Source organism: Tessaracoccus sp. (assembly GCF_016714275.1).
Taxonomy (GTDB): Bacteria; Actinomycetota; Actinomycetes; order Propionibacteriales; family Propionibacteriaceae; genus Arachnia.
Genome location: NZ_JADJNP010000007.1, coordinates 1 through 50,948, shown reverse-complemented (window position 1 = coordinate 50,948; position 50,948 = coordinate 1). Strand labels below are relative to the sequence as shown.

The following is a 50,948-nucleotide window of genomic DNA, read 5'->3' as shown; positions in this document are numbered from 1 at the left end:
CGCTTTGGTGGCCGCCGCTTCCGGAGCCCCCTGCCCCGCCGCCCGAACCCGAAGCCGGGAACCAGTGCGGAGCCTTTTCCTTCATGCCTTCGAGCCACTCTTCGGGCGTGAACGGCGACTTCCCGTCCTTGCCGAGCACCGGCTTGCCGTCCTCTCCGAGCTGCACTGCGTTGCCATCGTCGTCGAGTACGAACATGGAGCGGCCACGGAACAGCGCATCTTCGACGGCGTGTTCGTGGATGCCTACCTTCGTGGCGGATTTCAGGATGGCTGCGTCCAGAACCCGGGCCTCAAAGGTCTTCGAGCGCTTGGCGTTGGCCTCGGCTCGCGACTCCGCTTCGGCCAGCTTCTTGTTGAAGTCGGCCTGCATGCGCTCAGTGCGTTTCTCGAGGACCTTATCGACCTCGCCCTTGGCGATCAACGCGGCCTCTTCGTCGTCCGAGAAGCGCTTGAGGATGTTGCGCACGGCGTCCGGGTCGATGCCATCGAACCGCTTCAGGCTGTCCGCCTGCTCCCTGACCTTGCCGAGGAGCTCGCCGTTCTTGGCCTTCAGTCCGGTGACCGCAGCGGCAACCGCGGCGTCGATCTTGGCCTGGACGTCGTCACCGCCGCCCCCGCCTCCACCGCCTCCGCCACCTGCGTCGTCTTCGGGTTTGTGGAGCCTGCGCAGCAGCGCTTGTTTCCAGATGGGCATGATGGATTGACCCCCTTGGGATCGAGTTGAGAAGCTGGCCTTTGGCCGCGGCGCCGCCTGGCGGGCCGCCAAATGCAACAGGCCCGCGCGGTGGTGGGCCTGCAGGTGTTCGGTTGCAGCGGGCGGAATCGAACCGCCTTCCTCCGGGTAATGGGCCCGGCGACTTACCGGTTGTCCTCGCTGCGCAAGACGTCAGGCAGCGGGCACCAGAACCCACAGGTCATCGACGAGCCTGCGGCGATCGGTGAACCAGCCGTACGGCATCGCGAAGTAGCCGTCCTTGCCCCACGCGCTGCCCCACGAGTTGCGCACCCACACGAAGGGCTCGGTGGCTCCCGTTTCGGCGCGCTCGTCGTAGCCGACGGCGAGCACCGCGTGCCCGCCCAGCATGACGTCGTCATCCTTCGGCAGCCGCACCCAGCCCGTGCGCGCGACCTCGTTGCTCTCGAAGAAGTCCGGCACGCTGAACCCGAAGATCACCGGCAAGCCCTGAGCCAGCGCCGTGCGCAGGCCGTCCAGCCCGGTGACGCGCTGGTAGCCCCCGAGCAGCGTGCGAGTCGCGTCGCCGTCGATGTACGCCTTCGCGGGCGGCCTGAGCCGAAAGCGGGCGATGTTGTACGGCCAGAGCGCCTCGGCGCCAACGCCCCAGCGGCGCACGCCCTTGACCACGTCGCGGATCATGCAGCCGGCGTCCTGGCGCGTCGTGCCCTCGAGCGCACGGCCGTTGTAGTAGGCCATCAACCGCGAGCGCGCCGATACGCTGGTCACGATCTCCATGGCCGAGGTCGTGGCGTTGCCGGTGCAGCTGCCCAGCGCGCCCTGGTCCTCGATCGGGTTGCCCAGGCCGATGCGATCGACGTAGCTGGGCAGATGCACCGCCCTGGGAAGGACGAACTCATGGTCGCGGTGGTCCGGAACGTCCGGCTTCCACCCGTAGGTGCGTTTCATGGTGGCCCTCGTGGCTCCGCGCGGCGCGGACAATCGCGCTCGCGCAGCAAGCCCGAGCGTCAGACGAGCACGACGCGCTCGCCCTTCAGAAAGCAGGACGCGCACAGGATCTGCGCCGTGCCGCCCTTCAGCTTGCCGTTGTGGAACAGCACGCCGATCTTGGTCTGGATGACCTCTCGGCCACCACATCGATGGCACTGCAACATGCTCGGCGGCTTGGGCATCGCACGAATGCGCTTGCGCACGCGCTCGGCCGGCGTGTCCGGGGGCGGCGTTCCAGGGATGACGTGGAGTTTCGTCACCCGGCGATCATACGCCGGCCCGCCGGAACGCTCCTGGCGAGCGCTCGCGCAGCTGCTCGAGCGTCAGGAACCGCCCCTTGTCGTTGAAGAATTGCTCCACCTTCAGGCCGCCGCTGCGCAGCAACGCGCCACGCGTCGGGCCCAGCACGCCGTCCTGCCGCCCGGCGTTCTGACGCTCGAGCCACTGCGGATAGGTCGTTTCCGCCGCCACCTGGCCATCCATGCTCGCACGGGTCGATTCTGGGAAGTCATCGATGTTCAGCCCGATCTCGCGCCAGGACTTCAACACGACGGTACTGGTCGACCGGCAATTCCAATGCGCCGCACCAGGCCCGCCCAGCCACGGGATCTTGTGCCCGATCGGCCTGTGCTCGGAGTCGTTGGTGTACTCCTTGCGATCGCGGATGATGCAGATGGGCGTCGTCCGGTTGTCCAGCGTCGAGAGCCACTGCACCGCCTTGATCAGGTCGGCGTTTGCTTCCTGGAACCTGTCGCGCGTGAACCCGGCCGTATGCGAGACCGCCGTGCGAACCACGGCCTCCGCGTGGCGCCGGTCGATCTCGAGCAGCCCGTCCGCGTAGTTGTTCGCGCGCGTGCCGCGGATGCGCTTGACCATCTCGCCGATGGACTGGTTCTCCAGGTAGCCCGTGCGGATCGCGTCGCGGATGCGCACCATCCGGTCGGCCTCGATTCCGCTTGCCCACTCGCGCAGCAGCCGGCCCTGGAAGGGTCGCGCCAGCGCGGCCGCGTAGACCTGTTCTGCGCTCACCGTCGCGACGGTGACGTTGGCGAGCACCCTGGGCGGCATGGGCTCGGTGAACAGCTCGTACTGGAACTGCGCCTCGACATCGGCGAACGCACGCAGCTCCGTGGTCAGCTCTCGCTCGATCTTCAGGTACGCCTGGCGGTTCAGCACTCGCACCGAGGTTAGCAGCTCCTCCAGGCGGTCTGCCGTGAACGATGCGGCATCCATCTGCTCGAGCGCCGAGGTCAACTGCGCGAACAGATCCTTGTCCGTCCGGTTCAGGATCGCGATCATTCGCTCCACGACGCCGTTTGCGTAGTGCGTCAGGTCGACCTGGTGGCCGATGACATGGTCGCGGATGACGTCGTTGACCGAGGCCATCACGCTGCCCCGGCGGCGCCCTGCCCTCCGAGGCTACCGAGCGCCGGGCCCTGGGCGTCGATGCGCTCGCGCTCGCTGTCGAACATGACGCCCTGCTGCGCGATCTCGCCGCGCTGCAGGTTGTCGTACAGCGTCTCGTGGCTGATCGCCCGCGACTGCCACGCGGCCACGAGTGCGGTCAGTTCCTGCGCGGACAGGCCGGTGGGCAGGTAGTCGGTGTTCAGCGGCACGCGCGCGGGTTCCTGCGAGCCCGTCCACTGCACGCACCAGGTCAGCGCCGCGGTGAGCGCGCCCCCGGCGGCATTGGCCAGCGACGCGAGCACGCTGTTTTCGGCCGAACGGTGAATCGCCGCCGTCTCCGCCGCCTCGACGCCGCGCTGCTGGGACGCGAGCATGCGCGCGCCCAGCGAGACCATCATCTGCTCCTTCTCCTCGAGCCGCTTGGACAGGTTCGTGAGGCCCTCGCCGGCGAACTCCAGGAAGAACACTTTGGCGTCCGGGTTCGCGAACGCCTTGACGATGGACGACCCCAGGGCGAACGTCTCGCCCTGCTCGAAGCTGTGCCCGGTCACGATGGGTGTCGGCAGCCCCGTGAAGTGCAGCCCGTGCTCGTAGTCGGCGGTCGTGCGGTAGTGCGACAGGTTGACGTTGACCATGTCCAGGATCGGCGGCTTGACCACGCCCGGCGCCGAGCCCATCGGCCCGCAGATCACGAACGGGATGAAGTCCATCGGCTTGCCGTTCATGCGCGGCTGCTGCGGCTCGTTGACCGGAACCCACTCGTGCGTGCTTTCGTTCTCCTGCCACAGCGACACTTCGTACTTGCCGCTGGCCAGAGACAGCACACGCATGCGCTCGACTCGCTCGGCCGTGAACTCGTCTTTCCTGATCTCGGCGCACTCGGCAAGCACGACCAGCGTGAGCTGCCAGCGGTTGCGCACCTCGTCCACGCGCCAGTTGATGATGTCCTCGGCGCGGTACATCCGCACGCGCGGCCGCGCGCCGGCGCTGCGCGCATCGGCAGCCGTCGCGCCCGGCGGGATCGTGGGGTAGTCGGCGAGCAGCCCGACGCGGCCCGTCACGAGCAGATCATCGACGGTCTTCTCGCACAGCGTGAGCAGCGGCGTGCCGCCCGAGTCGACGTCGGCGAGCAGGAACTCGGCGGATGCCGGGAGCTCGACCGCCGGCGGGCGGCGAAACACGAGCCCGCTCATGCCGTCGACGGTGCGCCCCGTGGCGTTGTAGAAGAGCGCGCGGTCCCTGTACGCCTCGTACTCCGACGTGCTGTAGCCAGACGGCTGGGGAAGGTAGGTCTTGCCGCCCGCGTGGACGGCCTCCTGGCCGGCGACGACATCGCGGCACTTCGCCCAGAGGCGAGCGGCGCCCTCGTAGGCTGGGTGCTTGGTGTCGACAGGCATTTCAGTGTCCGGTTGTTCTCGCGCTCGTTACGTGTCGTGCGATGGGCCAGCGCTTGACGATGAAGTACCCGACGGCGTCATTCGCATGGTCGTGTCCACTGGTCTTGTCGGGCTCTCCGCCGGCGTCATACGCCTGCTGCTCGAGCGACTCGGTGAGCTTCGGGCATCGGTCGGTATTGATCGACCAGCGCCGCTCACCCTTGTCGTTGAGCAGCATTGCGTTTACCGCGAGAACGCGATCGCGCACCGCTGGGTTGCGTGATTCTGCGCGCACCGTGAATCCGGCCTGACGCAGAATCGACAGGTCGGACTCGGACGCGTTCTTGCTGCTCGTGGCCTGCCCGCTCGCGTCGGGGTAGATCGTGACCGCATGGACACGATCTCCGGTGCGATAGCGCTCGTTCAGCATCCGCGCCATCGTCGGTGTGTCCCGCACTCCGGCGAGCTCGGCCACCGTGATCGGAAGGTCGCTGCGGATGACGTTGACCTCGGCCGTCATGTTCATGACGTTGAAGTCCATCCCGACGTGCAGCGGCTCCCCGGGCAACTCGACGGCAGACGTGTGGTTCCTTTGCCGATCGAAGTTCGGGTAGACAGACCCGCTCGTCAGGTTGACGAACTGGCCATTCAGGTACGCGTCGATCAGCTGCGGCGGATAGCTCGCGCGCAGGCTGTCGATGTACCCATCCGGAAGGTTCGCCTCGTTGTCGTACGTGCTGGCCTGTACCAGAGCGTAGAGCTTCGACAGGGACGCACGCTCGCGCAGAGCCTTCACGAACTGGGCGTACACGAACTTGAAGCCCTCGGGCGTGGTCGTCACGTCGACGCCGTTGCCCAGGCCGTCGATGTTGTAGCGCATGCGCGCGATGATCTTGCGCCAGGCGGTCGCCGCCTTTTCCGCGCGCATCACGTCAAGTTCATCGATCAGCGCATGGCCAATCTTGAAACCGACGATGTCGCCGGGCTTCTCCATCGAGCGGCACAGGATCGTGTTCCTGTACTTGCGACCGGAGAAAACGTGCACTTCCTTGTTCGACTCGTGGATGTCGACGCGCAGGCCCCACTCGTGCGCGACCTCGTCGATCGTCGGATAGAAGATGTCCCGGATCTGCGGATAGGTCGGCGCGAAGTAGCCGGCGTTCACGCGCGGCCACTCCCACGAATGCCTGCAAAGCCCCGACGAACCGACCCACGTCTTGCCGCTACCGAACCCGGCGACGAACGCTCGGAACTTGTGCGGTAGCGCGAGGAATTCAGCCTGAGGGCGATTCAGCGTCGGGGCGATCGTCATCGCGGACCCTCGCGTCCTTCACGCTGATCTCGATCTTCACCGGCGCCGGAGCGTCTTCATCTCCATCCGGCGTCGGCTTGTCGCGCCAGCGCGCGGCTTGCCTATTGCGCAACCACAGGCTCGCCGCGTTCGTGTCAGGAGGGTAGTGCTCCGTGTACTCGACCGTGATCGGCACGCCCTCGAACTGCATGATCTTCACCGCCGGGTGGCTGTACCCGAGCGCCCGGTGATACAGGCTGTGCGCTACCGCCGCGTCTGCATCCGCGCGCGCGCGCACGATGGCGTCACGAAAATCGAGATGGCGGTTCTTCCACTCGGCCAGCACCTTGAGGCTGACGCCGAGAATCTCGGCCATCTCTTTCTCGGTCGCACCGAGCAGCCCGAGCTTGTAGACGCGCTCGACGTACAGCGGGTCGTACTTGGTTGGGCGCCCCGGGAGCGCCTTGCGTTCCTGCGGCGCCGCGCGCTTGCGTGTCGCCATGGTTGACCTCAGAAACGTCAAAGCCCGCGGGAAGCGGGCTTTTCGAGGGCGAGCGAAACCACCGAAGGTGGGCGGTCGTTGGAGTTGTGGCCCGGAACTCCCGGGCCTCTGTGTGCCGCAGCGCTGATTGTAGATGCCCTTGTCGCCATGTGCAATGCCAGCCGCGCGGCGATGCGCCGGTCGAGATGCTGGTCGGACTGCCACAGGAGATCGGCGATGTCCTTGGCCCGGCCGATGTGCTGGACGGGCACGGCACGCTCGATCGCGGTCACGCCGTCGCCGCGGCAGGCCGGACACAGGTCGTCGGAGAGCGCCATCGGCTGGCCGTCCAGCGTCGGGTGCCCGCGACCGGTGCACACCGGGCAGACGCTGAAGACGGCCCACTGGAAGACCCGAAACGCCAGAAGCTTGATGACCTTGGGCTGTTCCTGCCAGCGCCGGCGCCTGGCGACGTTCATGACCTTGGCGAGCAGCAGCTGCCGCCCGTGGCGGAAAGCGCTGCGGTCGTTGGCGTAGCGCACGCGCCACAGGGCGAGACCCAGGTGCTCGACGGTGGCCGCCATCCCGGCGGCGGCGACGATGTCGCCCGCCGTGCGCCGCTCCGCCGAGAAGGTCAGACGGCCGCTCGCGGCGGTCGAGCCGTAGCGCTCGCCGCGCGTAGGACGCGCGCTCATTGCGCACTCCGCCGGAAGCTCACGCAGTCCACGCCTAGCCCTGCGTGGTCGGAGCGCTTGGCGGCGATCTGGACCGCGCGCCTGGCGCTTGCGCCAGCTTCGAGCGCTCCCCAGACGAACTCCTGACCGGCACCGCCGGCGAACAGGTGCTCTCGGAACGGGAGGTAGTGCAGCAGCGCAGTCAGAAGCCACACGCGCCGGCGCTCGTCTATCACGATGGCGCAGTAGGTCCCGGCCTCGAGGTCGAACTCCTTGGGATCAGGCCGGTCGGCCTCGCCCCGCATCCAAAGCTTGACCGCATGGCAGAAGGCACCGTCTCCGGAGAACGCGGCGAGGAAGACCCGTCCGTCCGCAGCCACGATGCGCTCGACCTTGCGCACGCGGCGGCGCGTTCCGCCGGACCACGACGCCCGATCTGCAGCCAGCGTGGTGCCATCCCAGGCGATCGTCGTCACCGCCGCCGCTCCAGCCAATCGCACACGCGATCGAGCGCGGCACGCTCGTCGTGCGCAAGGCGCTCGAGGTGGACCGAGCAGCATCCGCTGGCATGCTCGTCGAAGGCGAGTGCGATCGCGTCGGCGTGGGCACACGTGATGACGCCGGCATCGACGGCTTCCTGAAGTCGATCGGACACTGAGATCTCGGTGATGGTGTTCATGCTGGCCTCACGCGAACCATGAGCGCTCCGTCCGTGACGGCCGACCCGACGCATGCGTGCAGCTCGACGATCTGCTTGTCGTTGTCGAAGAGGATGCCCTGCATGGCATCGAGCGCGACCTTCAGGCAGTTGTCGAGGTCCAGGCGCACGGAGCTCGGCGCACCGTCGCTCTTCTTCCTCGGCAGCAGGACGATTTCGGCCGCCACAGGCCCGGAGGCGACCCGTTGGTGGTTGGCACCCTGCGACAGCGCCAGCGACCTTGCGGCTTGTTTCCAGGCCTTTCCGGCTTCGGTAGGCAAGATCGACCTGGCGCGCTGGTTGATCGTCCAGTAGCGATTCACCGAGATCGGGTACTGCAGGGTGATGAACGGGGTTTCGATCATGCGCAGATGACTGCGAATTTCGACGTCCGCGTGAGAGCGACGTACAGCAGCCGCGCGCGAGCGCCGACGTCCGGGCAGCGCTGGAAGCTCGCCCAATCGAGGATGACGGCGCCGAAGGTCGACCCCTGTGCCTTGTGCACTGTCATCGCGTAGGCGTGGCGAATGTCGGCGTACCGGTTGCGCAACGCCCATCCGGCGGCGGACGCCTTGCGTACAGTGTCCTGAAGTGCGTAGGCCTGCGCGCCGCTTGCCGTCATCGCTTGGACCTTGGCGGCCTTGTGTTCGGTGAAGAGCGTCGTGACGTCGCGCTGCCACTGCAGCGTGTCGACAGGCACGAAGACGGTCCCGCGCTGGCGGTCTGGCAGCTCGAGTTCGAGGCGCCATGCCGGACGATGAGCATCTTCCTCGTGGACGTCTTCTTCGGTGCGCACGACGGTCAGGAGGTCGCTGTTGCGCACGCGCACACGCTCGCCGACCTTGGAGCCGCGCATGGCGAATTCGGACTGCGCGATGACGGGCACACCTGGGATCCAGGTCGGCGCTCCCGGGTGCAACAGGCCATGGATGCTGGCGTTCAGCTGCAGGACGGTCCGGTTGTCGTGAGCGAGCGCGCGCACGTCCAGGCCTGCGCCGATTGCGTCGGCGGCGATCTCGGCCACGCGCCAGGTGCCGCCGTCCATGATCGACAGGAACTGCTCGTCTCCGGGAGCAAGCGCCGCGGCGATATCGGAAAGCCCGATGTCCTGTCCGCAGGCAATCCGCTCGCGAGCCATGGTGGCGATGCGAATCACCGGGTTTTCTCGCGCCTGGCGTACGACCTCGGTAAGCGCCTGACGGGCGCGGATGGCGGACCCGAATGTCGGGGAAAGCTCGCCGCGACGAGCCTCGACGGGGGCGAGCTGGGCGGGGTCTCCGACGAAGACGACACGGCAGCGGCCGCGGCGCGAGAGGATGGATGCGAAGAGACTCTCGCTCACCATCGAGCACTCGTCGACCACGGCGAGCTGGTAGGTGTGCAGCAGCGGATCACCCTCGGGAACGCACGTCTGTCCGCCGTCGGGCGTCTCGCGAAGCCGCAAGCCGAGCAGGCTGTGGACAGTCGCGAACTCCGCACCGCACTCGCCGACCTTCTCGCGCAGAACGGCCACGGCCTTGTTCGTGGGCGCGGCGACCACAACGTGCATGTCCGGGAGCGCGCGCACGAGCTCGCCGACGACCGTCGTCTTGCCCACGCCGGCGTAGCCGGAGAATGTCGCCACCGCATCCGGACCTCGTCCGCGAGCGAATTCAACCAGTTGCTCAAGCACAGCACTCTGGTCGCGGGTCAGGTCCACGACCGGAAACTCGGTCGCGGCGACCTGGTTGCTGATCAGCTTCACGCGATGATCTCCTTAGAATTGCTGCACTGCGGCGAATGGGTGACTGTGGGTGACCGCATTTTTTGACCCCTTCTCCCGCTCGATTGGCTCCTGGTGCGGGTTTCGGCTGTGGGTGACTGGGTGACTGGGTGACCAATAGGGAATTTTTTTCTCTTAAGGAAAAAGGGGTCCTTCAAGGAAACGATCTTTCTCGGTCTCCCGGTCACCCATTCGACGAAAACCAGCGCCAGGAGCCAATCGAGCGGGAGACGAACACCGGTCACCCATTGGTCACCCAGGCACCCGTTCACGCTGCCACCTCTTGGACGAATCGCCCGGCAACGTAGTTGACGCCGCGTCCGGAGACGGTCGGGATCGTGTAGAGCACCTGGTCGGAGACCATGGCGTCGAGCAACTTCCCACGCTCGTCGTGTCCGAGCTTGCGGTACGGCTTGCAGACCTTGTGGAGGTCACGCCGGGGGATCCCGCACGGACCGACCCGCGTGATCGCGTCGAGGAGCGCCTGGTAGGCGTCGGGCTTGTCGTCGTCGTCCGTGCCCAGGAGCTCGAACTCTTCGAGCGTGACCTGCAGGCACTCTCCGACGAAGGCGTTGCACCAGGCTAGGACCTCGGGCGTGACGGCCGGCTCGCGAGGGTTTGCCCATGCCGCCATCGCGGTGCACAGCCGGCGCAATGTGCGGCGCGCGCCGAGCGCGAGCGCGCGCGCCGACAGCGGCAGCCGCGCTGCGCGCTCGATCCACGTGCGCTCCACGGACTGGATGTCTGCCACGAACCGCACGACGATCGGTGTCGGCTCCTGGAGCGCCAGCGAATTCATCAGCTGGTCCATCGCCGGCTCGGTCTGCCCGGGCTCGAACCCGCGTAGCGCACGCATGGCCTCCAGCGCCACCGCCGGCAGTTCGGCAATTCGGGCGGCGGGCCGATCAACCCAGTCGCCATCGATCGTCGGGACGAGCAACATGGAGTCGAGCGCGCCGCGCGCGAACTCGCTGCGCTTGAACAGGCTCGCCATCTGCGCCTGAGCGACCGCGGCCAGGAGCGACATGGAGGGGCGAAACAGAGTCGGCAGGACAGGCTGACCGCGGTCTGGCTTCAAACCGAGCTCGGCCCAGTTGTCGAGCGCGATGGTCTGGCCGGCGTGCACGCGCCCGGACAGGATCGAGAGCGCCTGCTCGAGCAAGCCACTCGGCTGGCGCCGGGCGAATCGCAGCTGGTCACCCCAGTCGTCGGCCAGGTAGAGCGTCGACGGGTTTCGAAGGATCGCGGCGTACAGCTGGGCCGGGGACGTGAAGCGCTGGCCGCGCACCATCGAGCGCAGGCCCGCCGACATGATGTGCTGCTCGGCGACGTGCAGCGCGTAGCGCACTTGGCTCACCGTCGGCGCGAGCACCCCGATGAACACGTGCGCAGGGTCCCCGTGCTCGCTCACGTACCGGCGCGACGCGCACGCCGACATGATCGCAAGCGCCGCGGCCTGGCTCGCCAGCACGTGGGTCTGAGCGGACGACTGACTCGCCCAAGCGACGATCTCGTTCAGGCTCGTGACCGGCATCGGCCGCGCTCCGACGCGCGAACCGTCGACGATCCTTATCTGCGGGTCCGTCGTCAGCGCTTCGACCTCGTCGGACGTCAACGCGCCGGCGCCGGCCGGCTCATGGCGCTGATGCTTGAACCCGTGGTCGTAGGCCAGCGCCCAGATGGTGGGCAGCTGCACCGCCTCCCCCATCGGGCGCCGACGAAACGACCGCCACACCCGCATCTGGTCGACGCAGTCGTACTTCGCGGACGACTGCGACCATGAATCCCACAGCGCGAACCCATCCTGGCCGCCGACGTCGTTGTGCACGGCCATGCCAACGCGCAGCCAGGTCTCCCGATCATCCGACGGGATCACGGCCAGTGCCGCGCGCAGCCGGTCTATCTCCCCGTCCGGCAACGGCGCGCGCGCCGCGGCGGCCCCGACTTCAGAAGCCGGCGCCGCCCGCGCCAGGTCGCGGATCCAATCTGGCAGTGGCGACGCCACAGCGCCCTCCAGAGGATCGCTGGAGGCCTCGAACGCGTAGCGCCGACCGGAGACGTGCGTGGAGGGTTCGACGACGATGTATCCGTTGTGCTTGACGTCGACGCCGGGCCCGAGCTTGCCTGGCAGCTGCAGTGCCTGACCAGCTGGCACCGAGAAGACCCGATGCTCGCCGCCGCCGCCGGTGAACGCGAGCACGTCCGACTCGAGCGGGCCGTGGCGCGCCTCGATCTCGGCGATCGTGTCCAGTCCGCCATTGCGCGGATCGATGTCGATCGCCACCAGGTTCGAGGACGCGAGCAGGACCGCGATGTTGGCCTGCGGGTACTGACGCCACCACCGCTCGATCTGCTCGAGCTCCGTCGTGGCCGAGTTCTGCCCCTGCGGCGCGGCCGCGCTGATCGGATGCTTGGCGGCGGTCTTGCAGCCAGGCTGTCCGCATGCGCACCGCCATTGGCCATCGACTTCCTGCGCCCACCACAGCGGGAACACCCGCCACCCGATGCGGGCGTAGCGGCGCGCGAAGGACAGCGGAGACCGGGCGTCTCCGATCGACGAGACCGACATCACTCCCCGTATGCCTCGAGCGTGTTCTGCAGTTCACGCATGCGCGCGATCCCAGGCCTGGAAAGGCCCGCAATTCGCCGCGCCTTGAATGCCGCCTTCTTCCAAGCGACGGCCGCCTGGTGCGAGCCCCCCCCCCAGGAGCGATGCGGGAACCCGGTCCGTCAGCTCGAGCAACCGCGCGCGCAAGGAGTCGAGCTCGCAGGCCTGCGCGACGCCCGTCATGCGGATCTCCCGTTCAGCGCGTCGACGAGCACGCGCTTTTCCATGCGCAGGCGCTCGACCTCTTCGCGCGCGATGCGAAGTTGGCGCTCCGTCTCGGACTCGATCTGCACGAGCGTGCAGCCGGTCTGGTAGGCCAGCCACTCCGCATAGATCCGGTTGTTCACGACGTAGCAGAACTCGGCGAGCTTGTCGGCGTCCAGAGAGGCCTTGCCCTGCTTCATGCGGGACAGGTAGGCCGCATCGACATCAATGCCGTCGGCGATCTCCTTGTCCTCGAGGAGCGACGAATTGCACGCGAGCGAGAACGCATGCCCCTTGGACTTGCAGCGGCGCACCTTCTCGATGGGCTCGTCGTTCGGGGCGGCCCGACGCACGAGCTTCAGAGATGCCTGCGCCGGCCGTATGTCCATCGACGTCAAGACAGATGACGTGCATGGACGTTCGATTTCAGGCGAGCGTTCGCGAATCGCCGACTCCATGGCGATCCTTTCAGGAGCCCGAAGTGAATGAGAAACCGGACCCGACACACCCGCTGCGCACGTGGCAGCGAGATCCGATTCCGGTGCGCACCGAACCGCTGGCAGTGCAGCTCGAGCGCCTGGCCGCGGCGGCAGACGACCTGGCGGAGCGACTGCGCAAGCTCGCGGTCCGCGCGCATTCGTGAAAACCGGTGTTCACGCCACGCGCTCCACGCCGGCAGCGTCGGCCACGCGCATCAGCTCGAGCGAAGGGACGGCGCGCAGGTCGGAACCGTCGCTGCCCGAGATGACCTCGAGGAGATTGCCGTCCTTGATCATCGCGAGGATGTGCGTCGCGTGGTCGACGCCTGCGGGCGATTGCAGGATGCGGCGCACGAGCTGCAACGCCGGGCGCATGTCGATGCGGATGGGGCCGGGGTCGCTGGCCACGTCAGGCGACCCTTGCGGAATCGCGGAGCACGGACCAGTCGACATCCGGGCGGAGATCCTCGCAGCGAACGGCGCCGGCAGTGGCACGCTCAATCGCCGGGCAGTATTCCGCCGGAATCGACTTTCGCTGCCGCCAGTTCGAGACGGCGCCCTGAACGACACCGCATTGCGTCGCGAGAGCGGATTGACTTCCTACGATGCTGATTGCGCGGTCAAGGTGTTCCATGGCCATATCTGAACACGAATGTGTTGTTTCGGTCAACACCTGTGTGTTTCCCCAATGCGGTGGAATCTCCGTCATGGAGACAGTTTCGGACGCAGACGTCGAGGCGAAGATGCCCATCACGCGCACTACCCGCGCTGGCCGGAAGCCCTAGCGAAAAAATTTTGCCCGCGACAACACAAACGTGTTGACACAGGAAAACACGTATGTGATTATCCCGTCACGCCGTGCAGTTCGCGGCCCGTGCCGGCGCGGACCACCGGCGGAATACGAGGGGAAAGCGATGGCGGTCAAGAAGAAGCCGGCGAACGTCGCAGCAGACGACGGTCTCGTCTGCATCAAGGGCTTCGACAGCGAGCTGCGCTGCCGTGGCATGCAGTACGAGGTCGGCAAGACCGTCGAGCACGACGGCCCGGTCAAGATCTGCTCGAGCGGCCTGCACGCGGTCGAGTACCCGCTGGACGTCTTCGGCTACTACCCGCCGTCCGGCAGCCGCTTCGCCGTCGTGCGAGCGCATGGCGAGATCGACCGCAAGGGCGACGGCGAGGACACGAAGATCGCTGCGGCACGCCTGACGATCGAGGCCGAGATCGGAATTCCCGAGCTCGTGACGCGCGCGATCGACTGGATCGTTTCGCGCTGCACGACAGAAGAAGGCGCGAGCGCCACGGGCTACCAGGGTGCGGCGAGCGCCACGGGCGACCAGGGTGCGGCGAGCGCCACGGGCGACCGGGGTGCGGCGAGCGCCACGGGCGACCAGGGTGCGGCGAGCGCCACGGGCTACCAGGGTGCGGCGAGCGCCACGGGCGACCAGGGTGCGGCGAGCGCCACGGGCGACCGGGGTGCGGCGAGCGCCACGGGCTACCAGGGTGCGGCGAGCGCCACGGGCGACCAGGGCGCGGCGAGCGCCACGGGCGACCGGGGTGCGGCGAGCGCCACGGGCGACCTGGGTGCGGCGAGCGCCACGGGCTACCGGGGTGCGGCGAGCGCCACGGGCGACCTGGGTGCGGCGAGCGCCACGGGCGACCGGGGTGCGGCGAGCGCCACGGGCGACCAGGGTGCGGCGAGCGCCACGGGCGACCAGGGTGCGGCGAGCGCCACGGGCGACCGGGGTGCGGCGAGCGCCACGGGCGACCAGGGTGCGGCGAGCGCCACGGGCTACCGGGGTGCGGCGAGCGCCACGGGCGACCAGGGTGCGGCGAGCGCCACGGGCGACCAGGGTGCGGCGAGCGCCACGGGCGACCAGGGTGCGGCGAGCGCCACGGGCTACCGGGGTGCGGCGAGCGCCACGGGCGACCAGGGTGCGGCGAGCGCCACGGGCTACCGGGGTGCGGCGAGCGCCACGGGCGACCTGGGTGCGGCGAGCGCCACGGGCTACCAGGGTGCGGCGAGCGCCACGGGCTACCGGGGTGCGGCGAGCGCCACGGGCGACCAGGGTGCGGCGAGCGCCACGGGCGACCAGGGTGCGGCGAGCGCCACGGGCGAACACTCGGTCGCCGTCTCCGTCGGAGTTGAAGGCCGCGCGATGGCGCGTGCCGGCAGCGCGATCGTGCTGTGCCATCGTGCGGACGACGGTTCGATCGTTCACATCCGCGCGGCGGTCGCCGGGCGCGACGGCGTCAAGGCCGACACCTGGTACGTGCTGGACGCCGACGGCGCGTTCGTCGAAGTCGATGCGCCGGAGGTGGTCGCATGAGCGCCATCGCCATCTCCATCGACGCCGCGCGCGACGCGGCGCACCGCCGGCACACGGACGAGCGCGAGGCGTACACCGCGCGCTACGAATCGACCAGCGCCGCGGTCTATGACGAGCTTCGCGCCGCCGGCCAAGAGTTGCTCTCCGAGACGCTCTGGAGCGCGCTCGACGGCGACGGGATGAGGACGGCCTCGCAGCTCCACCTTCTCGACGCGGTGCTCGCCGCCGCGCGCGACCTCACCGCCGTCGAGTACAAGACCGACGTCGAGCGAAGCATTGCTGTGGCGCGCGTCATCAATGCCTATCGGATCGCCGAGGCCTCTGCGGTCGTGCGGATCGCGGACGGTCGGATGCTCAGGGGCGCGCGATGAACAGCACCCGCGACCTTCTCAAGCGCCCGCGCCAACCTGAAGGGGCCGGTGTCGGCGCGCTGGCCGGCGTGGTGATCTTCGCGCTGCTGTGCATCTTGCTCGGCGTCGCCGCCGCGGACTGGTTCACCGGGCGCACGCCGTTCTCGGTGATGGTGCCGCCGGAGCTGTGCAAGTGAAGCGCCCTTCCTTCACCGACCGACACCGCTACCCGGTTCCCTACCGGCCCGCGGATCACACCGACATCCGCAAGACCTTCGCTCGCCTGCGCAAGCAGGCCGAATCTAACGCCGCCGCGCGCCCGGCCCCTGGCGCGCCTGACACGAGGAGCGCCGCATGAGCGCCGTACTGCACCCAGTCCAGTCCGTGGACGAGCTCGTCGTCGACTGGATCGACGCCAAGCGCGACGAGGATGCCGCCAACAAGCGGCGCGTCGCGATCGAGGAACGCATCATCGCCCTCATGGGCGAGCCCGAGGAGGGCAGCGCCACGCACGAGCTCATCGACGGCTCGAAGCTGACGATCACGTCGAAGATCACGCGCACGATCGACGAGGCCGCCTGGCGCGCGGTGATGGATCGCGTGCCCGAGCGTCTGCGTACGATCACGTTCGTCGAGACCGCGAAGCTGGACCTCAAGGGAATCAGGTACTTGCTGGACCACGAGCCTGATGTCTATGGGATTGTGGCTCAGGCGATCACGTCCAAGAAAGCCAAGTCATCGATCTCGGTGCGAGCCTGACGTGCCGCAGCGAGCCAAGAATGTATCCGGCATGCGATTCGGGACGCTGGCTGTCGTTGAGCGTGCGGCTTCTGATTATCGCCGAGTCGCACTCTGGAAATGCCGGTGTGACTGCGGAAGGGAACTGATCGCACCCGGTCCTGATCTCGCACGCGGGAAACACACGTCGTGCGGGTGCGCCCGGTTCACGCACGCGATGACGAACACGCCGACGTACCGATCGTGGAAGTCAATGCGACAGCGCTGCTTGAATCCGGGCGACGTGTCATTCGAAAAATACGGCGGGCGCGGAATCACGATCTGCGATCGGTGGTCGTCGTTCTCTGTCTTCCTCCACGACATGGGGGTGAGGCCAGACGGAACGTCCCTCGACCGAATCAACGTGAACGGCAACTACGAGCCGGAAAACTGTCGTTGGGCGTCTCCTGTCGAGCAGTCGAACAACACCCGTCGGAACGTCTTTGTTGAACTGAATGGAGAGCGCCTGACGCTCGCTGAAGCGGCACGCAAGTCCGGTGTCCACCGAGCAACGTTCAAGTACCGAATTTATCGTGGCCAGACCGCGCAGGAAGCGGCCCGCCCAACTCAACAGAGGGAAATCTAATGGCGATCGACCTGAAGTCCATCACGCGGGGCCAGGCGGTGCGCGCGCCGCGGATCATGCTGTATTCGAGCCACGGCGTGGGCAAGTCGACGTTCGGGGCGCACGCCGATGCGCCGATTTTCATCCAGACCGAAGACGGCGCCGATGAGCTCGGTGTCGCGCGCTTCCCACTCGCCACGTCGCACCAGGACGTCCTCGACGCCATTGGCGTTCTCTACACCGAGAAGCACGACTTCCGTACGGTCGTCATCGACACGATCGATTGGGCCGACCAACTGATCTGGTCGGCGATCAACGCGAAGTACAGCGCCTCCGACCTCGCCTACGGCAAGGGCGCGGTGATCGCCGCGGAATACTGGCGCGGCTTGCTCGACGGCCTGAACGCGCTTCGCAACGAGCGCGGCATGGCCGTCGTGCTGCTCTCCCACTGCCAGGTCAAGCGATTCGATTCACCCGAGGTCGAGCCGTTCGATCGCTTCATGCCGAAGCTTCAGGAGCGCAGCTCCCAGCTTGTGCAGGAGTGGTGTGACGCCGTCCTGTTCGCGAACTACAAGCTCTTCACGACAGCCACCGACGTCGGATTCAACAAGAAGGTCACGCGCGGCGTGACGACGGGCGAACGCGTGATGTACACGAGCGAGCGCCCGGCCTACCTCGCGAAGAACCGCTACAACCTACCGCACGAACTTCCGCTGTCGTGGCCCGCCCTCATGCAGGCCATGGGGCGCGGCATCGAGCAGGCGGCATCCATCAACAAAGTTTCCGCGCAAGCGGACAACCCCGCCGCTTCTGCGGCCGTCACCCAGGAGTTAGCACCTTGGCGCACTTGAATTTCGACGCCTCGAGCGTCGCACCGCAACAGGCCTTTCAGGTCCTTCCAGCCGGCGTCTACGCGACGATGATCGTCGAATCGGAGATCAAGCCGACGAAGAACGGAACGGGCCAGATGGCAGTCTTCACGCTGCAAGTCGTCGACGGCGAGCACCGCGGCCGCAAGCTCTTCGCGCGCATCAACCTGCGCAACCAGAGCCCCGAGGCCGAGCGCATCGGCCAGGCGCAACTCTCGTCGCTGTGCCATGCCGCCGGCGTGCTGCAGATCGTCGACACGGCGCAGCTCCACAACCGTACCGTGCGCGCGAAGGTAAAGGTCCGCCGCGACCAGACCGGGCAGTACGAGGACCAGAACGAGGTCACCGCGTTCGAGGCGATCGGAAGCCAGCCGGCGCCGATGCCGATGGTGCCCGGCGCACCTCCGATGGCCGCACCGTCAGCTCCCGTGACGCAGCCCGCGGCGGTGTCGACGCCTCCTTGGAAGCGCGCGGCAGCCTGACGTGGCATCCATTCCCGCACCTACGCACTCGCTCGTACAGGCCATCTACGGCCTGTACGAGCGGCGCGAAGCCGAACAGGACGAGCGCCCGTACCTTGGGTGCTCTGTCCTCGGAGAGCCGTGCGCGCGGCGCCTGTGGCTCGGCTTTCGATGGGTCGCGCGCGAGCGCTTCGACGGGCGAATGCTGCGCCTGTTCGAGCGCGGGCACCGCGAGGAGGCCTGGCTGATCGAGGACATGCGCGCGGCTGGAATCACCGTGTGGGACCGCCAGCCCGACGGCCGACAGTTCGCGGTCCAGGCGCTCGGCGGCCACCTGCGCGGGCACATGGATGCAGTCATCCTCGGACTGCCCGAGGCGCCGAAGACACCGCACCTGTGGGACGCGAAGACCATCGCGTCGAAGAAGTACGCCGAGTTGCAGCGCAACGGGTTCCGGAAGCAGTACCCGAAGTACTGGGCGCAGGCGCAGCTCTACATGAACCTGGCGGACCTCGATCGCGCCGTCTTCATGTTCGTGGTCAAGGACACCGACGAGATCCACATCGAGCGCGTGGAGCGCGATCGCGCCGAGTTCGACCGGCTGATCGCGCGCGCAGAGTCCGTTGTCTTCGCCGCCGAGCCGCCGCCGAAGATCAGCAACGACCCGGCGTGGTTCGAATGCAAGTTCTGCCACTTCCACGCGCACTGCCACGGTGACGCGGCGCCGGCGGCCACGTGCCGATCTTGCGCGCACGTGACTCCCGAGCGTGACGGCACCTGGTCGTGCGAGAGCCACGCAATCAGGCTCTCCGAGGACGTGCAGCGCCAGGCGTGCACTGAGCACCGGGTGATCCCGATCCTGCTGGCGAACTGGGCCGAGCAGACAGACGCCGTGGACAGCGCGGTCGTCTACCGCAACAAGCTCACCGGGCACCAGTTCATGAACGGGCCCCGGCCCGAAGGCTACTCGAGCGACGAGCTCGCCGCGTGCAGCGACAAGCGCGCGATCGGAGAGCCCGAGCTGAAGGCGACGCGCGATGAGTTCGCGGGGCGGGTGGTGGCGTGATGTTCGTGATCAGGCCGTACCAGCAGCGCGCGCTGGATCAGGTGTACGCCTGGTGGACGCGCCATGAGTCGCACCAGATCCCGCTCGTTGTGATGCCCACGGGATCGGGCAAGTCGGTGGTGATCGCCGAGCTCGTTCGCCTGCTGTGGGACACGTGGCCCGACGACAGGCCGCGCACGGTGGTGCTCGTGCCTAGCAAGGAACTCGCCGAGCAGAACGCCGACAAGCTCGCGCGAATCATGCCGGCGCACCGCACGGTCGGCTACTACTCCGCGAGCCTTGGCCGCAAGGATCAGCATGCCGACGTGATCGTGGCGACCATCGGCTCGATCTACCGCGACGCGCACCTGCTGGGCGCGATCCGATGCGTGATCGTTGACGAGGCGCACCTGGTTAGCCCGGATGGCGTGGGACGGTACCGACAGTTCGTCGCTGATCTTGGCAAGTACAACTCGCTCGCCATGGTCGGCCTGACCGCCACGCCATTCCGCGGAAACGGGGTGTGGCTCACCGACGGTGACGACCCGCTCTTTCACGGGATCGCGTGCGAGGTGCCAATGGCCGAGCTCCTCGAGGCCGGGCACCTGGCGCCGCTCGTGCGCCCGCAGGACGCGCTCGCAACGCGGATCGACACCGATGATCTGGCGATCGTGTCGGGCGACTACCGGATCGACGAGCTCGCCGAGCGTGTCGACCGCTACATCCCGGGCGTCGTGCGCGAGACGCTCGCCATCGCCGGTGACCGCAAGAAGTGGATCGCGTTCACGCCGAACGTCGCGACCGCCGAGCACCTGGTCGCCGAGCTCGTAGCTGCCGGCGTCACCGCGGCGCTCGTGTGCGGCGAGACCGACAAGCGCGAGCGCGAGGAGCGCGTCGCCGCATTCCGGGCGGGAGGCCTACGCTGCCTGGTCACGGTGCTGGCGCTGGCGACCGGGTTCGACGTGCCCGACGTGGACTGCGTGATCTGGTGCCGCCCGACCAGGTCGCCGGTGCTGTACGTGCAGGGCGCGGGCCGCGGCACCAGGCCGGCACCGGGCAAGACCGACTGCCTGTGGCTGGACTTCAGCGACACCACCGAGCGCCTGGGACCGATCGACACGATCCGCGGCCGCAAGAAGCGCAAGGGCTCGGCGGACGCCGGGGCGCCCTATGCCATCTGCGACGCCTGCGGCGCGCACGTGCGCCCGGCCAGCGCGCTCGTGTGCCCCGAGTGCGGCGCGCAGCTGCGCGAGCTCGAGGACAAGGGCGCGCAGGCCGCGAGCAACGCCGCGATCCTGTCCGCGCAGCTGGCGTCGAAGCTGCATGACTACCCAGTCACCGACGTGCGCTATTCGCGGCACTGCAAGGCCGGGGCGCCCGACAGCCTGCGCGTGGACTACATGAGCGGCCTGCGGCGCGTGGTGAGCGAGTGGGTGTGCCTGGACCACCCCGGATTCGCTGGCGAGAAGGCGCGCTTGTGGTGGGCCCGGCGTGCGCCCAGGGACTACATGCCCGGCGGCGTCAATCAGGCGCTCGATTGGATTGCCGACGGCTACGAGCTGCGCAGGCCTGCGGGCGTGCGCGTAAACGAGTCAGGGAAGTGGCCCGAGATTGTCGGGATTGCCTGGAGTGAGAACGATGACCCGAGCCGAATTGCTGGTACAGCGCCAGGCGCTGCGCAAGCTGCTTAACCCACTGGAGAGCATCGTCATGAGCTGCGAGCACTGCGACCACTTCGAGGGAAGCTGGTGCCGCAAATTCGACGGCGAGCCGCCAGCCGATGCCGTGAAAGTCGACATTCAGTGTTCCGAGTGGATGCACGACGACATTCCGTTCTAGACAAGAAAAACCCAGGAGAGCGCATGACCACCCCCCCCCCCCCCCCCCCCCCCCCCCCCCCCCGCCCCCCCGGCGCCCCCCCCCCCCCCCCCCCCCCCCCCCCCCGCCCCCCCCCCCCCCCCCCCCCCCGAGGCGCGACCCCCACCAGAATTTACGTTGTCACGAATCGCCAGACCGACGCCCAGCGCCTCGTGCGCGCGGCGAACCAGGCGTCCGCCATCCGCCACGTGGCGAGCAGCACGTTCTCGGCTGCCGTCGCGGCCCAGGAGACGCTGGTCGACCTCGTGTCCGAGGGCGTGAAGGTCGAGACGGCCGGCGACGAACTGGAGCTCGGCCCGGCGTGCGCCGAGGCGCAGACAGTCGATCCCGGCCCCGCGCAAGCGAAGACCGAACCCGAGGTCGTCGACCAGGTCGCGTGGCCGTTTCCGACCGAGAAGCAGGCTGCGTGACTTTTGTACCCGACATGAAGCGCCGCCCGTGGACCGGGCCTGACCTGGCCGTGCTGCGCGAGCGGTACCCGACGACGCGCACACCCGAGCTGGCGCGCCTGCTCGAGCGTCCGGTGGCGAGCGTCTACACGAAGGCGCTGCAGCTCGGCCTGCGCAAGACCGCAGCGTACATGTCCGAGTCGCACGGGCCGCACCTGGCGGCGGCCGGCGTCGCGACGCGTCGGAAGGCCGGCGACACGCCTTGGAATCGCGAGCTGCACTACATGCCCACCGGTAACGGCGAGACCAGATTCAAGCCCGGCCAGGCGCCGCACAACACGCTCCCGCTCGGGTCGTACCGGATCAGCGGCGACGGGTACCTGCAGCTCAAGGTGAGCGAGAACAGCGGCTCGCCGTCGAAGCGCTGGCGCAGCGTGCACGAGCTGGTCTGGATCGAGGCGCACGGCCCGGTCCCGGCCGGGCACGTCGTCGTCTTCCGGCCAGGCCGGCGCACGCAGACGCTCGCCGAGATCACGCTCGACGCCGTCGAGCTGGTGAACCGGGCCGAGATGATGAGGCGCAACACCGTGCACCGGCACGGCCCGGAGATCGCGCGGCTGTCGCAGATCAAGGGCGCGATCGTGCGCCAGATCAACCGCAGGGAGCGTGAGCAGGCATGAACGACATCAAGGAGCTGCGCGAGCACCTCTTCGCGACGCTGCGCGATCTTCGCTCGAAGGATGCGCCGATGGACCTGGACCGCGCGAAGGCAGTCGCGCAGGTCGCTGGCACGCTGATCGACAGCGCGCGCGTGGAGGTCGACTTCCTGCGCGCGACCGGGCAAAGCGAAGGGACTGGGTTCATCGCGGCGGAGACCGAGAACCTGCCACCGGGCGTGGTGGCGGTGCACCGGCACAGGATTAAGGGATGAAGTCGATCTTCCCGTTCATTGTCGCGCTCGACGCGCGGCGCCCGGCGGATCGACATTTCAACGTTTTCATCGACGGAGAGCGTGCGAAAGAGGTGACGTCGGTGCATGCGCTCTGGAACGGCGGGCCGGGGTTCGTGGGCAAGGCATGGAGAGACGCCAACGGTCTCCTGCGGCCTGACGACCGAGGATCCATCTATTCCATCGTCGTCTTCCGGTGGCGCGTGCGCGTCGAACCCATCGAGGCGCGGCCGCGCACGGGAGATGCGGCGTGACCGACGCCCTGCGCGCCCTGATCCGCATGCTCGCCGAGCAGATCGTCGACGAGTTTGACGGGGCGCGCGCGCCTGCGGATGATGCACCGGCGCTTACCGAGGAACCCGACGATGATCCGCGCCGCGATCTACACGCGCTTCTCGACCGATAAGCAGAGCGAGGCCAGCCTCGCGGACCAGGAGCGCATCTGCCGCATTCGCGCGGCCGCGCAGTCCTGGGAGATTGTCGCGGTGCACGGCGACGACGGCGTGAGCGGGTCGACGCCGGTCGCGGCGCGTGCCGGCGGCCGGGCGCTGCTCGCGGATGCGCTGGCGGGTCGGTTCGACGTGCTGCTGCTTGAGGGCTTGGATCGCCTGTCGCGCGACCTGGTCGAGTCCGAGCGCGTGGTGCGCCGGCTCGAGCACAGGGGCGTCCGGATCGTCGGCGTCGCGGACGGCTACGACACGGGCGCCGCCGGCGGCAAGCTGATGCGCGGCATGAAGGCGGTCTTCAGTGAGCACCTACTCGACGACATCCGGGCGAAGACGCATCGGGGGCTCGCCGGCCGGGTCGCCCTGGGCATGCACGCTGGGGGCCTGTCCTACGGATACCGATCGATCGAGGTCGACGGCGGGCATCGCCTGGAGATCGACCCGGAGCGCGCGCGCTGGGTCGTCTGGATCTTCGAACAGTACGCCGGGGCCGGCGTCTCGGCCCGGAACATCGCGCACGAGCTCAACCGGATCGGAGTGGCGTCGCCGCGCGGCGGCACCTGGGCAGTGTCGGCGCTGTACGGCAGCCCCGCCAAGGGCTCCGGCGTGCTGAACAATCTGCTCTACATCGGCCGAATGATCTGGAACCGCTCGCAGTGGGTGAAGGATCCAGACACCGGCCGGCGCGTGCGCCTGGACCGGCCGGCGAGCGAGTGGCAGACCGTCGAGGCGCCCGAGCTGCGGATCATCAGCGACGACCTGTGGAACGCGGCGCGCGCGGCGCGACTCGCCGCGGCTGCACGGTGGGCGCGGCAAGGGGGCGGCGCCGAGGACGATGTTCGGCGGGCTGCTGAAGTGCGGGCGCTGCGGAGGGCCGGTCGTCGCCGTCGACGCCCGCCGGTACGGATGCTCGGCGCGGAACGACCGGGGCCCGTCCGTCTGCGGCGGGGTCGAAGTGCCGCGCGAGGACGCCGACGCCCGCCTGCTGTCGCTGGTGCGTGACGAGCTCGCCAGCCCCGCCGCGCTGGTGGAGCTGCAGCGCGCGGTCGCCGCGGCGTCGTCCAGTCGGCGACGCGAGAAGGCGCAGGAGAATCAACGGCTTGCGGGTCGCGTGGACGAGTTGAACCGCGAGATTTCCAATCTAGTCCAGTCGATCGCCAGCATGGGCGGATCTCCGGCGCTGCAGCAGCGCCTGCAGGCCGCCGGTATCGTCGAAGAGCAACAGCAGGCCGCGTAGCGCGGCGCAATCTCAAGGAGTCCTCGTGATCGAATTCTCGTTGGAAAAGCAGAGCGTCACCCTCGCGCACCTGAACACGCGCGCCGAACTTCACGGCGAAGACCCGCAGCCGGCCGCCGACATCAAGTTCTCGTGGTCTACCGGGAACGACATCCTCTCGGAGTTCCACCCGAGCCTGAAGGGCATGATGTTCCGCGCCCCCGATGCCGGAGAGCAGGCGGACCTGATCGATGATCCGAACTACTTGCCGCACTTGCGCTTCCCGAGCCTCGGCCCGCTGCACTGGGACGGGGAGATCGTCGGCGCGACGGTGACGGTGCACTGGGGCGCGAGCGGCAAGGGCGATGTCGTGCTCGAGTCCGCCATCGTCGACAAGTTCCGGTTCGAGCTCGCCGAGGGCGGATCGGTGCACGTGACGCTGCGCGTGAAGTGCCACCCGACCGAAGCGCAGGTGGGCAAGCTGTTCAGCAAGCTCGGCTGCGAGACGGAGATTTCGATCGCGCCGCCGGCGGCCGAAGACCTCGCGGAGGCCGCGTGATGAGCCTGATCAGCACCATGCGCACAGCACCGGGCCGCGGACTTCTGCGCGGCACCTGCGCCAACTGCAAGAAGGACGTCTACGAGTCCAAGTGGATCCTCGACGACGCCTACAACGTGTGGGCCGGCCAGTGCCCGCACTGCAACGCCATCAACTACCTCGCACTGACGTCGCTGCGCGGGTACTCCTCGGCCGGCATGGATCTCGTGCTGCCGACGGACGAAGAGCGCGACGCGAACGAACTGCCGGCGGACACCCCGACGAGCGGATCACATGGCCCGGCCACAGAGCACGGCACCGTCGCGGGCGAGATTTACCACCAACTCACCAAGGAGTCCGCGCGATGAAGTGCGAGGCGAAGACCGAGCAGGAGATGCGCGAGGCCGAGGTCGAGCGCCCGGAAAGCATGGGGGACTTGGTGAACTACATCGAGACCCTCGTCGACCGGGAGCACGACTACGGAACGAGCGTCTATGCGATGAGCATGGCCGCGACCGCAGCGTTCAACTACGTCGCGCACAAACTCGGCGTGACCGGGTTCCAGGCGTCCTGCGCTGACATGGATGTGCTGCGGCGCACGCGGCACATCGATGGGCCGTTCATGCTCATCGACGCCGACCAGATGCTGTACCCGCAGTACAGCATCGAGCGCGTCGTCCGCGAAGCGCTGGTGTCGTGGGGCCCGTGGGCCGCCGAGAAGGCGACGAAACTACTCCAAGACCAGGTCAAGCACCAGTACGTGGCACCGGAGGTCTTGGCGCACTGGCGCCACCTCGCGAGCGCCCCGATCCGTCAACCCCCCCCGCCACCAAGGAGAGCACCAATGGCTGAACGCCCCTACGAGATCACCGACGCCGACGCGCAGACGAAGTCCTACGTCATCGCGAAGACGCCGGCCCAGGCGCTGTACAGCGTCACGAGGAACCGGTTCAAGGCGCGCCCGATGAGCGCGCTCGAGGTCGCCCGCCTGCCGGCCGGAACCGTCATCGCCGACGCGACCGCCGAGCCGCAGCAGCCGCTCGACGACGACGCTGACGACGACGAAGACCTCCCCAACGGGTTCCGCGGCGGGGACGCCGTCGAATGACGACTCGCGTCACCTCACGCTGGGGCGTCGTGTACTGGACGACGCCGGAGTCCTCGCACCCGAGGCTCTGGCACGGTTCGTACCGCACCCGGGGCGAGGCGGACGCGGTTGCGGCTGCGATACGGCCCCGCTACGCCGCGGAAACCGTGCCGGTGAGGATCGAGTACGTCGCGCCTCGCCGGCCCCCCAAGGAGGCCCTGTGACGAACGTAGCAGTGCGGCGCGCGTCGACCGGCAGGAAGTCGCTCACGCGCGAGGAGATGCTGGCCTGGTTGCGCGGCAACGTGTACGTGCGCGAGGGCGGGTGCACCGAGTGGGCCGGCGCGATCATCGGCCGGGCCTACCCGCAGATCATGTGGCACGGCAAGCGCCAACTCGCCCGGCGCCTGCTGGTGGAGCTCGAGGGCCGCCCGCTGGGATCGCGCGACGTCGTCTGGTCGACGTGCGGCAACCCGAAGTGCATGACCTCGTCGCACCTGCTCGTCGGCCCGCGCACGAAGATGATCAAGGACTACGCCGCGCAGGGTCGGTACGAGTCTGGCGCGATCCACAGTCTGCGGGTCGCGCGCGGCCGGGCGGCGAACGCCAAGGTCGGCATCGCCCAGGCGCCGAAGGTCTTCACGATGCGCGCGGCCGGGATGTCGACGCGAGCAATCGCGCGGCACTTCGGCGTTCACGACACGACGGTGCGCCAGGCGATCAAGGCCTGGGCGCGCTGCGGGATCAACGAGATGACCGTGAGGATCGCAGCATGATCGAAGAACTCGTCCGCTTCACCGCCGTCAGGGCGGAATGGAACGCGCAGATCGAGTTGCGCGCCGGCGTGCGGATGCACGATGGCACGTTCTCGGTGGCGCAGCCACTGGTGTTCGCGCCGGCATCTCGGGGCGAGGAAGTTCGGGCCTTCGCCGCCATCGAGTTCGAGGAAGCCCAGCGCCTCATGGACGCACTGTGGCAGGCCGGCGTGCGCCCGACCGACGGCACCGGCAGCACGGGGCAGCTTGCTGCGACGCAGGCGCATCTCGCGGACATGCGCAAGCTCGTGTTCGACCTCCGGGAACCGACCATGGTGCGCGCATGATGAACACCGACCCGTACGTCACCGACGCCGATCGCGACCGGTTCCTCGCCGACCTCACGGAGTTGTCCCGCAAGCACGGGATCATCATCGGCGGGTGCGGGTGCTGCAGTTCGCCGTACCTGCTTCGGGTGGACCGAAAGGATCCGGAGCGCTCCCCGGAGAGCAGGTACGCGTCGCCGACGAAGTATAGCTGGTGCGAGTTCGAGTGGCTGGAGGTGGACGCATGACCCCCGACGACATCCGCACCCTTCTGTACCGTGGCGTCGCGTGGTACTCGCGCGAGCAGGTGCAGGTGCTGCTCGAAGCCTACGATGGCGCCCAGGCGCAGCGGGAGTTCGAGAAGCAGGCATACGCCAAAGACCGGGACGCGCGTGACCGAATTAGCCGCGAGGTCGTCGACCACCTGATAGCGGAGCGCGATGCACAGGCGCAGCCGGTGAACGTCGAAGGCCCTGAGCATCTCGCGCCCCGTCCGGCGCCGGGGCTCGTGTTCGACGCTCGCGGTGTTCTGGTTCCAGCGCAGCCGCCCGCCGACCCGCCGAGGCCGAGCGACCTGCCGACTATCGATGACGTACTCGATGCGCTGATGGTCTTCTGCAAACCGACGGGAGACGAAGAACCGTGGAAGGAAGCGCACTTCATTGCGGTCACGGCACTCCCTGAGTTCATTCACAGCGTGGGTCGCGCGTGGTATTCGCCGCCTGCCGACGTGCCGAGGCTGACGGACGATGATTTTGAGAAGCTAATCAACAACAGCGATGCGCGATGGGCCGAGGACGTGTACGTGATCGACTCGGGAAGCGTCATCGATCTTCTTCGCGCAGTCGAGGACGAGGTGCGGCGGCGCATGGGAGTGACGGGATGAGAGAGCCTTATTACATCGACACCTTGATCGACAGGTTGCTGTTCCCTCCTGCGTCGATGACGGTTGGCAATCTCCAGAAACTGCATAGCGAGTGTGCAGAGATGCTACTTCTCTTTCGCAATACACCATCATCCGCCGACGCCATCCGCGAGGCTGTCGAGGCAGAGCGCGAGGCGTGCGCGAAACTTGCAGAGGGCACAGTGTGCGACGTACATCTCCCAACCGGCATCAAGATTTACGGGCAGGTTGCAGCACGGGCCATTCGAGCGAGAGGTGCAGCATGACCGACGACGATATCGCGATGTTGCGGGATCACGCGAACCGTCTCAGCGTACTCGGTAGTCCATTCGTCGCGGCAGCCATCGCCGCCCTGCTAGCCGAGGTGGGGCACTGGAAATCCGAGGCCAAGTCTTGGGAGAAGCAGGCGAGCGACCGCACAGATGATGCGCTGCGGTTCGCTGCCGAGCGCGATGTGCTGGCGCGGAATGCTGCGTACTGGAAAGAGGAAGCACGCCGCTACTGCGAGAACGCCGATTTCTGGCGCAGTAAATTCGAGGTCGCGGCGATGAAGGGAGCGAGCAATGAGTCCTGAGCAACGTGCCCGCGCGCTGCTGCTGAACGTGCTGTGGTACCACCAGGGCGCGAGCAGTGCGGTCGGGCTGGCGTTGCGCGCACTGCTTGGTATTGGCCGCTTCGACCACCTGAGCGACGAGCAGTTGTCAGAGGCGAAGTGGGTCGACGCGCTGCTGGCGAAGGCAGCGAGGGAGCCGGAGCGCGTGCCGCAGTGCGAGAAGTGCTCCGCGTTTTTCTCGCGGTTCTCGTGCAACGCGCCCGACGAGTGTGACTGCCCGAGGTGCCAGGTGTACTGCGAGTGCGGAGGTGGCAAATGACGTGGCCGCTCACAGATTGGTCTTGGGGGTGTCCTCCGCGACGAGGTTGGTGGTTGACCCGTCTCGGTCCGTCAGATCCTCGTGAGGTGATGATGTATTGGTCTGGATTCGTGTGGGAATCGAACCTTGGATTGTCTCCACCACCAGCGCAAGTACGACAGTATCGCGGACTGGCGTTCGACCCGGCGAGCGCGAGACGTGCGCCACCTGTTCTGGTGGGCGGCAATGTCCTCCACGGATGGTGGGTGCCGAAGCCGTGACCGACTCCCTGCGCGCCATGCCGGCCCCGTCATAGAGGCAGGAAGCGACGCCGAAGGCCCCGTAACACCCAGAATTGACGCAGGCGCGGGTCTGGCATGCGTCAGCAGGATGAGGCGATGAGCAAGCTGCGGGCGGCCGTCGAGGCGGCGATCCACTTCCTCGAGGAGGATGGTCGGGACACGCCCCTGGCGCGCGCGGGCGCTGCGCGAGGCGCTGCCCGAGCTCGACGAGATGGTGTCGATGCAGGCGGCGTCCGGGATGGTGCGCGTCGCCAGGATGACAGAGCGCGAGCGGGCGCGGCGGGAGCAGGCGGACCTGGCCTGGGCCGCCGGGCGCTGATCCATAACGTGGGGAGGATGGCGATGAACCGGAGAGCGTTCCTGAAGGTGCTCTCGTTGCTGCCTGGGATGGCGGTCGCGGAGGAACTCGTCGACGTCACGCGGCCGCCGATCGCGGACGCCCGGTGGGACGCCGCCGTGTCGGCCTGGCAGGGCGCGGTGATCTACGTCGAGACGACCGCCGGCGAACGGGCGTTCGCCGCTCCCGCGGAGATGTGGAAGATCACCGAGAGCGCGATCAGCTACGCTGGCGTGGTCACGTTCGTCGCCGAGGAGCAGATGTCCGTCGGCCGCGTGTCGGTGATGATCCCAGGATTCGGTCTGTCCCCGATGCTGCGCGAACCGTGCGGGATCCCCATGAACGCCGGCGACTCGTTCAACCTCGTGGGCTCGCCCTAGAGTTCTCCTGAGGATCGCGCCTGACGGGCGGGTCAGCTAGGTGGATCGTCTTGCATGTACGGCGGAAGGTCAGGAAGGTCGACCGTCTGCCCGGCGAGCGCGTGCGTACAGTCGCCGAGAAACTGGATCCGGCCATCGGTGATGAACGAGTGGCAGACCTGATCCGGCGGGTCGTCGGGCTCGCGCGGCGCCGGCACGGTGACCGTCACGAGGACCGACGGCGCGAAGGTCGGCGCGTCGGCATTCCCGTTCCAGCCCCAGCGCGGCCCGGGTCCGGTGCCTACGCGGATCGCGTGCGCGCTGGCGCAGCCCGGGCAGAAGAAGAGCGTGTACCCGTCTTGGCCACCGCGCAACTTCCTGGATAGTTGTCCCATGGTCATCCTCAAAGGCTGTCGCGGATGTGCCACACCCCAGCCCACGGCGGTTGCGTGGCGTTCTCTAGGATCCCCTGCGTCGCCAGGGACGAGCAGATGTCGCCGACCCGCCGCGGCGACGCGCCGAGTACGCGGGCGAGCTCGTACGTGTCCTTCCACTGCTCGTCAGAGAGCTCGGCGAGCACGCGCTGGGTGAGCGAGCTCGGTTCGACCGGGCGCCCGCGGCGGGGCGCGCGCATCACCAGTCCGGAATGCCAGGCATGAGCACCAGGCAGGCCCCGAGCGCGACGATCGCGTCGGCTGGCAGGTAGGCCACGGTCGCGACCTCGACGGCGATCCCGCGCGCCTCGGGCGGGCAGCGCAGGACGACGGGAAGACGCTCATCGACCTGCCTGAGCAGGCCGATGAGGTCGCCTACCGACCCGAATCCGACCTCTGCGGGGCGCGCAGCGACAGCATCCAGCAGAGGGCCAGGAAGGCGCCCGCCGGTACCGCCACCCACCACAACCATAGGTCGAACGCCGCGGCCAGCAGTTCGAGCGGATCGATCCACCAGAACGGCATCAGGCGGCGGCAGGCGCCGGCGTCGCGGCCGGTGCGCTGATCTTGCCGTTCATGATGTCCTGGGTGGCGGTCAGCATGGCCGGGAAGTTCGCGTCGCGCACGGTCGCGTTGAAGCGGCCCAGGCGCTGCAGCGACTGCTGGATGATCGGAACGAAGGTCTGCTCTAGCACCGCCGCCTCGGAGGCGCCGAGCGCTCCGATCGTGGTGACGGTGCTGGACTGCTGACCGTTGTCGAACTCGTGAACGAGGCTGATCGTGATTTTCGCCATGGTGCTACTCCTGTGTGTGCACGGGTCGTTCGGTGCGGCCCGGACCGCAACGGACGGAAAGTTGCATGACCTCCTTCGCGGCGTCCGAGAGCGCGTAGAGGCGGCTCTCGAAGCAGACCACGAGGAGATCGGCCGGGATTTCTGGCTTGCAGACCGGGCATGACGAAGGCGCCGCACACCCGCTGATGAACAGGGCGATCAGGGCAGCGCGCATGGCCGGTCCTTGGAAGAAAAAGCGCCCGCGCAAGGCCTGCCGCCTGTGCGGGCGAACACCCTGATGAGGGGTGAGGAGACGCCTTACTGCGACACCGACCGCACGTGGGCGACCAGCGCCGTGAACCTGATCCTGCAGCGCTCGTACAGCGTGCCGCGCTCGCTCAACGCGAGGGCGACGGCGCGCTCGCTGGCGCCGGAGCCGTCGTCCTCTTCGTCCGCGGCGGCACGTCGATCGGAATCGGCGGCAGCGGCGGAAGATCCGTCAGGTCGAGCATCGACGGCGGCGGCAGCGGCGGGCGCACCAGTTCGACCCGGGGAGCGGATGGGGGACAGTTCGTTGAGCAGCTTGACAGCAGCAGCGCCGACAGCGCGGTCGACAGCAGACGTGCGGGCGCGGATCTCATCGTTGACTCTCCTCTGCAGGCTCGTGATGCGGGTGTTCGCGGACAGGAGATCGGCGGCGAGCTTGTCGGCCTTCAGACGGGACGCCTCGCGCACCGCGACCGCCTGACGCTCGGCCTCGACCTTCTCCGCGTTGAGCGCGACGATCTTGGGCTCGAGCTCGCGGCGCGCCGCCGAGTCGCCGGCGAACCACCCCTGCCGGTAGCCGAACCCGAACACGGCGGCGGCCAGCAGCAGGCCAGAGAGGATGCGGAACCAGATGTTCATCGTGCGCTCCAGAGTGCGGTGAGGACGAAGGCCAGCGTGAGCGCGGCGATGCCGCAGAGCACGCCGGCGGCGAAGTGGCGCCAGGCGCGTTCGCCGCGCGCGAGCTCGCGACGGTGGGCGCGCCACGCGGCGACGAAGTCGTACTCGTCCATCAGGCGGCCCCCCGCAGGCAGACGTCACGCTCGGCGGCGCGGCGCTTGGTGAGTCCGGGGAGCGCGACCATGACGCCGGCGACCCGGGCCCGATCCCAGCGCAGCAACTGGTCGCAGGCCTCGGCGTAGCGCCGGGCGGCCAGCAGGCGCGCCGCGGTGGACCGGCCGGTGTCGCAGGCGACGACCGGGCCGATGTTGTAGGTGGCGTCCGCGAACGCCGCGAGCACTTCCACCGGCAGGCCGGGCTGGCACCGGTCGACCTCCTCGACCGCCTCGAGCATTTCGCGCGTCAGCATCTCGCGGCACTGCTCAACGGTCGCGGTGTCGCCCATGCGCACGCCCTTGGTCGACCCGAAGCAAAGAGTTGGAATGCCAACCGGATCTCGGTAGGCGACCTGGCGCAGGCCCTCGGCAGGGATCGCGAGCGCCGTCGCGATGGCCGCGGCGCCTCCGATGCGCTGCACCTTAGTAGCCACGCTGCGCCACCAGACGTGCGACGAACGCGCCGGCCACGATCGCGAACACCACGAGCGCCGACAGCCATCGCGGCCACGGCAGCGAGTCGGTGAAGAACGGCAGCACCGCCTCGCACCCAGACAGCCCACCGGCCAGAACCATGAGGCGCACCGACCACGCGCGGCGCAGCACGCGGCGCCAGTCGTCGACGAGCCTCACGGGGCGGTCCTCCGAGGGTAGCCGTTGCCGTTCTCGACGATCCGGTCGAGTTTGCGCGTGTGCTCGCGCAGGTCGTCCCGGAGGCTTCGAAACTCGTCCCGGATCGAGTCGATCGAGACCTTGAGCTGCTCGTCCTGGCGACGCTGCTCGACCTGATAGGTCGCCGCCTTCTCCTCGAGGACCGCGATCCGCCGATCCATCGCTCCGCCCCATGAGATGAGCGCGCCGGCCAGGGTCAAGGTCGTCAGCAGGTGGCCGACGTTGAGCTTCTTGTCGAGGTGCCATGCGCCGTCTTCTCGCGCCATCTCGTCGAGTCCTTGTTCGTTGTCGTTGGACCGGCCCGAGAGCACCACCACCTACTCCCCGACTGGACGCGCGTCGTTGAGCGAGTCGACGAACGACCTGAACGCGAGGATCGGGTGCCCGGGCGCATAGCGCTCGATCCGGTCCCACCAGTCGGTGGTGTCGATGCGACCGGGGTGGTTCTCGTCGAGTACCGGTTCGAGGTTGCGAAGCGACTGCAGCACGGTGATCTCGCACCCCTCCTTGCAGTCGAATGGCTTCGACAGCGCGACGATCGCGTTCCGGCGCACGCCCTGGAATTCGACCCATTCCTCATAGACAGAGACGCTCGGCCAGGCCCCAAGTTCGATCGGCGGGATCGGCGTGACGCGCACGCGCTCGAGCGGGTAGCCGACGACGTGCATCGTCTGCGGCACCGGAGGCGTGTAGACCGGGGCCTCGGCGGGCGGCGTGTAGGCCTCGGGCTCGGGGAACACCTCGAGCCACTCCTCGCGCGTTGGCAGTTCGGTGAGGTCGACCCACCCCTTGATGGTGCGGCCGAACTGGTTCTGCTCGATGAAGCGATCGTAGACGTTGCTGACCATCGGGATCATGCGCGGAACGTCGGGCGCCCTCCACACCTGTTCCCAGCGATGCCGGGGAACGCCGGCGTAGTCGAGAAGGATCTGGTTGCTCATGCGATCACCTCCTGCGTATGTTGATGTTGATCGTGACCCAGCGGCGGCCCGTCGGCGCGTCCGGCTCCCACCATTGGACGAACACCAGGTCGTACAGGTACGTGCTCGTCGCGTCGTCCCACATCTCGAACCACGCACACCAGTAGACGCGCGCCCCGGACCGCGTGCACAGCACGCCGGAGTAGCCGACGCTGTAGGTGTCGGCGTAGTCGTTGACCAGGTCATCGATTACCGACAGATCGATCTCCGGGCCGTAGTAGACGACCGGTTCGACGTGGACGACGGCGAACGCGGAGGTGTCGAACGACACGGCGGCGCGGTTGATCGCGACGTTGTTGCTTGCCAGCACTTCCGGGACTTCGACCACCCACCAGAACAGATTGCGCACCGGATCGAAGCGCGGGCCTTCTCCTAAGTCTGCGTGACTGAGCGTCCACCCGTCGCCCGTCGCTGGCACCGCGATGTCTGCACCGGCCGTGCTGGTGGCGCAGTCGATGAACAGAACCGACCCGTTGTCGCCACCGCCAACGTAGCGGCGCCAGATCAGCATCTGATCCAACACCGAGTCGTAGCACATGGAGTCGATCCCGTTCGAGATCCCCGTGTCGGTCCAGATCGACGTTTGTCCGTAGGTGACCGGGTCGATCAACAGAATCTCTCGGTTGTGACTCCCGTCGGTGGTGTGCACCCACAGGTTCCCGCTGCCGTCCACCGCCCCGAGCGCGAAGGTGATCCCGGCCGCGAAGTCGGCCACCGTATCGCCGAGCGTCCCGTCGCTGTTGACCTTGCGAATCCAGCGCGTCCGATACCCCGACGAAGGGTCAGTCTCGATGCAGTAGACGTCGCCCGTGTTCTCGTTGGGGAACAAACCCACGGAGTTGGAGGCTGCGTCCGTCTCAAGTTCAATCGACCCGTCAGACGCCCATCGGATCCATCTGTACGCGCCCGGCCCGGATCGGTAGCATTCGGCCCAAACGACATCGTTCACCGGGTCGTACCAGTGCTCGTAGTGCACGCCCGCGGTGCCGACCGATTCGACGGCGGACCACGATTCGATGGCTGACAGATTCGACGGGTCTACGATGGCCCAGGTGCTGGGTGCGGCGTTCGGAAAGTCCGCGTTCGTCCAGCCGACCTCGGTCGAACCGATCCAGATGCGGTCAGTCGACGGCACGTACAGGTAGAAGTACGGCGAGAGCTTGGTCCCCGCCGGGTACGCTGGCATCCGGGTGCCGGTCGCCATCAGAACCACCCCACGATCGACCCCGTGATTCCCGCGAGCGTCACGTCCGCCGATGCCGGCGCGTGGAACGAGATCAAGTCGCCGATGTCGGTTGTGACGGCGCTCGACATTCCCGTTACGGTTACCGTCGACGTTCCCGCGCCATATGTCGACGTCGCCAGCGCCGCCCCGTTGCGCTTGACCGCAATAGCCGTGTTCGCCGTCGCATTCGCTGTCGCCGTCCACTGCGACCCCGCGAGCTGCGCCTCGAGGTATAGCGGGTACGGGCAAACGAACTGGAACAGCACCTCGGACGCGTCCGGCACACCGCCAACGAAGAACGACAGGCAGAAGTCGTCCGCGATCTTCTCGCCTCCGGCCAGCGCGCGAGATGGCCACCCGAGCGACAGGTCGATCGCAAGCACCGCATCCGCGCTGCCGGCCGCCGAGATCGATGCCGCTATTGCCTTCCGGCGCGCCTGGCACGCAATGACGTACCCCATCATGCCGCGCACGATCTGCGACGACAGGTCGTCCACGAGCGGCCGCTTGAGCTCGTGCCAGGTCTCGTCCTCGCTGGCCCACCACACCGATGTCTCGTCGCCCGTGCGCAACGCCGCGTAGGCCGCGAGCAGCGCCGCGCGCGACGCGCCGTCGGTCGCGAACACCTGCTCCGTCGCCGGCGCCGACGGCAGGAGCGCGTCGATGATGACGCCGGCCTCGATGTGCAGCGTCGCCACGCGCTCCAGCATCGACAGCCACGCGGCCTTTGCTGCGGCCGTCGTCGCGAACCCGTAGTGGGTGTTGTCGAGCGGCATGTCAAATGCTCTCGGTGATCTGCAGCTGCATGCCCTGCGAGCGGAACGTCGCCGCGCTCATCCCGGAGAGCTCGTCCAGCGTGCCGACGAAGCCCTTGTACTGCAGCACGGCCGGATCCCAGAACTTCGGCACGTAGTACACCTCGTTCACCGTGCGGCTCACGCGCAGCATCTCCTGCACGCGGTACTCCTCGGGGCCGTTCCAGATCAGCGGCAGGTTGAATATCTCCTTGCGCGCGGCGCGGCGCGCTCGCCCGACGATGCCGCCGTTCAGCAGCACGGCCTTGCTCGAGAAGTCCTTCATCGGCCGCCGGCCGTTGTACTCGGCCCCGTGCTCGAGGATCAGCGCCGGGCCCATGAAGAGGCGCCCGAACTGCAGGTAGCCGTCGGGGTTCGCCGTGTCATCGAAGAACAGATCCCAGTATTTCGAGGTCACGTCCTCGTTGAGGAACAGGCCCGGCGTCCATGGGGCACCGTAGATCGTGCTGATCGGCGCGTCGTCCCACCAGTTGCCCGTGCTCCGCCACTCGATGCCCCAGGTGTCGAACGGGATGCGCCAGAGGTCCAGCACGCCCGTGTCGAGAAGGTCCGAGGCGCCCGCGGTGGTGCCGGCCTTCACGCGGAACGTGCAGTCGCGCGTCGCGTTGGTGTTCATCGGGGCGATGGAGCGGATGGTGCGCGGGGTCGGGAACGTCACGCGCAGCCACGTCGAGGTGGTCAGCAGATCGGTGGTCCGCGCGACAGCCGTCGGTTCTGGGTCGTAGAGGTTCGACGGCGGGAACAGGGACTCGTAGCTCCCCTGGGACACCGTGGCCTCGGTGAAGCGGTTCGGCCAGCACAGCGCCAGATTGCGCATGACGTCAACCCCACATGGTCAGCGTTGCCTTGGGCACTTCGCTGCCCAACTCGTAGCGGATGGACACGACCATCATTTGCTTGCCAGCCTCCAGGCCGAAGTCGTCGGCGTAGATCGTCCCGACGATTCCAAGGTCGACCGAGTAGAAGATGTCGTAGCTGAACGGCACCGTGATCTCGATCCAGTCGCGCGCGCGGCCGAAGATGACCGACAGATCCTCGGACGGCACCGGCACGTGCGCCTCGATGTCGCCACCGGAGGTGACGCGCCGGCCGGCGGCGAAGCTTTCGAGGATGTAGTCGGTGGCCTGCGCGAACTGCGTGAGCGTCGGCGTCGAGTCGTCGCTGTTCAGGCACTCGTAGGTGGTCGACAACGGGTACTGCTCGGCCAACTCCTTGCGCACGTTGTCGGGCACGACGCCGAACAGGCCGCTGCTCTGCACGGTCCAGTTCTTGGGGTACTTCTGGACGATCTTGCCGTAGGGCTGGCCGCGCCCGGGGTCGCCACTGGTGACGCGACGGATCGTCCAGATTTGGTCGGCCCTGATGGTGAACTCGGGCGTGCCGTCGGCGGGGTCGGTGATGCGCCCGACGGTGAACTCGCCGTCGCGGTTGAAGCCCACCCAGGCGCCGACGCAGCCGGCGATGTCGGACAGGGCCTTGGCGAACGTGGTGCTGTCGTCGCGCGCGTAGTAGCCCACCTTCGAGCCGCCAGGGACCGTATCAGCCCACGCCTCGAAGTCGTTCCAGGCCGTGTAGTTGAGCGCGAGGCCGGGCACCGCCGCGTCGGCGGCGATGTCCTGCATGACCAGGGACGGGTTCGCGCGCTCCTCGGCGTACTGGTAGCGCATCGCGTCGCACGTCAGCTGCCCGACGATGGGCGAGCCCAGTTTCATCACGCCGTCGGTGGTGCAGCAGATGTAGTGCCCGATGGGCACGTCGGCCGCGGCCAAGGCGTCGTAGTCGGCCTCGTCGTTGTAGTCGGCGCCCGCGATGCGTGCAATCACCGAGCCTCCGTCCTTCGCGTGCGCGGCGTGCGTCAGGCCGTTGGAGGCCACCATCGCGATCAGCAGGTACGGGTCGATCATCACCGGGGAGATGTTCATCGGCGAGCCGTAGCAGACCGGCTTGGCGGTGTCGGTGAGGGCCGCGATCCCTTCGATGCCGCCCGTGCCCAGGAAGCGCGGGCACAGCGGCTTGTCGAACAGGGTGAACTTCTCCTTCAGGTTCACCTGCAGCGTGTCGCCGTCCCCGACCATCGACACGATGGTGGCCGTGCCGACCTTGTACCAGCCGTCCGGGAAGATCGCGGGGATGAAGTCCTCCACGAAGTAGACGTTCCAGTCCTGGCCGGCCACGCCGAAGCGCGGGAGGTCGTTGAACACGCCGTCGGTGTTGTTGATCCGAGCGGTGCCCTTGCTGGCCGTGGTGAGCCCGAACAGCAGCTTTCCTGCCTGCGTGGAGGATGCGATGGAACTCTCGATGAATCCGGGGTCGATCAGCCGTCGCCACACGGGCGTGTTCGCCGGCGTGCTGCCCGCGCTCGTGATGAAGCCGTCGGTGGCGATCACGTAGTCGCGCAGCGTGCCGGCTGCGTCGATGGCCGCCTTGAAGTGGACGGCGATCAGCATCAGACGGCCCCGTTCGAGGCGGCCCCGGCGATGGTCGCCAGCTTGCCCTCGATGGAGACCAAGCGCCCTTCAAGCCCCGTCCAGCGGTTCTGATCGGTCACCCACTGCGCCTGGATCGCGGTCCGGTCGGCCTGCCATTCGGCGATCTGTGCGTCGATTGCGGTCACGAGATTGGTGATCTCGGTGTTCTTGGTCGTCATCACGCCGTCCAGCGCCGTGCTCAGGGTGCCAAGCTCGGTGATGATGTCGCCCGTGTTGTCGGCCGTGGTCGCCGTTGCGTCCTTGGTGTCCTGCAGCGCCTTCAGCTGCTGCTCGTCCTTCGTCAGCTGTCCAGGGATGCTGGACAGGGACAGGCCCACGCTGTCGAGCGCCCCCGTGATGCGCAGGAACTCCGCGGCGTAGTTGCCGCCGCTGCCCGAGAAGGACTGCGACTCCTGCAGTGCGAGGGTGCCTGCTCGAGCCAGCTTGCCGGCGATCTCAGGGTTCTTCGGGTCCATCTGGTACTGCGCGAACAACGTGTCGAAGTTGTCGCTGGCCAGCTTCACCTGATCCTTGGGCGCGAGCGCCGTCAGCGACCCGGTGCGCATCTCCAGCAGCGTGTTCGCGATGTCCTCGCCGATGGACTTCAGCTGCTTGAAGGTGTCGATCTCCTCGCGCAGCTGGTCCATGCGCGTGCTCCGCGCCTCGTTGATCCGGTCGGCCTCCTGTTGCGAGGCGTCGGTGGCGGCCGACGACGAGATGCTCGCTTTTTGCGTGACGAGCGACGTGATGCGCGCGGCGTAGTCGGCGGGGTTCTCGGCCAGATGCGAGAACAGCCACTGGATCTGGCTGTCGATGAAGCCCGTGGCCCCGGCGGTGTCCTTCTTCGCCACGAACTGGTCCACGATGGTCGAGTTGATCGTGTCTCGGATGTTGCCCTTGGCGCCCACGATGCTGTCGCGGCCGGCGATGGCCGCCTGCAGCTTCTCGATGTTCGTCTGCGGCGCGGTCCCCAGCGCCTGCGCGAGCGCGTCCTGCAGCGACGTGATGTTCTGGCCCAGTTCGATGAAGCGGTCGGCCACCGTCTGCGCGGGATGCTCCAGCTCGGCCAGCGACTTCGACAAGTCGCCGAACGTGGCCGTGAGGCTGTCCATCTCCTTCGTGATGCCGGTGCGCTCCAACTCCGCAGCGGCCTGCTGCACGGACTTGAACGCCGGGTACAGCGCGATCAGCGTGTTCGCCAGGTCCTGACCGGCGGTGGTGGAGGTGTCGATGTTGCGCACCAGCGCCTCGAAGTTCTCCACGCTGTCCGGGATCGTGATGTTCAGCTTCGCGAAGCCCGCCTGCAGCCGCTCCGTCGGCGAGTCGAATGCCTGCGAGATGGACTGCGCGACCGATTCGGCCGCCTGCTCCGCGGCCGTCGAAAGCTGATCAGCCTGGCGGATCCACTCGGCGAGCGGGCCCGACAGCGCGATGGTCGAGGCGTACTGGTTGCGGCCGGCCTCGGTCAAGGTGTCGATGCCGTCGACCGTCGTGCGGAACCACGCCTTCAGTTCGGCGGTGGGCAGCGTCAAGTCGGGGCCCAACCCCACGTTGTCGAACGCCTTGCTCAACTGCGTGGTGCGCGCGGTCTGCTGCTCCTGCGGCGAGAAGAAGTTCTCGAAGAAGGACGAGACGTTGGCCTTCAGCTTGTCGAGCCCGCCGGACGAGTTGGCCAGCTGGTCGATGGCCGACGCGGTGAGGTTCGCGATCTCGCCGAGCGAGCCGGGCACGCCACGCACGCTGTCGGCGAAGTCCTTGATCGCGCCGGCCAAGGCCAGCAGGTTGTCGATGGCATCCGGGGCCGCGGTGGCGGGGTCCAGGCGCTTGAAGAAGTCCGAGAACCCCTGCCCCAGGTCCGCGCCCTGCAGCGCCGCCAGGAGGGCGCGCTTGGCCTCGGTGGCCAGTTCCTTGGCGATGTCCTCGGCGTTGCGCCCGATGTCACGGCCGGCGCTGTTGTCGAGCGTCGTCACGCCCAGGGCGTTCACCACGCGCGAGGCAACGCGATTGGAAGCCTTGCCCTGGGGATCGGTGTCGAAGCCCAGGCTGATGCTCGTGCCGGCCGCCGAGCCGCCGAACTTCTGCGCGGCGTTCTGGAAGCCGGCGACGATCCCCTCGCCCAGCGTGCGTACCAGGGCGTCACTGTCGGCCGGGGTGAACAGGCGCTCGCCCGCATTGGTCGAGAACGACCCGCCGCTCTTGGGCCCGCCGCCCTCCATGGAAGAGAGAATCGCCATGACCGCTGCCACGCCGCTGGCAATCGGCCCCAGCGCCCCGGCAATCGTGCCCAGGCCGTTGGCGATCCCGCCAGCAAACAGGTCAGTCCCCATCCCCAGCAGCCCGGTGACGCTGCCCTCGGCGCCCCACGCGGTCAGGCCAGATGCGAACCCGCTGCCGAACGACCCAATCGACCCGCCAAGCGACGCCAGCCCGCCAAGAGTGCCCAGACCGGATCCGGCGCTGGTGGCGGCCGACGCGGTGCCAGTGAGCCCGAGCGCGCCCGTCAGCGCTCCGATGGAACCCTGAACGATCGGCCGAAGGACCATGTTGGCGAACATCCCCTTGATCGAGTCGCGCAGCGTGAGGAACGCCGACTTCCCGGACTCGGCCGCGCGAAAGATGCTGTCGGTCAATCCCCGGTTGATGTCGTCGGAAGCGCGCTGCCAGGCCGTCGCCGCGTCCTTCGCAGCGTTTTCCTGGCTCTTCACGAGGTCCGCCGCACGGTCCTTGTCGAACCCTTCGACCGTCAGCTGCCGGCGTTCGCGCATCAGCCGGATCTCGTTCTCCAGCTGCGTGATCTTGGTCTCACCGAGATCGTTGCTCTTGGCGACGATCAGTTCGTACTCCTTCTCGGTGATGGCCAGGTCCTGCTTCTTCAAGTTCAGCTCGAGCACCAGGCGCGCGCTCAGGCCGATCTGCTCGTTGTGATCGCGCATGGCCTGGACCGTGCCGGCCAGCGCGCCGATTCGGCCTTGCTCGGTGGACGACTCCTTGTTCGCCAGGTCGATGACCCGCTCGCGGGCCTTCAGTTCCTCCTGCTCGGCGGCGGTCGCCTTGTTGCGCTCCTCGGCCAGCGCGATCAGCGTGGCCTTGGCGTCGACGTCGAGTTGCAGGCTCGCGCGATGCGCGGCGGTCAGCTTGAGGTTGGAGTCAAGCAACCGCTCTTTCATCTCGGCGGCGAACTTCTCCGCCTGGGTCAGCTTGCCCTCGGAGTCCAGTGCCAGCAGATCAGCTGCGGCCTTCTTGCGGATCGCGTCGGAGAGCGAGTTGTATTCCTGCTCCTCCTGCTTGCTATTGTCCTTGCCCTTGGGCTTGAACTTCTCATCGATGTTCTTCAGCCCCTGCTCCAGCGAATTCAGCGCCTTCGCGTACTGCTCGGTGCCCTGGGCGAACGGCTTCACCGTGTCGGTGAACTCGCGCAGCAGCTTGGTCTGGTCCGCGAGCTTCTTGCCGGCCTGCGAGAGGTTGCCGGGCTCGTTGGCGAACTTCGACAGAGCCTCATTGGCTTTGCGAGAGGCGGTGTCGAGCGCCTGGGCCGCCTGGGCCCGTTGCTCGATGATCGCGTCCCACGCCTTGTTCTCGCGCGCTGCACGTTCGACCGACTGAGCCTGCGCCTCCTCCGGGGTCGGCAGGATCCGCTGCGCGAGCGCGCCGGTGATGCGGAACAGCGGGCTCGCCTCGAGCGCGTTGAACGGGTTGAAGTTGTCCTGATTCAGCAGGATCTTCGGCAACGGCTGGTTGTTCATCCGGTCGACCACGTCGGCGATGGACGTAAGCGCCTTGGCCATCCCAAGCAGCCCGCCGGCCGCGCGCTGCGACTCGCCCGTCATCTTGTCGAGCTTGCCGATGAGGTCGGTCGTCGCGTTCTGCAGCACCGTGGTCGCCTGCCCCACAGTGGTCACCGAGACGGCGAACTCGGAGTCGATGGTCTTGGCAGCCTTCTGCAGCGCGCCGACGATGGCCTCGCCCGTCAGCTGACCCTCTCTTCCCATCTCGCGCAGCTTCCCGATGCTCACCCCCAGGCCATCGGCGATGGCCTGCGCCACACGCGGGGTCTGCTCCATCACGGAGTTGAGCTCGTCGCCTCGCAGCGCGCCGGCCGCCATGCCCTGGCCCAGCTGGATCATCGCCAGCTTGGCGGACTCGGCCGACACGCCCGAGAGCGTGATGGCCTTCGACAGCGTCTCTGTGATCCGCACAGCGTCGGTCGTGGACACGCCGATGTCGCGCGTGCTGCGCACGATCTTCGCGAAGGTGTCGCCCAGGTCGGTGAAGCCGATGCGCGACCGCTGCGCGACCGCGAAGAGCGAGTTGTAAGCGTCGGAGGCCGCCAAGGTCGAGCCGGTAGCCAGCCGCAGCGTGGTGTTCAGCGACGTGATCGCATCGGCCTGCGACAGAAACGCCTGCCGGATGGCGAGAATCTTCTGGATGCCGAACTCGGCCAGGAACGCCGCCGCCCCGGCTGCCACGAGCTTCATCGCGCCTTCGACGCTCGTGAGCGACTGCAGCATGGCGCTCACGCCAGACGCGCCGTCCTGAGCGGCACGGGCGGTCTTGGCCGCAGCCTCTGCCGCCGCAGCCTGCGCCGCCGCCGCGCGGTCGCCGGCCTGGGCCGCTGCCGTGAGCGCGGCCGACAGCTTGTCCACCTTGGTGGCGGCCGTGGCGCCGGCGGTGCCCATGCCTTCCATGGCCTTGCCGGTGGCGCCCGCGGCGCCCTTGATCTGGTCGAACGCCTGCTCGACCTTCGGGCCCTTGGACGCGACCTTATCCAGCGCAGCTGCAGTCTGATCGGCATTCGTGTCGATCTTGATGCCAACGCTGACGATCTCGTCTGCCACTTCAGGCTCCTATTTGCGGTGGATCTCGTTGAGCGCGGCGCGCTCCATGACGCGGATGTCGGCGAACATCTCGTCGGCCCGCTCACGCGGCAGGCGCTTGGCGCGCAGCACCGCCAGGACAGCGGTGTAGTCGAGGCCCGTCGGGCCATTGAGGCCGTGCCGCCACTGGGTTCGCAACTCGGCGAACAACTGGAACGACGGCCAGTTCTCGGGCCAGACCTCGCACTCGAAGTCGTCGTCCGAGAACAGCCCGCCCTCCCCGTCGCTCTTCTGGTAGAGCGCGGCGGCGGCCTCCTTCAGTTTCCCAGCCGTGCGCCCAGGTACTCCTTCATGTAGCGGCTCAGGACGGCCTCGGCCGCGAGCGGGTGCGATTCGAGGAACAGCACCATGTTGTCGCGGTTGAACTCGTGCTCCTGATCCCAGCCGCACACGGTTTCCATCATCGCGTCCGGGTCGGCCATTCCGCGCATGGCCTGCATGTACTCGTTGAACTGGGTCTTGCTGCGACCCTTGAAGGTGAAGCCCACGGTGACGTTGCGCTCACCGATGACGGGGATGGACACGTCGAGCTTGAACGTCGGCGCGACGGCGAGGGTGATCTTGGCCATGAATGGGTTGTCCTTGTGCTCTTGGAAAAAGGCCCATGCTCGGGAGCGACCCGTGGGCGGAAATCGAAGTGGCCGCCACCACGCGATGAGCGCGGCGACGGCCAGGAGGGCGATCACGCCGAGTAGCGCGTGTGCCGATTGTTGCCCGCGAACTGGGCCGAGATCCGGTTGATCTGCCCGTCCTGCAGCCGCGGCACGTCGTTGAGCGCGAACGTGCAGGGCAGGTAGACCCGCGAGCCGCTGCGCATCAGCATCTTCAGGACGTTGTTGTTCTGGCTGTCCGTTCCAGTGCGCAGAGCGGTGTACCCGGCCGTCGTGTCGTCGTCGTCGAACTCGAGCGTCATCGAGGTCGCCTCGAAGCCGTCGTTGATCGAGTACTCCACGTCGCTTTCGGTGAACTTGTACTTGGACGTCTTCGGCCCGCCGCCCTGGCTTTGCGGGTTCATGACCTTCGAGAGCTGCGTCCAGGCCGAGATCTCTCGCACCGTGCCGGTTCCCGTGCCGGGCGGAAACCGATCGGTGCTGGACGTATCCATGCCCTTGAGCTTGAAGGTGTCCGTGGTCTTGTCGGAGACCTCGAAGACACGCTTGTTGAGCAGACCCCATCCACTCGTGATCTCGACCACGTCGCCGTTGTTGTAGCCGTGCGCAGTGCAGGACACGACAGCTTCGGAGGCGTTGGAGACCGCGGTGACGGTCAGCGGGGAGCCGAACGAACTCACGACGTAGAACAGGGTTCCGGTGGGCACAGCAGGCATGGCAGTTCTCCTGGAATGAAAAACCCGCCAGCGGCGGGTTCTTGGAGGTGCCCTCGCGGGCGGGGTTGAGGATTGGGTCAGGCGGTGAAGGACCGCCAGTAGATCGAGATGGGCACGCACCACCACTCGTCGACCACCTGGCCGCCCGCGATGTGGGCGGTGCGCAAGATCTCGACCTTGGTCGCGCCACTGATGAGGGTTTGGACAGGGGCGAAGCGATCGGCGATGGCCTGCGCGCGCGCGGCGGCAGCTGCGCTTCCGGCGCCCGCCGGGAAGTACAGCGTGACCTGCAGGATTCCGCGCTGCTCGACCACGTCGGAGCTGACGGCGTAGTCCACGGGATCGTTCACGAGCAGGTTCACGCGCTGCCACGGCACGCCCGTTATTGGCGTGTAGGAGACGTTTTCCCATGCGCTGGGCAACGGCGAGGCCATGCCGTTGAGACGCGACTCCAGCGCGGCGCGGATCGTGGCAATGCTCACGTCCGCAGCCCCTGAATGGCGCCGTGCAGCAGGTTCGAGAAGTCCTGCGCGGTCAGGCGTGCGAAGCCGGCGGGCGCCTGCTTCGAGTAGCCGCCCACGGTCTTGGGACCGTTCGCGCTGCCCGGAGGCTTGCCGTACAGCCCGAACTCCACGACCTTGGCGTAGGGCACCGAGTTGGTCAGGTAAATGTCCTGGCCGGGCTTCCAGTTGAGCAGCGCCTCGGCGGTGCGCGAGAGCGCGTCCGAGCCTGGAAGGTAGCCGTTGCGTCGGTTGATGTCGCCCAGTCCGCACTGGAAGTTCGCGCGCATGCGCCCGGAGTCAACCGGGGTCTTCAGAATCATCGACTTCTGCATGGCGATCGCGGATCGACGCACCACGTCCTCGGCTCGGCCCTTGGTCGCGTCGCACGCCCGCTTGAGGTCTTCTGCAAACGCCATCACACCCTCACCTGAGCGATGTAGGCGACAGCGACCTGACCTGGGCCGGGCTTGACGACGTCCACGTCCACGACGGTCAACGTCTCGCCGTCGATCGTGATCGTGTCGCCGGTCATGGGCTGGACGATCCCGCTCGTGCTCAGGATCACCATGCGATCGCCACGCTGGATGCGCGTGCCGTCGATGTCGCGCGTCCGGTACTTGGCGACCACGGCACGCCCCCCGGTGTACGTGATCGGGTCGACCGGCGTCGCCGAGCCAATCGAGGCGTCGTAGGTCGACGGCTCGCTCGACGGCCGCGTCAGCGTGATCTCGCCGGCAATGTCATCGTCGGCCAGGAGGTCGACGACCGTCGCCGCCAGTTCGTCGTAGAGGCTCATGCGCGCAGCACCGTCAGCATGGACGATGATCCGCCGTTCTCGAGGAGCGGAGCGAGCAGCTGCTCGACGGCCTGGAACGCCTTCGACTCGCGCGCGGCCGCAGCGTACTCGACCTCGATGGGGCCGACCTGCACGCGCTTCTTCTGCGCCGCGAGATCGGGCGCCAGAGCCCCGGAGACTGCGCGCACGGCGAGCTCGATGCAGGCGTGAATAACCCGGCCGGGAACTTCGTCCGCGGGCAGCCAGAAGCCGCCCGTCACCGGGTCGGCGACGACGCCCGTCGACTGGTAGACCGGCTCGTAGTCGACGTAGGCGCGTGGCCAGTCGAGCGCCTGGGCGGCGGACCGGCGCACGCCCTTCCAGGAGGCGTGGTACCGCTGCACCATGTAGTCGGTCGCCTGGATCAGGTATCCCTCTTTGACGTCGTCGTCCAGCGAGGCCCAGGCGGAGTCACGAGCCCGCGCCTCCAGGTAGTCGTCGGCTTGGGCGACCGTAGCGTAGCTGTTCGCGGACGCGACCAAGGTTCCGTCCTCGACAATCAGCGCCATGTCATCGCTCCCTGCACTTCAAGGTGATGGACCGGTCATCCTCCCGGCCGGCATCGGTGAAGATGTGATTCGAGAGAACGTACCTGGTTCCCGCGTCGCCGCCCGCGACGAAGCACCTGGTCAGCTTCTGTGTGTCGTCGATGGTGTCGTTACTCAGGGTCGGTCCGGTAGGGTCGATTGACCACGAACTGGCCGAAATCAGATCGCCGTCGACGAGCCAATCCGACCAGTCGAATCCGTAGTCGATGTTCGCGTTCGGGTCGTGCACGTAGGTTGCTAGGGTCGACATGACTCTTCCTATGCCTGAGATTCGGGACCTACGACGGTCGTGCGCTGATACTGCGGGACCGATGCCGTCCTGACATCCGCTGGAACGGGCACAACCCGCGATTCGATGGTCACCAGCGCCAGTCGATCTTCAGCCGCAACTGCGATGAGTACCTGCGGACGAAAGTACGGAACGCTGCCGCTGAAAAAGATCGGAATCCAGAACGCGAGCATCTTCGCCTCGTGCCAGTCCGATTACGGCCCGACCCTCACCGCCCCGACGGCAGCCGCCTCCACCGCCGCCGCTTTCTCCGCGACATCCACCGCGACCGCCGCTTCGATGGCCGCCTTCAACGTCGCGACGTTCTTCGGCTTGAGCGTGCGTACCTTGTCGGCGAGGTCGCCGCCTTGCTGCACGATGTACGACTGCGCGGCGTTCGACATGACGTGCTGCACGTAGGCGGCCTCGTCGGCGAGCAGCGCAGGATTCGCGATCATCTTTCCGGGCTTTTCCGGGTCTCCGACCTCGGCCGGCAAACTCGCGTTGTACCGCTCCAGCGCCCAGGTCAGGCCCGGCACGTCGGCGTCGTCGATTGTGATGGTGTAGTCAGCCATGGGATTCCTCCGGTTGCGTCTCTTGCATCTGTTCGTCGCCCTGCTGCTTCACGCGGCCGATGACTTCGAGGCTCACCTTCGCGGGCAACTCCAAGAGGCCCGCGAGGATGACGTTCACGTCTTGCAGGGACAGCGTGAGGGTGATGGTTTTGTCGTTCATGGCTCGGTATAATTAGGCCCATCAGACATTTATCGGATATGGCAATGGTCGAGATTTGGAAGCCGGTGCTTGGATGGGAAGGCTATTACTCTGTCAGCAACATGGGCCGCGTGAAACGCGACGCCGGTAGCCCAAGATGCAAGACGGACCGCCTCCTGCTTCCGAGGATGACGAATTACAACTACCTCGTCTTTGCGCCAGTCCGTAAGGGGACGACGCAGAAGGCTATGTGTGTGCACAGAGCGGTTCTTGAATCGTTCATCGGCCCCGCTCCTACTGAATTGCACCAAGGCAACCACAAGAACGGAAACAAGATCGATAACCGTGCGGAAAACCTGGAATGGGTGACACGCTCTGAGAACATCGCGCATGCATACCGCACTGGTCTTCATCGCCGATACGCCGGAAGCAACGCGAGCGCGGCAAAGCTGAACGAGGAGCAGGTTGCGGAGATTCTTCGGAAGATCGCCGCACGCGAGTATCGCCGCGACATCGCCGTTGAATTTGGAATTAGCACGAAAATGATCGACGAGATCGTCCAGGGCAACCACTGGCGCCACGTTCCACGCCCCGACATGTCCATGAAGCGCATGGGCCGCCACATCCTCACCGAATCCGACGTTCGCGAGATTCGCGTTATGCTCAAATCGATGACGTGCAGAGAAATCGGCGAGCGTTTCGGCGTCACCGGGCCGACGATTTGGCACATCAAGAGTGGCAGGACGTGGACTCATATCAAGTAAGCGCCGCAGTCCAGATCCACCCGCCGTCGTAGACGCCGATCTTCTTGTTTGTGGTGTCGTACACGACCGGGTACTGCCCCGTCGGGATGTCGGCAGGAACTCCAGTAGCGGTTCCGGCGCACCCAGGAACCATGATGTAGCCCACGGTTGCACTCGTCGCCAATGCGGCCGTCCCGAACGCGACATTTCCCTTGCTTCCGGTCCCTATCCCTACCGTATTGAACAGGGCCGTCGTCGAGTTCCATCCGATTTCAACTCGGGAACTGTTCGAGCCGTCAGTCCATCCACGGTACACCCGCAGCGTCTGCGCATTCGCGCCGTTGCGCTGGGCGAGGGTGCCGGCGGCGTCACGGTAGAGCAGCGTGTCGCCGACGGAGTCATCCGGGCCGCCTGACGCAAACCCGAACCCGACGCTTGACTTGACCCTGATCTGTCCGCCACCGATCCCAACATCAATTCCGTTTGCCGACTGAAGCACCAGCACATTGCTGCCCGCACCGAGGTTCGTCGTTTGGAGATACATCCCCTTCGTCGTGTGCCCTTTGAACCTAAATCCACCGGCCGCCAGCACATCTGCGGAAATCTGCCCCCCGCCAATTGATCCATTGACATCAAGTTGATACGAGGCCGCGACTGTCGGATTGTTCAGTACCACCTTGCCGTCGTACTGCAGGCGGAAATACTCGGTTGGGGTCGCGCCGGCCAGCATCACAATCGTGCCAGCAGTAGTTCCTGCGGTGTGCGTCGACGGGGCGCCAGCACCGAGTTGCAGCAGACCTTCGGCGTAGTTGCCGCCGCCCATCTCGCCAGTCGTGCAGGTGTTTCCGCCCAAGCGAATGAATGCTGCGTTCGAATCGCTGCTGCCGCCTGCGATCTTCAGGAACTGGTTCGTGTTGTTTCCGGTTCCTAGTCCTTGGACCCAAATCTGCGCCGGCTGGTTTGAGTTCTTCGGCTTGAGCGTGAACGTCAGCGGAGCCGCGCGCGTTCCTTGGAGATACAGGTACTCGTTGTTGAGCACCAATGTTTCGCCGCCCGTCGTGGTCGTGGCTTTGTTGCGGTACACGAAAATCGGACGCCACACATTCGCAGCGGTATCGACGTATTCCCAATACGCTTCTAAATCTCGTTCGGTCCCGGTGTTGTAGTTGCCTTCGATAACCCAGCGGAACGCGGGCTCGCTCGAAACAGCACCGTCGGCGTTGTACCCGAAATACATCACCGGGTCCCATTCACTGCTAAAAGTCGCTCCTCCAATATTGAGTTGAAACGGCCCAAGCCTCGGCGGTGCGACCTGAGGTCCAGGCCAAAAGGCGTTAGAGACAGCCCAGCTGAACGATGAATTGTCGATGGACGTTGGTACGTTGTCGCGGGATCGTCTGCGTGCTCGTGAACGTGTTCGCCGCTACCGCCGACAACACGTTTCAGACCGAGCAGCGACGCGGAGTTGATCGTCTTGATGTCGGTGCCGGAGATCAGTGCGGTCTGGAAGTACGCGGCCGCGTGGCCGCCAGCAGGGCGCTGTCGGCCGCCTGAGCGCTGATGCCGAGGTACGTGGAGGCGGCCGTCGAGGCCAGGAGGTAGGACGCGGCGCCCCGCCCGCGGCTCCCGCCGCCGTCGAGGCGTCAGGTACCCGCTCATCCCCGCGAGCGTCTGGTACGTCGACGAGGCGTGCGCGCTCGTCTCGTACCCTGAGAGGGACGGGATGTCGCTCGTGAGCGCGAGCGTGCCGCTGGACCCCGGCAGGGTCAGCGTCGTCGTTCCGGCGACGGCCGCGGCGTTGAGCGTGGACGTGCGGCGACTTTGGTGCGTAGAACTCGGCTGGCACCCGTCACCTCTTGCGCGGTGCCGGGCATGTCGCCCGCACCGGCGTCACTGCCGCGGGACGCGCCGCCGCCGTCCGGTGTCGCCGCCGGCGCTGTACGCTGCCGCGCCGCCCGCAGTTCCGCTGTCCGCTGCTTGCGCGCTGACGCCCAGGAACAGCGACGCGGCTGTCAGCCCCAGCGGTGGTCAGCCGCAGCACTGCCCCAACTGTCGCTGTTGTACGCGGTGTCCGTCGGGCCAATGAAGCGTCGGATGATCTGCATCAGGTCATCTCCGTGACACGCGCGGCACCGTCGCGTCGACCAGATCCGGTGATGATTCCCGTGTACTCGCCCTCGCCAAGCGCGAACGCCTCACCGGCAGCCAGCTTCACGCTGAACAGGGACGGCGTGACCGTCCCCGGCGGACGGGTACAGGTACAGCGTTGCCGGTGCTGTCGTTGAACGAGGCTACCTCCGCGCGAGGTTCGCGGCCGGGATGGTGATCCCTCGCTCGCTTGCAGAGACGCTGCTCACCCACCGCGCGCCGGGAGGCCGGTCCGTGCGTCTTGGTCGGCAGTGGGGTTCGTCGCCGACACGTCGCCGTCGTTCGTTCCGTCCGCGCCGATCACGAGCTTGCTTCGCGGGTACAGGACGCCAGCGATGTCGTCCGCAGCGAGGATCTTGCCGGCATTTGCGACCGCGGCGAGGTTGTCAGCCATGGTGATTCAGCCCTTTCGGGTCAACCCTTTCTCGATTTGGCTTCTGACTTGTCGGGCTCGGCCGAAGGGTCGGGATCCGGGAGTTTCGATCCGATCGGTTCGACCGGCGGCGCGGGAGGCTCGGCGAAGTACAGCCCCGTCGCGAGATACTCACGCGCATCGATGGCCTCGACGGTGTGCTCGCGGCCTTCGGCGTCATAGACGGTTCGCAACATCACTTGTCTCCCGCGGCAGGCCACGCGAACGTGGTCGTGCCGGTGAACGTCCCAGAGCCCGCCGTGTGCGACGCGTCGTCCCGCAATGGCGAAGTTCAGGAACATCAGCGCGGCCGTTGCGGTGCCGTCATGGACGCCGCCCGCCCGACTCGGTCAGCTGGGGTGGCGATACTCACCGAGCTGATCGCCGCGACCTTCGCAGCTGCCGTCGCGTTGGCGTCGACTGAAGCCACGTGGCTTCGGTGCCGACCAGCGTGGCGCCAGTGGATGCGACCGCAGACCCGAGCGCGTTGACGCCCGTGAATGCGTCGATGAACGTCCGGTCACGCCCATCGTTGGGTTGCCGCGGTTGATGGCGCCCAGCGAAGACGATCCCAGCCCCTCCGGGAACGTGTAGACCCTGGACGCCGCCGTACTGCGCCACGCCCGCGTCGTCGGCCACCGAGATCAGCGGCGCGGTGCACGCGAGAACGGTACGGTGGATCGGGCTGTCGCCGTACTCCGTGGCAACGACGTAGG

Annotated in this window: 77 protein-coding genes, 1 tRNA gene and 2 pseudogenes (1 of these 80 running past the window's edge); 33 read left to right on the top strand and 47 right to left on the bottom strand. The window is 67.3% G+C overall.

Translation table 11 applies throughout. The features are described 5' to 3' along the window. The 15 genes from IPJ61_RS18960 to IPJ61_RS18890 form a co-directional block, all read right to left on the bottom strand. Window positions 1-694, bottom strand: partial view of a hypothetical protein gene (locus IPJ61_RS18960; protein WP_297111547.1) — the 5' portion only. It extends 68 nt beyond the left edge of the window; only the first 694 of its 762 coding nucleotides appear in the window; the start codon lies at window positions 692-694; its stop codon lies off the left edge, out of view. Window positions 695-807: 113 nt separating this feature from the next. Next, window positions 808-879: transfer RNA gene (locus IPJ61_RS18955), tRNA-Met, on the bottom strand. Between the two features lie 7 nt (window positions 880-886). Then, window positions 887-1,642, bottom strand: a complete 756-nt coding sequence (locus tag IPJ61_RS18950; RefSeq protein ID WP_297111544.1) for a C1 family peptidase — start codon at window positions 1,640-1,642, stop codon at window positions 887-889. Window positions 1,643-1,701: 59 nt separating this feature from the next. After that, window positions 1,702-1,944, bottom strand: coding sequence for a hypothetical protein (locus IPJ61_RS18945; RefSeq protein ID WP_297111542.1), 243 nt, complete (start codon window positions 1,942-1,944; stop codon window positions 1,702-1,704). 7 nt (window positions 1,945-1,951) lie between these two features. Continuing rightward, complete coding sequence (locus IPJ61_RS18940; RefSeq protein ID WP_297111539.1) at window positions 1,952-3,070, bottom strand: structural protein; 1,119 nt, start codon at window positions 3,068-3,070, stop codon at window positions 1,952-1,954. After that, window positions 3,070-4,488 (bottom strand): DUF4055 domain-containing protein, encoded by a 1,419-nt coding sequence (locus tag IPJ61_RS18935; RefSeq protein ID WP_297111536.1) that lies wholly within the window; start codon window positions 4,486-4,488, stop codon window positions 3,070-3,072. Before IPJ61_RS18935 ends, IPJ61_RS18940 begins: the two co-directional genes overlap by 1 nt. A 1-nt stretch (window position 4,489) precedes the next feature. Continuing rightward, window positions 4,490-5,779, bottom strand: coding sequence for a terminase large subunit domain-containing protein (locus IPJ61_RS18930; RefSeq protein WP_297111533.1), 1,290 nt, complete (start codon window positions 5,777-5,779; stop codon window positions 4,490-4,492). Further along, the gene (locus IPJ61_RS18925) at window positions 5,742-6,260 is read right to left on the bottom strand and encodes a hypothetical protein (protein WP_297111529.1); all 519 of its coding nucleotides are present in this window, start codon (window positions 6,258-6,260) and stop codon (window positions 5,742-5,744) included. The genes IPJ61_RS18930 and IPJ61_RS18925 overlap by 38 nt, the downstream gene beginning before the upstream one ends. A 17-nt stretch (window positions 6,261-6,277) precedes the next feature. Then, complete coding sequence (locus IPJ61_RS18920; RefSeq protein ID WP_297111526.1) at window positions 6,278-6,934, bottom strand: hypothetical protein; 657 nt, start codon at window positions 6,932-6,934, stop codon at window positions 6,278-6,280. Continuing rightward, window positions 6,931-7,389, bottom strand: a complete 459-nt coding sequence (locus IPJ61_RS18915) for a hypothetical protein (protein ID WP_297111521.1) — start codon at window positions 7,387-7,389, stop codon at window positions 6,931-6,933. Before IPJ61_RS18915 ends, IPJ61_RS18920 begins: the two co-directional genes overlap by 4 nt. Further along, complete coding sequence (locus IPJ61_RS18910) at window positions 7,386-7,592, bottom strand: hypothetical protein (protein WP_297111517.1); 207 nt, start codon at window positions 7,590-7,592, stop codon at window positions 7,386-7,388. The genes IPJ61_RS18915 and IPJ61_RS18910 overlap by 4 nt, the downstream gene beginning before the upstream one ends. Then, window positions 7,589-7,975, bottom strand: coding sequence for a RusA family crossover junction endodeoxyribonuclease (locus tag IPJ61_RS18905; RefSeq protein ID WP_297111515.1), 387 nt, complete (start codon window positions 7,973-7,975; stop codon window positions 7,589-7,591). Before IPJ61_RS18905 ends, IPJ61_RS18910 begins: the two co-directional genes overlap by 4 nt. Then, entirely contained in the window at window positions 7,972-9,354 is a 1,383-nt protein-coding gene (locus tag IPJ61_RS18900) for an ATP-dependent DNA helicase (RefSeq protein WP_297111512.1), read from the bottom strand. Before IPJ61_RS18900 ends, IPJ61_RS18905 begins: the two co-directional genes overlap by 4 nt. Before the next feature lie 286 nt (window positions 9,355-9,640). Then, window positions 9,641-11,941, bottom strand: a complete 2,301-nt coding sequence (locus IPJ61_RS18895) for a bifunctional DNA primase/polymerase (protein WP_297111509.1) — start codon at window positions 11,939-11,941, stop codon at window positions 9,641-9,643. 218 nt (window positions 11,942-12,159) lie between these two features. Then, window positions 12,160-12,573 carry a hypothetical protein gene (locus tag IPJ61_RS18890; RefSeq protein ID WP_297111506.1) on the bottom strand — a complete coding sequence of 138 codons (414 nt, stop codon included), beginning with the start codon at window positions 12,571-12,573 and terminating at the stop codon, window positions 12,160-12,162. A gap of 92 nt (window positions 12,574-12,665) precedes the next feature. On the opposite strand from IPJ61_RS18890, the gene IPJ61_RS18885 reads away from it, so the two are divergent. After that, the gene (locus IPJ61_RS18885) at window positions 12,666-12,827 is read left to right on the top strand and encodes a hypothetical protein (RefSeq protein WP_297111503.1); all 162 of its coding nucleotides are present in this window, start codon (window positions 12,666-12,668) and stop codon (window positions 12,825-12,827) included. 10 nt (window positions 12,828-12,837) lie between these two features. On the opposite strand, the gene IPJ61_RS18880 is transcribed toward IPJ61_RS18885, so the two are convergent. After that, window positions 12,838-13,071 (bottom strand): hypothetical protein, encoded by a 234-nt coding sequence (locus IPJ61_RS18880; RefSeq protein ID WP_297111501.1) that lies wholly within the window; start codon window positions 13,069-13,071, stop codon window positions 12,838-12,840. Window position 13,072: 1 nt separating this feature from the next. Beyond that, window positions 13,073-13,297: a helix-turn-helix domain-containing protein gene (locus IPJ61_RS22435; protein WP_366505928.1), complete on the bottom strand. Its 225-nt coding sequence runs from the start codon at window positions 13,295-13,297 to the stop codon at window positions 13,073-13,075. A 280-nt stretch (window positions 13,298-13,577) separates the two neighbouring features. Here IPJ61_RS22435 and IPJ61_RS18875 point away from each other — a divergent pair, with 280 nt between their 5' ends. The 30 genes and pseudogenes from IPJ61_RS18875 (at window position 13,578) to IPJ61_RS18735 (ending at window position 29,414) form a co-directional block, all read left to right on the top strand. Then, window positions 13,578-14,990: a DUF7666 domain-containing protein gene (locus tag IPJ61_RS18875; RefSeq protein WP_297111498.1), complete on the top strand. Its 1,413-nt coding sequence runs from the start codon at window positions 13,578-13,580 to the stop codon at window positions 14,988-14,990. Beyond that, window positions 14,987-15,361 carry a hypothetical protein gene (locus tag IPJ61_RS18870; RefSeq protein WP_297111495.1) on the top strand — a complete coding sequence of 125 codons (375 nt, stop codon included), beginning with the start codon at window positions 14,987-14,989 and terminating at the stop codon, window positions 15,359-15,361. Before IPJ61_RS18875 ends, IPJ61_RS18870 begins: the two co-directional genes overlap by 4 nt. Beyond that, entirely contained in the window at window positions 15,358-15,537 is a 180-nt protein-coding gene (locus IPJ61_RS18865) for a hypothetical protein (RefSeq protein ID WP_297111492.1), read from the top strand. The genes IPJ61_RS18870 and IPJ61_RS18865 overlap by 4 nt, the downstream gene beginning before the upstream one ends. Before the next feature lie 157 nt (window positions 15,538-15,694). Continuing rightward, window positions 15,695-16,099, top strand: a complete 405-nt coding sequence (locus IPJ61_RS18860) for a DUF7173 family protein (protein ID WP_297111489.1) — start codon at window positions 15,695-15,697, stop codon at window positions 16,097-16,099. A gap of 262 nt (window positions 16,100-16,361) precedes the next feature. Next, entirely contained in the window at window positions 16,362-16,703 is a 342-nt protein-coding gene (locus IPJ61_RS18855) for a hypothetical protein (protein WP_297111486.1), read from the top strand. Then, complete coding sequence (locus tag IPJ61_RS18850; RefSeq protein WP_297111485.1) at window positions 16,703-17,533, top strand: ATP-binding protein; 831 nt, start codon at window positions 16,703-16,705, stop codon at window positions 17,531-17,533. The genes IPJ61_RS18855 and IPJ61_RS18850 overlap by 1 nt, the downstream gene beginning before the upstream one ends. After that, window positions 17,530-18,033: a DUF669 domain-containing protein gene (locus IPJ61_RS18845; protein WP_297111482.1), complete on the top strand. Its 504-nt coding sequence runs from the start codon at window positions 17,530-17,532 to the stop codon at window positions 18,031-18,033. Before IPJ61_RS18850 ends, IPJ61_RS18845 begins: the two co-directional genes overlap by 4 nt. A 1-nt stretch (window position 18,034) precedes the next feature. Then, window positions 18,035-19,078, top strand: a complete 1,044-nt coding sequence (locus IPJ61_RS18840; protein ID WP_297111479.1) for a PDDEXK family nuclease — start codon at window positions 18,035-18,037, stop codon at window positions 19,076-19,078. 5 nt (window positions 19,079-19,083) lie between these two features. Next, a complete protein-coding gene (locus IPJ61_RS18835; RefSeq protein ID WP_297111475.1) occupies window positions 19,084-20,748 on the top strand; it encodes a DEAD/DEAH box helicase family protein in 1,665 nt (554 codons plus the stop codon). Then, on the top strand, window positions 20,696-20,896 hold the full coding sequence (locus IPJ61_RS18830; protein WP_297111473.1) for a hypothetical protein: 201 nt from the start codon (window positions 20,696-20,698) through the stop codon (window positions 20,894-20,896). Before IPJ61_RS18835 ends, IPJ61_RS18830 begins: the two co-directional genes overlap by 53 nt. Window positions 20,897-21,123: 227 nt before the next feature. Then, entirely contained in the window at window positions 21,124-21,345 is a 222-nt protein-coding gene (locus IPJ61_RS18825) for a hypothetical protein (protein ID WP_297111470.1), read from the top strand. Next, entirely contained in the window at window positions 21,342-22,004 is a 663-nt protein-coding gene (locus tag IPJ61_RS18820) for an HNH endonuclease family protein (RefSeq protein WP_297111467.1), read from the top strand. Before IPJ61_RS18825 ends, IPJ61_RS18820 begins: the two co-directional genes overlap by 4 nt. Next, on the top strand, window positions 22,001-22,255 hold the full coding sequence (locus IPJ61_RS18815) for a hypothetical protein (protein ID WP_297111464.1): 255 nt from the start codon (window positions 22,001-22,003) through the stop codon (window positions 22,253-22,255). The genes IPJ61_RS18820 and IPJ61_RS18815 overlap by 4 nt, the downstream gene beginning before the upstream one ends. Continuing rightward, on the top strand, window positions 22,252-22,527 hold the full coding sequence (locus IPJ61_RS18810) for a hypothetical protein (RefSeq protein WP_297111461.1): 276 nt from the start codon (window positions 22,252-22,254) through the stop codon (window positions 22,525-22,527). The genes IPJ61_RS18815 and IPJ61_RS18810 overlap by 4 nt, the downstream gene beginning before the upstream one ends. After that, entirely contained in the window at window positions 22,524-22,679 is a 156-nt protein-coding gene (locus IPJ61_RS18805; RefSeq protein ID WP_297111459.1) for a hypothetical protein, read from the top strand. The genes IPJ61_RS18810 and IPJ61_RS18805 overlap by 4 nt, the downstream gene beginning before the upstream one ends. Further along, a pseudogene (locus tag IPJ61_RS18800) lies at window positions 22,606-23,490 on the top strand (recombinase family protein); the annotation flags it as partial. The gene IPJ61_RS18805 and the pseudogene IPJ61_RS18800, both read left to right, overlap by 74 nt. 64 nt (window positions 23,491-23,554) lie before the next feature. Beyond that, window positions 23,555-23,656 (top strand): annotated as a pseudogene (locus IPJ61_RS22430) (recombinase zinc beta ribbon domain-containing protein); the annotation flags it as partial. Between the two features lie 18 nt (window positions 23,657-23,674). Further along, entirely contained in the window at window positions 23,675-23,956 is a 282-nt protein-coding gene (locus IPJ61_RS18795) for a hypothetical protein (RefSeq protein ID WP_297111453.1), read from the top strand. A gap of 25 nt (window positions 23,957-23,981) precedes the next feature. Continuing rightward, the gene (locus IPJ61_RS18790; protein WP_297111449.1) at window positions 23,982-24,494 is read left to right on the top strand and encodes a hypothetical protein; all 513 of its coding nucleotides are present in this window, start codon (window positions 23,982-23,984) and stop codon (window positions 24,492-24,494) included. Next, complete coding sequence (locus tag IPJ61_RS18785; RefSeq protein ID WP_297111446.1) at window positions 24,494-24,841, top strand: hypothetical protein; 348 nt, start codon at window positions 24,494-24,496, stop codon at window positions 24,839-24,841. The genes IPJ61_RS18790 and IPJ61_RS18785 overlap by 1 nt, the downstream gene beginning before the upstream one ends. After that, window positions 24,838-25,581: a hypothetical protein gene (locus IPJ61_RS18780; protein ID WP_297111443.1), complete on the top strand. Its 744-nt coding sequence runs from the start codon at window positions 24,838-24,840 to the stop codon at window positions 25,579-25,581. The genes IPJ61_RS18785 and IPJ61_RS18780 overlap by 4 nt, the downstream gene beginning before the upstream one ends. Then, complete coding sequence (locus tag IPJ61_RS18775) at window positions 25,578-25,784, top strand: hypothetical protein (protein WP_297111440.1); 207 nt, start codon at window positions 25,578-25,580, stop codon at window positions 25,782-25,784. Before IPJ61_RS18780 ends, IPJ61_RS18775 begins: the two co-directional genes overlap by 4 nt. After that, the gene (locus IPJ61_RS18770) at window positions 25,781-26,335 is read left to right on the top strand and encodes a helix-turn-helix domain-containing protein (protein ID WP_297111437.1); all 555 of its coding nucleotides are present in this window, start codon (window positions 25,781-25,783) and stop codon (window positions 26,333-26,335) included. The genes IPJ61_RS18775 and IPJ61_RS18770 overlap by 4 nt, the downstream gene beginning before the upstream one ends. Beyond that, window positions 26,332-26,661 carry a hypothetical protein gene (locus IPJ61_RS18765; protein ID WP_297111434.1) on the top strand — a complete coding sequence of 110 codons (330 nt, stop codon included), beginning with the start codon at window positions 26,332-26,334 and terminating at the stop codon, window positions 26,659-26,661. Before IPJ61_RS18770 ends, IPJ61_RS18765 begins: the two co-directional genes overlap by 4 nt. Next, window positions 26,658-26,888, top strand: coding sequence for a hypothetical protein (locus IPJ61_RS18760; protein WP_297111431.1), 231 nt, complete (start codon window positions 26,658-26,660; stop codon window positions 26,886-26,888). Before IPJ61_RS18765 ends, IPJ61_RS18760 begins: the two co-directional genes overlap by 4 nt. Then, the gene (locus IPJ61_RS18755) at window positions 26,885-27,526 is read left to right on the top strand and encodes a hypothetical protein (RefSeq protein ID WP_297111429.1); all 642 of its coding nucleotides are present in this window, start codon (window positions 26,885-26,887) and stop codon (window positions 27,524-27,526) included. Before IPJ61_RS18760 ends, IPJ61_RS18755 begins: the two co-directional genes overlap by 4 nt. A gap of 280 nt (window positions 27,527-27,806) precedes the next feature. After that, on the top strand, window positions 27,807-28,118 hold the full coding sequence (locus tag IPJ61_RS18750; protein ID WP_297111426.1) for a hypothetical protein: 312 nt from the start codon (window positions 27,807-27,809) through the stop codon (window positions 28,116-28,118). After that, a complete protein-coding gene (locus IPJ61_RS18745; RefSeq protein ID WP_297111423.1) occupies window positions 28,108-28,416 on the top strand; it encodes a hypothetical protein in 309 nt (102 codons plus the stop codon). Before IPJ61_RS18750 ends, IPJ61_RS18745 begins: the two co-directional genes overlap by 11 nt. Window positions 28,417-28,845: 429 nt before the next feature. Next, window positions 28,846-29,016 carry a hypothetical protein gene (locus IPJ61_RS18740; RefSeq protein WP_297111420.1) on the top strand — a complete coding sequence of 57 codons (171 nt, stop codon included), beginning with the start codon at window positions 28,846-28,848 and terminating at the stop codon, window positions 29,014-29,016. Between the two features lie 23 nt (window positions 29,017-29,039). After that, entirely contained in the window at window positions 29,040-29,414 is a 375-nt protein-coding gene (locus IPJ61_RS18735) for a hypothetical protein (RefSeq protein WP_297111419.1), read from the top strand. Between the two features lie 32 nt (window positions 29,415-29,446). Here IPJ61_RS18735 and IPJ61_RS18730 read toward each other — a convergent pair whose 3' ends face one another. From IPJ61_RS18730 to IPJ61_RS18605, 26 genes are all read right to left on the bottom strand, one after another. Beyond that, a complete protein-coding gene (locus IPJ61_RS18730; protein WP_297111416.1) occupies window positions 29,447-29,788 on the bottom strand; it encodes a DUF6527 family protein in 342 nt (113 codons plus the stop codon). Window positions 29,789-29,796: 8 nt separating this feature from the next. Then, on the bottom strand, window positions 29,797-30,027 hold the full coding sequence (locus tag IPJ61_RS18725; protein ID WP_297111413.1) for a hypothetical protein: 231 nt from the start codon (window positions 30,025-30,027) through the stop codon (window positions 29,797-29,799). Continuing rightward, a complete protein-coding gene (locus tag IPJ61_RS18720) occupies window positions 30,027-30,299 on the bottom strand; it encodes a hypothetical protein (protein WP_297111410.1) in 273 nt (90 codons plus the stop codon). Before IPJ61_RS18720 ends, IPJ61_RS18725 begins: the two co-directional genes overlap by 1 nt. Window positions 30,300-30,351: 52 nt before the next feature. Further along, entirely contained in the window at window positions 30,352-30,621 is a 270-nt protein-coding gene (locus IPJ61_RS18715; RefSeq protein WP_297111408.1) for a hypothetical protein, read from the bottom strand. A 4-nt stretch (window positions 30,622-30,625) separates the two neighbouring features. Continuing rightward, window positions 30,626-30,835, bottom strand: a complete 210-nt coding sequence (locus IPJ61_RS18710) for a hypothetical protein (protein ID WP_297111405.1) — start codon at window positions 30,833-30,835, stop codon at window positions 30,626-30,628. Between the two features lie 83 nt (window positions 30,836-30,918). Further along, a complete protein-coding gene (locus tag IPJ61_RS18705; RefSeq protein WP_297111402.1) occupies window positions 30,919-31,506 on the bottom strand; it encodes a hypothetical protein in 588 nt (195 codons plus the stop codon). Next, complete coding sequence (locus IPJ61_RS18700) at window positions 31,503-31,658, bottom strand: hypothetical protein (protein WP_297111399.1); 156 nt, start codon at window positions 31,656-31,658, stop codon at window positions 31,503-31,505. The genes IPJ61_RS18705 and IPJ61_RS18700 overlap by 4 nt, the downstream gene beginning before the upstream one ends. Next, window positions 31,658-32,122, bottom strand: a complete 465-nt coding sequence (locus IPJ61_RS18695; protein ID WP_297111397.1) for a lysozyme — start codon at window positions 32,120-32,122, stop codon at window positions 31,658-31,660. The genes IPJ61_RS18700 and IPJ61_RS18695 overlap by 1 nt, the downstream gene beginning before the upstream one ends. Window position 32,123: 1 nt before the next feature. Continuing rightward, complete coding sequence (locus tag IPJ61_RS18690) at window positions 32,124-32,333, bottom strand: DUF7940 domain-containing protein (protein WP_297111394.1); 210 nt, start codon at window positions 32,331-32,333, stop codon at window positions 32,124-32,126. Beyond that, entirely contained in the window at window positions 32,330-32,686 is a 357-nt protein-coding gene (locus tag IPJ61_RS18685; protein ID WP_297111391.1) for a hypothetical protein, read from the bottom strand. Before IPJ61_RS18685 ends, IPJ61_RS18690 begins: the two co-directional genes overlap by 4 nt. 3 nt (window positions 32,687-32,689) lie before the next feature. After that, window positions 32,690-33,313: a hypothetical protein gene (locus IPJ61_RS18680; RefSeq protein WP_297111388.1), complete on the bottom strand. Its 624-nt coding sequence runs from the start codon at window positions 33,311-33,313 to the stop codon at window positions 32,690-32,692. Between the two features lie 4 nt (window positions 33,314-33,317). Beyond that, entirely contained in the window at window positions 33,318-34,556 is a 1,239-nt protein-coding gene (locus tag IPJ61_RS18675; RefSeq protein ID WP_297111385.1) for a hypothetical protein, read from the bottom strand. Continuing rightward, window positions 34,556-35,353: a hypothetical protein gene (locus IPJ61_RS18670; RefSeq protein WP_297111383.1), complete on the bottom strand. Its 798-nt coding sequence runs from the start codon at window positions 35,351-35,353 to the stop codon at window positions 34,556-34,558. The genes IPJ61_RS18675 and IPJ61_RS18670 overlap by 1 nt, the downstream gene beginning before the upstream one ends. Before the next feature lies 1 nt (window position 35,354). Next, window positions 35,355-36,209: a hypothetical protein gene (locus IPJ61_RS18665; RefSeq protein WP_297111380.1), complete on the bottom strand. Its 855-nt coding sequence runs from the start codon at window positions 36,207-36,209 to the stop codon at window positions 35,355-35,357. Window positions 36,210-36,213: 4 nt separating this feature from the next. Beyond that, window positions 36,214-37,839, bottom strand: a complete 1,626-nt coding sequence (locus tag IPJ61_RS18660; RefSeq protein WP_297111377.1) for a hypothetical protein — start codon at window positions 37,837-37,839, stop codon at window positions 36,214-36,216. Next, a complete protein-coding gene (locus IPJ61_RS18655; RefSeq protein WP_297111375.1) occupies window positions 37,839-42,695 on the bottom strand; it encodes a tape measure protein in 4,857 nt (1,618 codons plus the stop codon). Before IPJ61_RS18655 ends, IPJ61_RS18660 begins: the two co-directional genes overlap by 1 nt. A 9-nt stretch (window positions 42,696-42,704) precedes the next feature. Beyond that, window positions 42,705-42,944: a DUF1799 domain-containing protein gene (locus IPJ61_RS18650; RefSeq protein ID WP_297111568.1), complete on the bottom strand. Its 240-nt coding sequence runs from the start codon at window positions 42,942-42,944 to the stop codon at window positions 42,705-42,707. 47 nt (window positions 42,945-42,991) lie between these two features. Beyond that, a complete protein-coding gene (locus IPJ61_RS18645) occupies window positions 42,992-43,303 on the bottom strand; it encodes a phage tail assembly chaperone (RefSeq protein WP_297111373.1) in 312 nt (103 codons plus the stop codon). 113 nt (window positions 43,304-43,416) lie between these two features. After that, window positions 43,417-44,061 (bottom strand): phage tail tube protein, encoded by a 645-nt coding sequence (locus tag IPJ61_RS18640; protein ID WP_297111370.1) that lies wholly within the window; start codon window positions 44,059-44,061, stop codon window positions 43,417-43,419. Between the two features lie 77 nt (window positions 44,062-44,138). After that, window positions 44,139-44,543, bottom strand: a complete 405-nt coding sequence (locus IPJ61_RS18635; RefSeq protein ID WP_297111366.1) for a phage tail terminator-like protein — start codon at window positions 44,541-44,543, stop codon at window positions 44,139-44,141. Then, window positions 44,540-44,980 carry an HK97 gp10 family phage protein gene (locus IPJ61_RS18630; RefSeq protein WP_297111363.1) on the bottom strand — a complete coding sequence of 147 codons (441 nt, stop codon included), beginning with the start codon at window positions 44,978-44,980 and terminating at the stop codon, window positions 44,540-44,542. Before IPJ61_RS18630 ends, IPJ61_RS18635 begins: the two co-directional genes overlap by 4 nt. Further along, the gene (locus IPJ61_RS18625; RefSeq protein ID WP_297111360.1) at window positions 44,980-45,360 is read right to left on the bottom strand and encodes a hypothetical protein; all 381 of its coding nucleotides are present in this window, start codon (window positions 45,358-45,360) and stop codon (window positions 44,980-44,982) included. Before IPJ61_RS18625 ends, IPJ61_RS18630 begins: the two co-directional genes overlap by 1 nt. After that, a complete protein-coding gene (locus IPJ61_RS18620; protein ID WP_297111358.1) occupies window positions 45,357-45,908 on the bottom strand; it encodes a DnaT-like ssDNA-binding protein in 552 nt (183 codons plus the stop codon). Before IPJ61_RS18620 ends, IPJ61_RS18625 begins: the two co-directional genes overlap by 4 nt. A gap of 1 nt (window position 45,909) precedes the next feature. After that, window positions 45,910-46,197, bottom strand: coding sequence for a phage fiber-tail adaptor protein (locus IPJ61_RS18615; RefSeq protein ID WP_297111357.1), 288 nt, complete (start codon window positions 46,195-46,197; stop codon window positions 45,910-45,912). A gap of 233 nt (window positions 46,198-46,430) precedes the next feature. Further along, a complete protein-coding gene (locus IPJ61_RS18610; RefSeq protein WP_297111354.1) occupies window positions 46,431-46,790 on the bottom strand; it encodes a hypothetical protein in 360 nt (119 codons plus the stop codon). Next, the gene (locus IPJ61_RS18605) at window positions 46,783-46,950 is read right to left on the bottom strand and encodes a hypothetical protein (protein ID WP_297111351.1); all 168 of its coding nucleotides are present in this window, start codon (window positions 46,948-46,950) and stop codon (window positions 46,783-46,785) included. The genes IPJ61_RS18610 and IPJ61_RS18605 overlap by 8 nt, the downstream gene beginning before the upstream one ends. Before the next feature lie 44 nt (window positions 46,951-46,994). On the opposite strand from IPJ61_RS18605, the gene IPJ61_RS18600 reads away from it, so the two are divergent. After that, window positions 46,995-47,693 (top strand): HNH endonuclease, encoded by a 699-nt coding sequence (locus IPJ61_RS18600; protein ID WP_297111349.1) that lies wholly within the window; start codon window positions 46,995-46,997, stop codon window positions 47,691-47,693. On the opposite strand, the gene IPJ61_RS18595 is transcribed toward IPJ61_RS18600, so the two are convergent. After that, window positions 47,686-48,909 carry a hypothetical protein gene (locus tag IPJ61_RS18595; protein WP_297111346.1) on the bottom strand — a complete coding sequence of 408 codons (1,224 nt, stop codon included), beginning with the start codon at window positions 48,907-48,909 and terminating at the stop codon, window positions 47,686-47,688. The genes IPJ61_RS18600 and IPJ61_RS18595 overlap by 8 nt on opposite strands. A 164-nt stretch (window positions 48,910-49,073) precedes the next feature. Here IPJ61_RS18595 and IPJ61_RS18590 point away from each other — a divergent pair, with 164 nt between their 5' ends. Then, window positions 49,074-49,226 carry a hypothetical protein gene (locus IPJ61_RS18590; RefSeq protein WP_297111343.1) on the top strand — a complete coding sequence of 51 codons (153 nt, stop codon included), beginning with the start codon at window positions 49,074-49,076 and terminating at the stop codon, window positions 49,224-49,226. Between the two features lie 799 nt (window positions 49,227-50,025). On the opposite strand, the gene IPJ61_RS18585 is transcribed toward IPJ61_RS18590, so the two are convergent. The 3 genes from IPJ61_RS18585 to IPJ61_RS18575 form a co-directional block, all read right to left on the bottom strand. Continuing rightward, window positions 50,026-50,214: a hypothetical protein gene (locus IPJ61_RS18585; protein WP_297111340.1), complete on the bottom strand. Its 189-nt coding sequence runs from the start codon at window positions 50,212-50,214 to the stop codon at window positions 50,026-50,028. A gap of 20 nt (window positions 50,215-50,234) precedes the next feature. Then, window positions 50,235-50,429, bottom strand: coding sequence for a hypothetical protein (locus tag IPJ61_RS18580; protein WP_297111337.1), 195 nt, complete (start codon window positions 50,427-50,429; stop codon window positions 50,235-50,237). Window positions 50,430-50,601: 172 nt separating this feature from the next. After that, the coding region (locus tag IPJ61_RS18575) for a hypothetical protein (protein ID WP_297111334.1) at window positions 50,602-50,948 on the bottom strand (347 nt) is incomplete at its 5' end.

Bases quoted from the DNA above. Each gene is read 5' to 3' on its own strand.
- IPJ61_RS18625 (WP_297111360.1), bottom strand. From the start codon at position 45,360: ATGAGCCTCTACGACGAACTGGCGGCGACGGTCGTCGACCTCCTGGCC.
- IPJ61_RS18745 (WP_297111423.1), top strand. From the start codon at position 28,108: ATGAGTCCTGAGCAACGTGCCCGCGCGCTGCTGCTGAACGTGCTGTGG.
- IPJ61_RS18610 (WP_297111354.1), bottom strand. From the start codon at position 46,790: ATGGCTGACTACACCATCACAATCGACGACGCCGACGTGCCGGGCCTG.
- IPJ61_RS18720 (WP_297111410.1), bottom strand. From the start codon at position 30,299: ATGGTTGTGGTGGGTGGCGGTACCGGCGGGCGCCTTCCTGGCCCTCTG.
- IPJ61_RS18925 (WP_297111529.1), bottom strand. From the start codon at position 6,260: ATGGCGACACGCAAGCGCGCGGCGCCGCAGGAACGCAAGGCGCTCCCG.
- IPJ61_RS18645 (WP_297111373.1), bottom strand. From the start codon at position 43,303: ATGGCCAAGATCACCCTCGCCGTCGCGCCGACGTTCAAGCTCGACGTG.
- IPJ61_RS18605 (WP_297111351.1), bottom strand. From the start codon at position 46,950: ATGAACGACAAAACCATCACCCTCACGCTGTCCCTGCAAGACGTGAAC.
- IPJ61_RS18920 (WP_297111526.1), bottom strand. From the start codon at position 6,934: ATGAGCGCGCGTCCTACGCGCGGCGAGCGCTACGGCTCGACCGCCGCG.
- IPJ61_RS18680 (WP_297111388.1), bottom strand. From the start codon at position 33,313: ATGAGCAACCAGATCCTTCTCGACTACGCCGGCGTTCCCCGGCATCGC.
- IPJ61_RS18810 (WP_297111461.1), top strand. From the start codon at position 22,252: ATGAAGTCGATCTTCCCGTTCATTGTCGCGCTCGACGCGCGGCGCCCG.
- IPJ61_RS18735 (WP_297111419.1), top strand. From the start codon at position 29,040: ATGAACCGGAGAGCGTTCCTGAAGGTGCTCTCGTTGCTGCCTGGGATG.
- IPJ61_RS18630 (WP_297111363.1), bottom strand. From the start codon at position 44,980: ATGGCGTTTGCAGAAGACCTCAAGCGGGCGTGCGACGCGACCAAGGGC.
- IPJ61_RS18905 (WP_297111515.1), bottom strand. From the start codon at position 7,975: ATGATCGAAACCCCGTTCATCACCCTGCAGTACCCGATCTCGGTGAAT.
- IPJ61_RS18725 (WP_297111413.1), bottom strand. From the start codon at position 30,027: ATGCGCGCGCCCCGCCGCGGGCGCCCGGTCGAACCGAGCTCGCTCACC.
- IPJ61_RS18600 (WP_297111349.1), top strand. From the start codon at position 46,995: ATGGTCGAGATTTGGAAGCCGGTGCTTGGATGGGAAGGCTATTACTCT.
- IPJ61_RS18860 (WP_297111489.1), top strand. From the start codon at position 15,695: ATGAGCGCCGTACTGCACCCAGTCCAGTCCGTGGACGAGCTCGTCGTC.
- IPJ61_RS18585 (WP_297111340.1), bottom strand. From the start codon at position 50,214: ATGGCTGACAACCTCGCCGCGGTCGCAAATGCCGGCAAGATCCTCGCT.
- IPJ61_RS18830 (WP_297111473.1), top strand. From the start codon at position 20,696: ATGACCCGAGCCGAATTGCTGGTACAGCGCCAGGCGCTGCGCAAGCTG.
- IPJ61_RS18850 (WP_297111485.1), top strand. From the start codon at position 16,703: ATGGCGATCGACCTGAAGTCCATCACGCGGGGCCAGGCGGTGCGCGCG.
- IPJ61_RS18940 (WP_297111539.1), bottom strand. From the start codon at position 3,070: ATGGCCTCGGTCAACGACGTCATCCGCGACCATGTCATCGGCCACCAG.
- IPJ61_RS18755 (WP_297111429.1), top strand. From the start codon at position 26,885: ATGACCCCCGACGACATCCGCACCCTTCTGTACCGTGGCGTCGCGTGG.
- IPJ61_RS18910 (WP_297111517.1), bottom strand. From the start codon at position 7,592: ATGAACACCATCACCGAGATCTCAGTGTCCGATCGACTTCAGGAAGCC.
- IPJ61_RS18700 (WP_297111399.1), bottom strand. From the start codon at position 31,658: ATGGACGAGTACGACTTCGTCGCCGCGTGGCGCGCCCACCGTCGCGAG.
- IPJ61_RS18670 (WP_297111383.1), bottom strand. From the start codon at position 35,353: ATGCCGCTCGACAACACCCACTACGGGTTCGCGACGACGGCCGCAGCA.
- IPJ61_RS18895 (WP_297111509.1), bottom strand. From the start codon at position 11,941: ATGTCGGTCTCGTCGATCGGAGACGCCCGGTCTCCGCTGTCCTTCGCG.
- IPJ61_RS18615 (WP_297111357.1), bottom strand. From the start codon at position 46,197: ATGTCGACCCTAGCAACCTACGTGCACGACCCGAACGCGAACATCGAC.
- IPJ61_RS18865 (WP_297111492.1), top strand. From the start codon at position 15,358: ATGAACAGCACCCGCGACCTTCTCAAGCGCCCGCGCCAACCTGAAGGG.
- IPJ61_RS18815 (WP_297111464.1), top strand. From the start codon at position 22,001: ATGAACGACATCAAGGAGCTGCGCGAGCACCTCTTCGCGACGCTGCGC.
- IPJ61_RS18890 (WP_297111506.1), bottom strand. From the start codon at position 12,573: ATGGACATACGGCCGGCGCAGGCATCTCTGAAGCTCGTGCGTCGGGCC.
- IPJ61_RS18740 (WP_297111420.1), top strand. From the start codon at position 28,846: ATGGTCGGGACACGCCCCTGGCGCGCGCGGGCGCTGCGCGAGGCGCTG.
- IPJ61_RS18705 (WP_297111402.1), bottom strand. From the start codon at position 31,506: ATGAACATCTGGTTCCGCATCCTCTCTGGCCTGCTGCTGGCCGCCGCC.
- IPJ61_RS18660 (WP_297111377.1), bottom strand. From the start codon at position 37,839: ATGCTGATCGCCGTCCACTTCAAGGCGGCCATCGACGCAGCCGGCACG.
- IPJ61_RS18950 (WP_297111544.1), bottom strand. From the start codon at position 1,642: ATGAAACGCACCTACGGGTGGAAGCCGGACGTTCCGGACCACCGCGAC.
- IPJ61_RS18620 (WP_297111358.1), bottom strand. From the start codon at position 45,908: ATGGCGCTGATTGTCGAGGACGGAACCTTGGTCGCGTCCGCGAACAGC.
- IPJ61_RS18935 (WP_297111536.1), bottom strand. From the start codon at position 4,488: ATGCCTGTCGACACCAAGCACCCAGCCTACGAGGGCGCCGCTCGCCTC.
- IPJ61_RS18765 (WP_297111434.1), top strand. From the start codon at position 26,332: ATGATCGAAGAACTCGTCCGCTTCACCGCCGTCAGGGCGGAATGGAAC.
- IPJ61_RS18715 (WP_297111408.1), bottom strand. From the start codon at position 30,621: ATGGCGAAAATCACGATCAGCCTCGTTCACGAGTTCGACAACGGTCAG.
- IPJ61_RS18750 (WP_297111426.1), top strand. From the start codon at position 27,807: ATGACCGACGACGATATCGCGATGTTGCGGGATCACGCGAACCGTCTC.
- IPJ61_RS18580 (WP_297111337.1), bottom strand. From the start codon at position 50,429: ATGTTGCGAACCGTCTATGACGCCGAAGGCCGCGAGCACACCGTCGAG.
- IPJ61_RS18760 (WP_297111431.1), top strand. From the start codon at position 26,658: ATGATGAACACCGACCCGTACGTCACCGACGCCGATCGCGACCGGTTC.
- IPJ61_RS18785 (WP_297111446.1), top strand. From the start codon at position 24,494: ATGAGCCTGATCAGCACCATGCGCACAGCACCGGGCCGCGGACTTCTG.
- IPJ61_RS18775 (WP_297111440.1), top strand. From the start codon at position 25,578: ATGACGACTCGCGTCACCTCACGCTGGGGCGTCGTGTACTGGACGACG.
- IPJ61_RS18640 (WP_297111370.1), bottom strand. From the start codon at position 44,061: ATGCCTGCTGTGCCCACCGGAACCCTGTTCTACGTCGTGAGTTCGTTC.
- IPJ61_RS18595 (WP_297111346.1), bottom strand. From the start codon at position 48,909: ATGTATTTCGGGTACAACGCCGACGGTGCTGTTTCGAGCGAGCCCGCG.
- IPJ61_RS18730 (WP_297111416.1), bottom strand. From the start codon at position 29,788: ATGGGACAACTATCCAGGAAGTTGCGCGGTGGCCAAGACGGGTACACG.
- IPJ61_RS18870 (WP_297111495.1), top strand. From the start codon at position 14,987: ATGAGCGCCATCGCCATCTCCATCGACGCCGCGCGCGACGCGGCGCAC.
- IPJ61_RS18780 (WP_297111443.1), top strand. From the start codon at position 24,838: ATGAAGTGCGAGGCGAAGACCGAGCAGGAGATGCGCGAGGCCGAGGTC.
- IPJ61_RS22435 (WP_366505928.1), bottom strand. From the start codon at position 13,297: ATGGAACACCTTGACCGCGCAATCAGCATCGTAGGAAGTCAATCCGCT.
- IPJ61_RS18930 (WP_297111533.1), bottom strand. From the start codon at position 5,779: ATGACGATCGCCCCGACGCTGAATCGCCCTCAGGCTGAATTCCTCGCG.
- IPJ61_RS18675 (WP_297111385.1), bottom strand. From the start codon at position 34,556: ATGGCGACCGGCACCCGGATGCCAGCGTACCCGGCGGGGACCAAGCTC.
- IPJ61_RS18665 (WP_297111380.1), bottom strand. From the start codon at position 36,209: ATGCGCAATCTGGCGCTGTGCTGGCCGAACCGCTTCACCGAGGCCACG.
- IPJ61_RS18875 (WP_297111498.1), top strand. From the start codon at position 13,578: ATGGCGGTCAAGAAGAAGCCGGCGAACGTCGCAGCAGACGACGGTCTC.
- IPJ61_RS18710 (WP_297111405.1), bottom strand. From the start codon at position 30,835: ATGCGCGCTGCCCTGATCGCCCTGTTCATCAGCGGGTGTGCGGCGCCT.